This is a genomic window from Corallococcus sp. AB045, from assembly GCF_003668895.1.
Classification (GTDB): Bacteria; Myxococcota; Myxococcia; order Myxococcales; family Myxococcaceae; genus Corallococcus; species Corallococcus coralloides.
Window position 1 is genome coordinate 1 of sequence record NZ_RAWN01000044.1, and the last position, 56,558, is coordinate 56,558.

47 protein-coding genes are annotated in these 56,558 nt (G+C 70.4%); 22 read left to right on the forward strand and 25 right to left on the reverse strand.

The features are described from left to right. On the forward strand, positions 1-526 hold a 526-nt coding region (locus tag D7Y21_RS13160; RefSeq protein WP_147469266.1), incomplete at its 5' end, for a YqaA family protein. A 7-nt stretch (positions 527-533) separates the two neighbouring features. Here the strand turns inward: D7Y21_RS13160 and D7Y21_RS13165 are convergent. Continuing rightward, a complete protein-coding gene (locus D7Y21_RS13165) occupies positions 534-2,945 on the reverse strand; it encodes an ATP-binding protein (protein WP_370038541.1) in 2,412 nt (803 codons plus the stop codon). A 211-nt stretch (positions 2,946-3,156) separates the two neighbouring features. Between D7Y21_RS13165 and D7Y21_RS13170 the strand changes: the two genes are divergently transcribed. After that, entirely contained in the window at positions 3,157-3,378 is a 222-nt protein-coding gene (locus D7Y21_RS13170; RefSeq protein WP_120560975.1) for a hypothetical protein, read from the forward strand. 121 nt (positions 3,379-3,499) lie between these two features. On the opposite strand, the gene D7Y21_RS13175 is transcribed toward D7Y21_RS13170, so the two are convergent. Next, positions 3,500-3,691 (reverse strand): hypothetical protein, encoded by a 192-nt coding sequence (locus tag D7Y21_RS13175; RefSeq protein ID WP_120560974.1) that lies wholly within the window; start codon positions 3,689-3,691, stop codon positions 3,500-3,502. 92 nt (positions 3,692-3,783) lie between these two features. Then, complete coding sequence (locus tag D7Y21_RS13180; RefSeq protein WP_120547587.1) at positions 3,784-3,990, reverse strand: cold-shock protein; 207 nt, start codon at positions 3,988-3,990, stop codon at positions 3,784-3,786. 355 nt (positions 3,991-4,345) lie between these two features. On the opposite strand from D7Y21_RS13180, the gene D7Y21_RS13185 reads away from it, so the two are divergent. After that, positions 4,346-5,479 carry an acyl-CoA desaturase gene (locus D7Y21_RS13185; RefSeq protein ID WP_120560973.1) on the forward strand — a complete coding sequence of 378 codons (1,134 nt, stop codon included), beginning with the start codon at positions 4,346-4,348 and terminating at the stop codon, positions 5,477-5,479. Between the two features lie 76 nt (positions 5,480-5,555). Here D7Y21_RS13185 and D7Y21_RS13190 read toward each other — a convergent pair whose 3' ends face one another. The 4 genes from D7Y21_RS13190 to D7Y21_RS13205 all read right to left on the reverse strand — a co-directional run bounded on the left by D7Y21_RS13190 (position 5,556) and on the right by D7Y21_RS13205 (position 8,304). After that, entirely contained in the window at positions 5,556-6,215 is a 660-nt protein-coding gene (locus D7Y21_RS13190; protein ID WP_121713503.1) for an HAD family hydrolase, read from the reverse strand. Between the two features lie 108 nt (positions 6,216-6,323). Further along, positions 6,324-6,902, reverse strand: coding sequence for a biopolymer transporter ExbD (locus tag D7Y21_RS13195; protein ID WP_120560971.1), 579 nt, complete (start codon positions 6,900-6,902; stop codon positions 6,324-6,326). A gap of 18 nt (positions 6,903-6,920) precedes the next feature. Continuing rightward, positions 6,921-7,409, reverse strand: coding sequence for a biopolymer transporter ExbD (locus D7Y21_RS13200; protein WP_120560970.1), 489 nt, complete (start codon positions 7,407-7,409; stop codon positions 6,921-6,923). Positions 7,410-7,566: 157 nt separating this feature from the next. Continuing rightward, positions 7,567-8,304: a MotA/TolQ/ExbB proton channel family protein gene (locus tag D7Y21_RS13205; protein WP_120560969.1), complete on the reverse strand. Its 738-nt coding sequence runs from the start codon at positions 8,302-8,304 to the stop codon at positions 7,567-7,569. Between the two features lie 314 nt (positions 8,305-8,618). Between D7Y21_RS13205 and D7Y21_RS13210 the strand changes: the two genes are divergently transcribed. Then, positions 8,619-9,479, forward strand: a complete 861-nt coding sequence (locus D7Y21_RS13210) for a general secretion pathway protein GspE (RefSeq protein WP_121713505.1) — start codon at positions 8,619-8,621, stop codon at positions 9,477-9,479. A gap of 1 nt (position 9,480) precedes the next feature. Here D7Y21_RS13210 and D7Y21_RS13215 read toward each other — a convergent pair whose 3' ends face one another. From D7Y21_RS13215 to grxC, 4 genes are all read right to left on the reverse strand, one after another. After that, positions 9,481-11,403 carry a GAF domain-containing sensor histidine kinase gene (locus D7Y21_RS13215; protein WP_120560967.1) on the reverse strand — a complete coding sequence of 641 codons (1,923 nt, stop codon included), beginning with the start codon at positions 11,401-11,403 and terminating at the stop codon, positions 9,481-9,483. Continuing rightward, positions 11,393-13,297 carry a PAS domain S-box protein gene (locus D7Y21_RS13220; protein ID WP_120561691.1) on the reverse strand — a complete coding sequence of 635 codons (1,905 nt, stop codon included), beginning with the start codon at positions 13,295-13,297 and terminating at the stop codon, positions 11,393-11,395. Before D7Y21_RS13220 ends, D7Y21_RS13215 begins: the two co-directional genes overlap by 11 nt. A 106-nt stretch (positions 13,298-13,403) precedes the next feature. Then, positions 13,404-15,077 (reverse strand): nitrous oxide reductase family maturation protein NosD, encoded by a 1,674-nt coding sequence (locus tag D7Y21_RS13225; protein ID WP_121713507.1) that lies wholly within the window; start codon positions 15,075-15,077, stop codon positions 13,404-13,406. Between the two features lie 307 nt (positions 15,078-15,384). Beyond that, positions 15,385-15,663 (reverse strand): glutaredoxin 3, encoded by a 279-nt coding sequence (gene grxC / locus D7Y21_RS13230; RefSeq protein ID WP_120560965.1) that lies wholly within the window; start codon positions 15,661-15,663, stop codon positions 15,385-15,387. 208 nt (positions 15,664-15,871) lie between these two features. On the opposite strand from grxC, the gene D7Y21_RS13235 reads away from it, so the two are divergent. Beyond that, on the forward strand, positions 15,872-18,481 hold the full coding sequence (locus D7Y21_RS13235; protein WP_121713509.1) for a U32 family peptidase: 2,610 nt from the start codon (positions 15,872-15,874) through the stop codon (positions 18,479-18,481). A 49-nt stretch (positions 18,482-18,530) separates the two neighbouring features. Here the strand turns inward: D7Y21_RS13235 and D7Y21_RS42660 are convergent, their stop codons facing one another. The 11 genes from D7Y21_RS42660 to D7Y21_RS13295 all read right to left on the reverse strand — a co-directional run bounded on the left by D7Y21_RS42660 (position 18,531) and on the right by D7Y21_RS13295 (position 30,420). Further along, positions 18,531-20,357, reverse strand: coding sequence for a queuosine precursor transporter (locus D7Y21_RS42660; protein WP_233612082.1), 1,827 nt, complete (start codon positions 20,355-20,357; stop codon positions 18,531-18,533). Between the two features lie 52 nt (positions 20,358-20,409). Then, positions 20,410-20,943, reverse strand: coding sequence for a latent transforming growth factor beta-binding protein (locus tag D7Y21_RS13250; RefSeq protein WP_121713510.1), 534 nt, complete (start codon positions 20,941-20,943; stop codon positions 20,410-20,412). A 58-nt stretch (positions 20,944-21,001) separates the two neighbouring features. Next, positions 21,002-21,469: an SMI1/KNR4 family protein gene (locus D7Y21_RS13255; RefSeq protein ID WP_121713513.1), complete on the reverse strand. Its 468-nt coding sequence runs from the start codon at positions 21,467-21,469 to the stop codon at positions 21,002-21,004. A 10-nt stretch (positions 21,470-21,479) separates the two neighbouring features. Next, positions 21,480-21,992, reverse strand: coding sequence for a hypothetical protein (locus D7Y21_RS13260; protein ID WP_233612083.1), 513 nt, complete (start codon positions 21,990-21,992; stop codon positions 21,480-21,482). Between the two features lie 129 nt (positions 21,993-22,121). Continuing rightward, positions 22,122-23,846, reverse strand: a complete 1,725-nt coding sequence (locus D7Y21_RS13265; protein ID WP_121713515.1) for a sigma 54-interacting transcriptional regulator — start codon at positions 23,844-23,846, stop codon at positions 22,122-22,124. 11 nt (positions 23,847-23,857) lie between these two features. Continuing rightward, positions 23,858-25,279 carry a TolC family protein gene (locus tag D7Y21_RS13270; RefSeq protein ID WP_121713517.1) on the reverse strand — a complete coding sequence of 474 codons (1,422 nt, stop codon included), beginning with the start codon at positions 25,277-25,279 and terminating at the stop codon, positions 23,858-23,860. Further along, positions 25,276-26,184 (reverse strand): HlyD family secretion protein, encoded by a 909-nt coding sequence (locus D7Y21_RS13275; RefSeq protein ID WP_120562763.1) that lies wholly within the window; start codon positions 26,182-26,184, stop codon positions 25,276-25,278. Before D7Y21_RS13275 ends, D7Y21_RS13270 begins: the two co-directional genes overlap by 4 nt. 6 nt (positions 26,185-26,190) lie before the next feature. Continuing rightward, positions 26,191-26,397 carry a DUF1656 domain-containing protein gene (locus tag D7Y21_RS13280; protein ID WP_120562762.1) on the reverse strand — a complete coding sequence of 69 codons (207 nt, stop codon included), beginning with the start codon at positions 26,395-26,397 and terminating at the stop codon, positions 26,191-26,193. Beyond that, entirely contained in the window at positions 26,394-28,442 is a 2,049-nt protein-coding gene (locus tag D7Y21_RS13285; protein WP_120562761.1) for an FUSC family protein, read from the reverse strand. The genes D7Y21_RS13280 and D7Y21_RS13285 overlap by 4 nt, the downstream gene beginning before the upstream one ends. A gap of 50 nt (positions 28,443-28,492) precedes the next feature. Next, on the reverse strand, positions 28,493-29,191 hold the full coding sequence (locus D7Y21_RS13290; RefSeq protein ID WP_233591504.1) for a carbonic anhydrase: 699 nt from the start codon (positions 29,189-29,191) through the stop codon (positions 28,493-28,495). Then, entirely contained in the window at positions 29,188-30,420 is a 1,233-nt protein-coding gene (locus tag D7Y21_RS13295; protein ID WP_120562759.1) for an FAD/NAD(P)-binding oxidoreductase, read from the reverse strand. Before D7Y21_RS13295 ends, D7Y21_RS13290 begins: the two co-directional genes overlap by 4 nt. 192 nt (positions 30,421-30,612) lie before the next feature. Between D7Y21_RS13295 and D7Y21_RS13300 the strand changes: the two genes are divergently transcribed. Next, a complete protein-coding gene (locus D7Y21_RS13300; protein ID WP_120562758.1) occupies positions 30,613-31,314 on the forward strand; it encodes an MBL fold metallo-hydrolase in 702 nt (233 codons plus the stop codon). Positions 31,315-31,316: 2 nt separating this feature from the next. Here the strand turns inward: D7Y21_RS13300 and D7Y21_RS13305 are convergent, their stop codons facing one another. Continuing rightward, complete coding sequence (locus tag D7Y21_RS13305; RefSeq protein WP_120562757.1) at positions 31,317-31,868, reverse strand: glutathione peroxidase; 552 nt, start codon at positions 31,866-31,868, stop codon at positions 31,317-31,319. Between the two features lie 192 nt (positions 31,869-32,060). On the opposite strand from D7Y21_RS13305, the gene D7Y21_RS13310 reads away from it, so the two are divergent. The 6 genes from D7Y21_RS13310 (at position 32,061) to D7Y21_RS13335 (ending at position 38,903) form a co-directional block, all read left to right on the forward strand. After that, positions 32,061-34,178: an ATP-binding protein gene (locus tag D7Y21_RS13310; RefSeq protein WP_120562756.1), complete on the forward strand. Its 2,118-nt coding sequence runs from the start codon at positions 32,061-32,063 to the stop codon at positions 34,176-34,178. After that, positions 34,168-35,541, forward strand: coding sequence for a sigma-54 dependent transcriptional regulator (locus tag D7Y21_RS13315; protein ID WP_120562755.1), 1,374 nt, complete (start codon positions 34,168-34,170; stop codon positions 35,539-35,541). The genes D7Y21_RS13310 and D7Y21_RS13315 overlap by 11 nt, the downstream gene beginning before the upstream one ends. Before the next feature lie 89 nt (positions 35,542-35,630). Further along, positions 35,631-36,155 (forward strand): OmpA family protein, encoded by a 525-nt coding sequence (locus tag D7Y21_RS13320; RefSeq protein ID WP_120563262.1) that lies wholly within the window; start codon positions 35,631-35,633, stop codon positions 36,153-36,155. Positions 36,156-36,191: 36 nt separating this feature from the next. Next, a complete protein-coding gene (locus D7Y21_RS13325) occupies positions 36,192-36,989 on the forward strand; it encodes a DUF3014 domain-containing protein (RefSeq protein WP_120562754.1) in 798 nt (265 codons plus the stop codon). Positions 36,990-37,037: 48 nt separating this feature from the next. Next, positions 37,038-37,673 (forward strand): FMN-binding negative transcriptional regulator, encoded by a 636-nt coding sequence (locus D7Y21_RS13330; RefSeq protein ID WP_120562753.1) that lies wholly within the window; start codon positions 37,038-37,040, stop codon positions 37,671-37,673. Positions 37,674-37,760: 87 nt separating this feature from the next. Then, positions 37,761-38,903, forward strand: a complete 1,143-nt coding sequence (locus D7Y21_RS13335; RefSeq protein WP_120562752.1) for a hypothetical protein — start codon at positions 37,761-37,763, stop codon at positions 38,901-38,903. A gap of 5 nt (positions 38,904-38,908) precedes the next feature. Here D7Y21_RS13335 and D7Y21_RS13340 read toward each other — a convergent pair whose 3' ends face one another. Continuing rightward, on the reverse strand, positions 38,909-40,009 hold the full coding sequence (locus tag D7Y21_RS13340) for an erythromycin esterase family protein (protein WP_233612084.1): 1,101 nt from the start codon (positions 40,007-40,009) through the stop codon (positions 38,909-38,911). A 242-nt stretch (positions 40,010-40,251) separates the two neighbouring features. Here D7Y21_RS13340 and D7Y21_RS13345 point away from each other — a divergent pair, with 242 nt between their 5' ends. Genes D7Y21_RS13345 through D7Y21_RS13365 form a run of 5 tightly spaced genes read left to right on the forward strand, consistent with a single transcriptional unit; the run spans position 40,252 to position 48,148 of the window. Continuing rightward, the gene (locus tag D7Y21_RS13345) at positions 40,252-42,081 is read left to right on the forward strand and encodes a sigma 54-interacting transcriptional regulator (protein WP_121713521.1); all 1,830 of its coding nucleotides are present in this window, start codon (positions 40,252-40,254) and stop codon (positions 42,079-42,081) included. A gap of 43 nt (positions 42,082-42,124) precedes the next feature. Beyond that, a complete protein-coding gene (locus tag D7Y21_RS13350) occupies positions 42,125-45,580 on the forward strand; it encodes a serine/threonine-protein kinase PknK (protein WP_158627284.1) in 3,456 nt (1,151 codons plus the stop codon). A 32-nt stretch (positions 45,581-45,612) separates the two neighbouring features. After that, positions 45,613-46,158: a hypothetical protein gene (locus tag D7Y21_RS41415; RefSeq protein WP_147469267.1), complete on the forward strand. Its 546-nt coding sequence runs from the start codon at positions 45,613-45,615 to the stop codon at positions 46,156-46,158. Beyond that, entirely contained in the window at positions 46,155-47,384 is a 1,230-nt protein-coding gene (locus D7Y21_RS13360) for a YcaO-like family protein (RefSeq protein WP_233612085.1), read from the forward strand. Before D7Y21_RS41415 ends, D7Y21_RS13360 begins: the two co-directional genes overlap by 4 nt. Next, positions 47,381-48,148: a TfuA-like protein gene (locus D7Y21_RS13365; RefSeq protein ID WP_121713527.1), complete on the forward strand. Its 768-nt coding sequence runs from the start codon at positions 47,381-47,383 to the stop codon at positions 48,146-48,148. Before D7Y21_RS13360 ends, D7Y21_RS13365 begins: the two co-directional genes overlap by 4 nt. On the opposite strand, the gene D7Y21_RS41420 is transcribed toward D7Y21_RS13365, so the two are convergent. Next, positions 48,139-48,693, reverse strand: a complete 555-nt coding sequence (locus D7Y21_RS41420; RefSeq protein WP_147469268.1) for a hypothetical protein — start codon at positions 48,691-48,693, stop codon at positions 48,139-48,141. The genes D7Y21_RS13365 and D7Y21_RS41420 overlap by 10 nt on opposite strands. A gap of 533 nt (positions 48,694-49,226) precedes the next feature. Between D7Y21_RS41420 and D7Y21_RS13370 the strand changes: the two genes are divergently transcribed. The 5 genes from D7Y21_RS13370 to tssA form a co-directional block, all read left to right on the forward strand. Continuing rightward, positions 49,227-49,697: a hypothetical protein gene (locus D7Y21_RS13370; RefSeq protein ID WP_121713529.1), complete on the forward strand. Its 471-nt coding sequence runs from the start codon at positions 49,227-49,229 to the stop codon at positions 49,695-49,697. Next, a complete protein-coding gene (gene tssK, locus D7Y21_RS13375; protein WP_121713531.1) occupies positions 49,687-51,051 on the forward strand; it encodes a type VI secretion system baseplate subunit TssK in 1,365 nt (454 codons plus the stop codon). Before D7Y21_RS13370 ends, tssK begins: the two co-directional genes overlap by 11 nt. A gap of 6 nt (positions 51,052-51,057) precedes the next feature. Then, complete coding sequence (locus D7Y21_RS13380; protein WP_121713533.1) at positions 51,058-51,843, forward strand: DotU family type IV/VI secretion system protein; 786 nt, start codon at positions 51,058-51,060, stop codon at positions 51,841-51,843. Then, positions 51,840-55,763 carry a type VI secretion protein IcmF/TssM N-terminal domain-containing protein gene (locus D7Y21_RS13385; protein ID WP_121713535.1) on the forward strand — a complete coding sequence of 1,308 codons (3,924 nt, stop codon included), beginning with the start codon at positions 51,840-51,842 and terminating at the stop codon, positions 55,761-55,763. Before D7Y21_RS13380 ends, D7Y21_RS13385 begins: the two co-directional genes overlap by 4 nt. Beyond that, positions 55,760-56,558: type VI secretion system protein TssA (gene tssA / locus D7Y21_RS13390; protein WP_121713537.1), on the forward strand; the 799-nt coding region annotated here is incomplete at its 3' end. The genes D7Y21_RS13385 and tssA, both read left to right, overlap by 4 nt.

The window sequence follows — 56,558 nt, forward strand, 5'->3', positions numbered from 1 at the left end:
GTCCTGGTACCGCCGGATGTACCTGCGCGTGGAGGCCGCCGCGTCCACCCCGCACGCGCTCGCCACGATGATGGCGGTGTCGGTGGTGGATGGTTCCGTCTTCCCCATCCCGCCCTTCGCGGTGCTGGTCCCCATGGTGCTCGCCCAGCCGAAGAAGTGGGTGCGCTACTGCCTGCTGGGCACGCTGGCGAGCCTGGTGGGTGGCCTCATCGGCTACGGGCTGGGGGCGTTCGTGGGCGAGGGCATCACCCAGCTCCTGCACATCGACCTGGACGTGCGCGTGGACCGCTTCGGCGTGTCCGGCACGGTGGGCGAGCTGCTGGGGCGCAACTTCTGGGTGCTGGCGCTGCTGTGCTCCATCCTGCCCACGCCGTTCAAGATCGTCGCCATCGGCAGCGGCCTGGTGTCGGTGCCGCTGGAGCAGTTCCTGGTGGCGTCCGTCATCGGCCGCTCGGTGCGCTTCTTCCTGGTGGGCAGCGTGGTGCGCTTCTTCGGCCCCACCGCCCGCAAGTGGCTGCGCGTCTGACGCGCACCTAACCGCGGCGCGTGCCGCCCACCGCGCCGCGCGCCGCCACCTCCGGGGGGGCGCCCTCCAGCACCTCCTCCACCGTGGACATCAGCACGTCCGGGCGCACGGGCTTCTCCAGCACCCGGTGGGCCACCGTCTCCACGAACGCGCGAGCCTCCGGCGATGACGCTCCGCCGGAGATGAACACCATCCGCGACGCCAGCGCGGGCGCCTCCTGATGGAGCCGCCGGTACACCGCGATGCCGTCCATGCCCGGCATCTGAAGGTCGCACAGCACCACGTCGAAGGACTCGCCCGCGGCCACCCTCGCCAGCGCGTCCTCGCCGCGCGTGACGGTGACGACTTCGTGGGTGGGCTCCAGCAGCAGGCGCATGGACTGCGCCAGCCGGGGCTCGTCGTCCACGATGAGCACCCGCCCGCGCCGTCCGGAGGCCGCCGTCTCCGGCTCCTCCGCGACGTGCGCCACGGCGTGCAGCGGCACCGGGCTGCCCGCGCTCTGCACGGGCGCGGGCGGCAGGAGCAGCGTGAAGGTGGCGCCCTGGCCCGGCACGCTGTGCACGCGCAGGTCGCCCCCGTGCGCGCGGACAATCTGCTGACAGATGGCGAGCCCCAGGCCGGTGCCCTCGTCGCTGTTCTTGGTGGTGAAGAACGGGTCGAAGATGCGCGGCAGCACGTCCGGCGGGATGCCGCCGCCCGTGTCCTCCACCTCCACGCGCGCGTGGCCGGACGCGTCCGTGCCGGTGCGCACGCGCACCTCGTGGCGGCCGGGCTCCCCTTCCGGGATGGCCTGCAGGGCGTTCACCAGCAGGTTGAGCAGCACCTGCCCCAACCGCGCCTCGCTGCCCAGCACGCGCGGCACCGGCGCGAACTCCTCCACCAGCCGCGCGCGCGCGCGCAGGGCGTGCAGCACCACGCGCACCGCGGGCGGCACCAGCGCGTTCAGGTCCACCAGGGCGCGCTCCGGGGCGCCCTCGCGGCTGAACACCTGCAGGTCCCGGACGATGAGGCGGATGCGCTCCGCGCCCTCCTGGGCCCCGCGCACGCTGGAGAGCGCGTCGCGCACGCCTGACGGGGCCTGCGCCCCTTCCGCCGCGAGGCTCCTGCGCGCGGCCTCCAGGTTCAGCGCCAGGTAGGCCAGCGGGTTGTTGATTTCATGGCCCACGCCCGCGGCCAGCGTGCCCACGGCCGCCACGCGCTCGGCGGCCACCAGCCGTGCCTGCAGCTCCTTCGTCGCGGTGACGTCGCGGTGGGTCGCCACGAAGTGCGTCACGGCCTGGCCGTTGGCGCGCACCGGGGACAGCTGTATCTCGCTCCACACCCGCGTGCCGTCCGGCCGCGTCAGCGCCACCTCCGCGCGCAGCGAACGCTCCTCGCGCAGCGCCTCCAGCAGCCGCTGCCGGTCCCCACCGTCGGCGGACGCCAGCAGCTCCCCGGGCGCCGCGCCGACGAGCTCCTCGCGCCGCCGGCCCACCAGCGAGCACAGGGCCTCGTTGACGAAGACGGTGTGAAGGCCGCCCGACTCGCGCACCTCGCAGATGAGCACGCCTTCGTGCACCGCGCGCACGGTGGTGGCCAGGAGCTCCAGCAGCTCCACCGCCTGGCGGCGCTCCGCGCGCGCCGCCGCGAGCAAGAGGCCCGTCAGCGCGGTGATGCCGATGAAGAGCTGCAGCACCACCAGCCCCCGGTGCGGCAGGTCCACCGTGAAGAACGGGCCCAGCTCCCGCGCCGTGCCGGCGATGGCCGCCAGCGCGATGGAGAGCGAGGACAGCGCCGCCCCCCGCAGTCCGAAGCCCAGGGCCCCCCAGGCCATCAGCGGAAAGAGCAGGAACGTCATCGCGTGCGCCGCGGCGGAGCCCGGCCGCGGGAAGGCGAAGACGCCCACGCACACCCCCACCGTCAGCGCAGTGAGCAGCAGCGCCTCCCACGAGCGCGCCATGCGCCGAGGCCTGCGCAGGAGCAGCACCGGCGTCACCAGCAGCATGCCCAGCAGGTCCGCCATCCACCACAGCCAGCCGGCAGGGCCCCACTGCGCGGCGGGCACCACCCCGCCCAGCACGAGCCCCAGCGTGCCCAGCCACGCGACGTCGCGCACGCGGTGCAGCTCCCGCGCGCCCTCCATCCGCCGGAACAGCAGCGCCGGCAGCACCGCCTCCAGCGTGGAGCCCAGCACGACGGACAGCCCCACGCCCGGCGTGACGTCCATGGCGTACGCCACCGCGCCCGCGCCCAGCGCCACCGCGGGCCAGCGAGACACGCCCAGCAGCAGGAGCCCGCCCAGCGCGACGCCCGACGGCAGCCACACGGGACAGATGTGGCTCTTCTCCGCGGCCAGCGACAGCGCCACCCGCGCGGCCAGCAGGTACACCGCCGCCAACGCGAGGACCTCCACGAGGCCCCGGACCGGGAACGCCGCCACACGGGCCTGAGGACGACCTTGGATGATGACTCCCCCCGTCCCTTCCAGGCCGTGACACCAGGGCCGAAGGAACATGCGTCATGCTAGCGGGGACCGCAGTGCGTTGCACCCCATCCGCCAGCAGGCCCGCCCGGCAGGCAGGCGGTGTCCGGCAGGGGATGCAATGGACACACCTGGGGACCGTAGGAAGGGGCAAGGAGGAACGAAATCCATGTCGCGTCCCGGTCTTGCTGCGCTGCTGTCGTTCTTCATCCCCGGCGTGGGGCAGATCTACAACGGTGACATCCTGCGCGGGGTCTTCTGGCTCATCATCACCCCCGGCTTCTGGTTGGGCACGGGCGGCATCCTCGGCTGGGTGTGCCACGTCATCGCCGCGGCCACCGCCTACAACCGCGCCGAGGACAAGGAGCGGATGAGATACGGCATGGGCTAGTCACGCGATTCCGGAGCTCGGGAGCCCGAACGAGCGCGGACATGAAAAAGGGGCCCACCGGCCCCTTGCCCACCGCCGCCCCGGTGCCCTCATGGGCCGGGGCGGTGTCGTTGCATCAGCCTCAGGTGTTGAACGCGTCGGGCAACGGCTGCGGGCCCGGGATGATACCGGCGATGTCGGGATCTTCTTCGCCCGGCCCGCGAGTCGGACGCTGGTCCTTCTCGGTCTTGCGCCCGGCCTTCTTGGCGTCCTTCTCGCGCTGCTTCTGCGCGCGCGCCATCTCCTTCTGCCGCTTCGTGGACCTTCCCTGCATGGAACCTCCTGGAAAACATTGGCCGAAAAAGAGGCCCGGCCCCGTCAAGGCCGGACCTCGTGGATGCGTGAAGAGCAGCCGAGCCGGTAGGCTCAGCCGACCGGGCGGACGTTCTCCGCCTGGAGCCCCTTGGGGCCCTTCTTCACTTCGAACTCCACCTTCTGGCCCTCGGCCAGGGTGCGGAAGCCGTCCGACTGGATGGCCGTGTGGTGGCAGAACACGTCCGGACCACCGCTGTCCTGCGTGATGAAACCAAAGCCCTTCGCATCATTGAACCACTTCACCGTACCACTTGCCATGATCTGCTTCCTTGTCCCACTGGCAACCCTGCGAAATCGCCGGACTGCCCGCCCCCATATTTTGGGGCGAAGACCGCGCCTTAACCCTGAACAGGCATGAAGTCGAGCCGGGAACCACTCCCGGTCTCCCTCACGCCGACGAAGGTAACAACCTCGATCTCGGGGTGAAACGCCTTCTCGGGGCGGTACATTTCCCGCTGGCTGACGCTCCAGGCAACCAGGGGTAACAGGTTTCGGGCCCGGCGGTGTTTTGGAATAGTTTCTACCCCCGAACACTTCCGCCTGGACGTGTCCTATCGTGGAGCCCGCCGTACCGCTCCACCCTGCCGTCCCCTCCCGTGAGGCGTCCCTCCCAGTGACAAACCCGACCCGTGTGACCTTTGGCCAGCGCGATGCCTCCTTCGCGGAAGACCTGAAGCGGCGCGTCTCCGAGTACTTCGAGACCCGGAACCTCTCGCAGCGAGCCAACAAGGCCATGTACGTGAAGGCCCTGTCCATCATGGGCTTCACGGCGGGCGTCTACGGCCTGCTGCTCAGCGGCCACTTCAACGCCTGGGGCATGCTGGGGCTGGCGGTGCTGATGGGCGTGGCCATCGCGGGCATCGGCTTCTGCATCGGCCATGACGGCGTGCACGGCTCCTACAGCGACGACGCGCGGGCGAACACGGTGGTGGGCCTCGCGTTCGACCTGATTGGCGCGAACAGCTACATGTGGCGCATCACCCACAACGTCCTCCACCACACCTACACCAACATCCAGGGCATGGACGAGGACCTGACGGTGAGCCCGCAGCTGCGGCTGTCGCCGCACAGCGAGTGGAAGGCGTACCACCGCTTCCAGCACCTGTACGCGTTCGCGGCCTACTCGCTGACCACCGTCTTCTGGGTGTTCGCCAAGGACTACAAGTACTTCTTCCAGAAGGACCTGGGCCCCTACAAGGACAAGAAGCACGCGCCGGCCGAGTGGGCCCGCCTGCTGTCGATGAAGGCCGTGTACTACGGCTGGACGCTGGTGATTCCGTGGCTGGTGCTGGACGTGACCTGGTGGCAGTTCGTGGTGGGGCAGCTGGCCATGCACATGACGGCGGGCTTCATCCTGGGCATCGTCTTCCAGCTGGCCCACGTGGTGGAGGACGCGGAGTTCCCCGTGCCGGACACGGACGGCAAGGTGGAGGACGCGTGGATGGTGCACCAGCTGCGCACCACCGCGAACTTCGCCCGCAAGAACCGCCTGCTGAGCTGGTACGTGGGCGGCCTCAACTTCCAGGTGGAGCACCACCTGTTCCCCAAGGTGTGCAGCATCCACTACCCGGCCCTGAGCGAAATCGTGAAGGCCACCGCCGAGGAGCACGGCCTGCCCTACATCGAGGCGAAGACCTTCCGCAGCGCCGTGGCGTCGCACTACCGGATGCTCAAGCTGCTGAGCCGTCCGCCCGCGGTGGGCTCCGTCGAGGACGCGGCCAAGCCGAAGCTCGCCGTGGCCGCCTGAGCCACGAAGCCACCTTGCGGTAGCCCAGGGGCCGTTCTCCTTACGCTCACGCGAAGGAGGCGGCCCCTTCCGCTTTTCAGGGGGCCGCGGTCCGCAGCGCGGCCAGCAGCTCACCGGCCGAGGAGACCACCGCGCGAGCCCCGTGCGCGTGCAGCTCCTCCGCCGTGCGGAAGCCCCAGGTGACGCCCACGCCGTACATGCCCGCGGCCTTCGCCGTGTCCATGTCCACGGAGGTGTCCCCCACGAAGCCACACGCGTCCGGCGCCACGCCCAGCTCCACCGCCAGGGCCAGCGCCGCGGTGGGGTCCGGCTTGCGTGGGATGCCCGGCCGCTCGCCGTACACGGCCGTGAAGCGCACCGCCGGCAGGAGCCGCGCCGCCAGCCGCTTCACGAAGTCGTCGGACTTGTTGCTGAGCACGCCCAGCCGCACGCCGTCCGCCGCCAGCTCCGCGAGCGCGGCCTCCACGCCCGGGTACGCATACGTCCGGTCGAACAGGTGGGCGTCGTAGTAGGCGTGGTAGGTGGCCAGCACCTGCCCCTGGAGCGCGGCCGGCGCGCTGGCCGTGGCCCGCTCCGCGAGCTTCGCCACGCCCTCCCCCACGAAGCGCAGGTAGGCGGCCTCCGGGTGCGGCGGCAGGCCGTGCTGCCCGAGCGCGTGGTTCATCGCCGTGGCGATGTCCCCCAGCGAGTCCACCAGCGTCCCATCCAGGTCGAAGAGCACGGCGCGCAGGCGCATGACGGCAAAGAGCCTTTCTTTCAAAAACGCGAACGCCCCGACCCATGCAGGGTCAGGGCGTCTTTTGTAAAGCGCGGATCCCGGAACCGGCCGGGATCCGCCGCGAAGCTAGTGGGTGGCGGCGGCGGTCTTCTCACCGGCCGCGGCGCCACCGGCCTGGATGACGGCGAAGTTGATGTTGTTGTAGCCGGCCGTGGCGCAGCTGAACATCACCCGCTTGATGACCTTGAACTGGACGTCCTTGTTGGCCTGGATGTTCACGTCACCCTTGAAGGTTTCGCCACCGCCGGCCATGGAGTGCAGGTCCTCGAACTGCTTCTTCATGTCCCGCAGCTTCTCTTCCAGCGCGGGGATGTTGAGGTACTCGTCCTTGGTGAGGTCCTCCACCCGGCCCACGATGGTGCCCGACACGCTGACCTGGTCGTTGGACACCATCACCACCGGGTGCATCTCCACTTCCTTCACGTTGACCGCTTCGGGAAGGACGATGTCCTTGGTCATCATCAGCACCTCGCCCGTCGCGGAGAAGTTCGCGATGAGGAAGAGCACGATGATGACGAACATGTCGACGAGCGGGGTGATGAGCAGGTCCGCGTTGCCGTTCTTCTTGCCGTGACCGCCGTGGCCGAAGACCTTGGAGTGCTCCAGCCGCTTGCCGTACCGCTTACCGGGAATCTTGATGCCCATGGCGTTCGGTGACTCCTGTTAGCCCATCGCCGCGGAGACCGACACCTGGGGCAGCCCGGAGCCGATGCACTCGTCGATGATGCGGACCAGGTCTTCGTAGCGGACCATGTCCTCGGTCTGAAGGGTGATGGCGGACTGGTCCGGCAGCTGCGCCTTCAACTCCTTGAAGCGCGCAATCAGCTTGGTCAGGTCCGGCCGGCCCTTGTCATCCCGGGTGAGGGGAATGGGGTCGAAGGCGCTCTGGTCGGCGGTGAGGCGCATCTCCGTGGGCGACACCAGGAGGGTGAGCTGGACCGTCTTGGTCTTCTCCTCCTCCTGCTGCTCGTCCGTGGAGGCCCCGCCGGCCTGCGACACCTGGAGACGGCCAATCTGGGTCCAGACCGCCGTCATGATGAGGAAGCTGATGGTCACTGCCATCAGGTCGATGAAGGGCACCATGTTGATGGCGGTATCGAGCGGCTTCTTGCCACCCTTTCCACCGGTGCCCAGGTCCATTCCGCCGGCCATGGCGACTACCTCCCAACCCTACCGCGCTCTTCGCGCACGAACGACGTTTCAAGAAGACTGCGAAGGCTGGCGCGCCTCCCGGTGCTCTCCATGCCTCGGAGCATCCAGACAGCGCGCCAGTACCGCCGGTTCCACGACCACCGCGATTGGAGGAGGACTACTCCTCGGCGTGGGCGGAGGCCGGGATGTTCAGGTTCTTGAACTTGTCGCGGTTGGCCACGATGAGGTTCAGCACGGAGACGCTGGTCTCGTTGATGTCGTTGATGATGCCCTGGGTGCGGCCCATCAGCACGGAGAAGGCGACGAGCGCCGGGATGGCCGTGAGCAGACCGAAGCCCGTGCAGTTCATGGCTTCAGAGATGCCGTTCGCCAGAATGGTCGCCTTGTCGGCCGGGTTCACGTTCGCCACCGCCTCGAAGCAGGTGATGAGACCGTTCACCGTACCCAGGAGGCCCGCGAGCATCGCCGCGTTGCCGAGCATCGCCAGGTAGCCCGTGCGCGCCTCCAGCTTCGGCGTCTCACGCAGGCTGGCCTCGTCGAGCGCCGCCTGGACCTCTTCCTGGCCCTTCGGCACGTTCATCAGGCCGGCCTTGACGACGTTGGTCAGCGGCGTGTTCTTCTGGCCGGCCACGTAGTTGATGGCCTTGTCCAGGTCGCCCGCGTAGATGTGCTTCTTCAGCCCGCGCAGGAAGCCTTCCTTGTTGATGGAGGCCTTGCCGAACAGGACGATGCTGCGCTCGATGATGATGGAGAGCGCGATCACCAGACAGACCGCGATGGGGTACATGCCGGCCTGACCGGACTCCCAGCGGCGCCCCAGCTCCTGCAGGAAGGTCTCATTGCTTCCGCCGGCATTGGCGAGAACGGACAGATTGGCTACGAACCCCAGGTTCATCACGGAAAGCCTCCAGATGGACGGCGCGGCACGCGCTTGCGAACCACTCCGCACTGCTACCGGCCGGGTGGACATCCACCCAGGTCAGCGGCAGGAATTTTGGATCACGGTGGCGCCGAGTCTAGGAACCGCTCCCAGGCGTGTCAAGGCAGGCACCCTCAGCGTTAGTTACTGAAATCTCACAGGAATTTTGCGTTGGCGCGCGGCTTGCCAAGTCGCTCCACAGGGCACAAGACGGGCCCTTTTCCGTGGCTTGCGCAACAGGCGTGCCAGCGATTTGGGCACCTTCGGGTGACGTGTTAGGCGGGGAAACCATGGCCAGGAAGCGCATTGGTGAGCTGCTCGTGGAACGCGGCGCGATCACCCCCGAGCAGTTGGAGGCGGGGCTCGCGGCGCAGCGGCAGACGCGGCAGCGGTTGGGCGTGACGCTCATCGGGCAGGGCGCCATCACGGAGGCCACGCTGGCCCAGGCGCTCAGCGAGGCGCTGGGGATGCCGCAGGTGGACCTGGCGGCGATCACCCCGGACTGGGCGGCGGTGCACCTGCTGCGCGCACGTTTCTGCGAACAGCACGACCTGTTCCCGTACGCGTTGGAGAACGTGGGCGGCAAGCGCCAGCTGGTGGTGGCGATGGCTGATCCGCTGAACATCACCGCCATCGAGGAGATTGAGTTCACCAGCGGACTGAAGGTCAGCGGCCGGGTGACGGCGCTGTCCGCGGTGCGCGGCGCCATCCTGCGCTACTACCACAAGGTCCCCGTGGCCACGGGCCCCCGCCCCGCTCCGGCGCGTCCGCCTGCAAGGGCCGCTCCGGCGCCCTCGTGGCCGGCCGTGGTGGAGGACGACGAGGAGGTCATCGTCGGCGAGGAGCTGCCCGCGTCGGAGAAGACGCAGCGCACGTCGCTGGCGGACCTCATCCGCGAGCGCGAGGAGCAGGCGAAGCGCAAGCGCGGCGGCGCGGTGGACAAGGCCAAGGCCAAGGCGCCGTCGTCCAGCGGAGGCGGCGTGCTGGACGACCTGGACTACCTCTTCGGCCAGGCGGCGCGCGAGGAGCCGGACCGGCTGGAGGAGCTGGAGCGCCGCTTCTGGGCGCTGATGCGCATCATGGCGCGCAAGGGCCTGCTCACGAACGAGGAGTTCCGGCGCGAGCTGGACGACGAGGGCGGCGAGGGCTGACTCAGTCCACGGCCAGGGGCAGCCGCACCGTAAAGGTGGTGCCCTGCCCCAGCGTGCTCTCCACGGTGAGACGTCCGCCGTGGTTCTCGACGATGCCCTGGCAGATGGACAGGCCCAGGCCGGTGCCGCGCCCTTCCGGCTTGGTGGTGAAGAAGGGCTCGAAGATGCGCGACAGGTTGCGCGACTCGATGCCGGTGCCGGTGTCGCGCACGCGCACCACCGCCTCCGTGCCCTCCTGAAGCGTGGACAGGGACACCTGTCCACCGGGCGGCATGGCGTGGCAGGCGTTGGTGATGAGGTTGACGAACACCTGCACCAGGTTGGCGCGCACGGCGGCCAGGGGCGGCACGTCGCTCGCGTATTCGCGCTGCACGCTGACGCGGGCCTGGGACACGACGTGCTCGCAGAAGCCCACGGCCATGTCCACGACGGCGTTGAGCGACACGCGCTCCGGCCGGTCCTGCGCGGGCCGCGCGTAGCTCACCAGATCGCGGGTGAAGCGCAGGATGCGGTGGCTGCTCTCCAGAATCTTCTTCAGCTTCTCCTGGTCCGCGGGGTTCGCGCCCGGCGTCATCCGCGAGCGCTGCAGGAGCGCGTCCGCGTAGGTGGCCACCGCCGTCATCGGGTTGTTGATTTCATGCACCACGCTGGCCGCGAGCTGCCCGATGGAGGCCAGCTTCTCCGCGTGGATGATGCGCTTCTCCAGCTCCTTCACCACCGTGACGTCCTGGCCAATGGCGATGACGCCCTCGACCTCGCCCGGCTGGGTGAGCATGGAGGAGGTGGCGAAGGACACGCGCACCTCGCCGCCGTCGCGGGTGAGCAGGCGCGTCTCGAAGTTGTTCACGGACTCGCCGCGCATGGCCGCCGCCAGCACGGGCACCAGCCGCAGCTGTTCGCTGTCCGCCACCAGCGAGGACAAGTCCCGCCCCAGCACCTGCTCCTTGGTGAGGCCGGTGAGCGCGCTCAGCGCCTGGTTGAAGACCACCACCTGCTTGTCCCGGTTCACCACCAGGATGAGCGCGTTGGCCTTCTCCAGCAGCTCCTCCAGGTACTTGCGCACGAACGTCAGCTCGTCGATGAGCTTCGCGTTCTTCACCGCGACAGCGACCTGGCTGGCCAGTTGGAGCAGCACGCGCTCGTCGTGCGCGGGGTCCGCGTCCAGGCCCTCCGGGTACTCCATGTTGATGGCGCCGAAGAGCTGGCCGCTCGCGACCAGCGGGGCGCTCACCGCGCGGGTGCTGCCGTGGAAGAGCAGCGGCACCTCTTCGGAGATGGTCACCCGCCCCTGGGGCAGCGCGGTCTGCGTGAGGTTGGTCTTCTCCACCGAGCGCTGAAAGAGCACCAGCGGCTCATGCGCGCCTTCCTTGAGGCGACCTTCCGCGTAGAGCGACGTGAGGCCACCGGTGCGCGCATCCACGATGCGGATGCAGAAGGCGCGGCTGGGGAAGAGCTCCTTCACGCCGCGCGCCACCGCGGCCACCAGCTCCTCTTCGCCGCCGGCCTCCGCCACGCTGCGGCCCAGGTCCAGGAGCACGCCCTCCGTGCGCGCCTGCTCCAGGAGGGCCCGCTCCGCCACCACCAGCCGGCCGCTGATGACCTCCGTGTCCACGCGGGCGCGCACCGCCACGGTGTCCGAGCGGCGCGACAGGGTGAGCACCAGCGAGGTGCCACTCTGGAGCACGAGGTCGATTTCGTGGAACTGCCCGTCCTCCGGGGCCACGGCGTTCGCCAGGGCTTCGGCCACCATGTCCACGCTGATGTCGTGCGTGGCGCAGAAGCGGCGCATGGCCGGGTTCACGGCCGCGATGCGCAGGGACACGTCGCAGACGGCGGCGGGCTCGTCCAGCGCGTCGAAGAAGGCCTGGAAGGCGTCGGGGGCCAGATTTCCGGACGGGCGCACGGCGCGGACCTCACTCTTCATGGGAGCTGGCCTTGTCGAGGTCGAGGATCTGCTGCGCCCCTACGTACGACTTCGTCTCGAAGCGGGTGATCTTCCCGATCTTGCGGACGATCTCCGCCATGCGCTCCGCCTCGCGGTAGATGATGTCCACCGGCCTGTAGGCGAAGTCCTCCTCCTTGAGCTTGCGCTTGAGCAGCTCCGCGTAGCCCATCACGGAGGTGAGGGGCTGGTTGAGCTCGTGGGCCGCGGTGCCGGCGAGCGCGACGATGACGGCGTTCTTCTCGCTCTCCTCCAGCCGCGTCTCCACGTCGTACAGCTTGCGCTCCAGCTGCACCCGGTCGCGGAGGTCCGTGAAGATGCCCACGGAGAAGGACTCGCGGCCACCCTCGTAGACGATGGAGGCCGTCATGTTCACGGGCACGCGCTCCCCGGAGCGGTGCATCAGCTCCTGGCGCGTGAGCGACAGCCGGCCCTTGCCGCCCATGTCCGGGCCGCGCAGCTGGGCCATGATGCGCTGGGCGATGCCGGGCGGGTAGAGCTGGAGCGCGTTGAGCTTCTCCTGGGCCTCCTGCGCGGTGTAGCCGCACATGGCCTCCGCGCCCTTGTTGAAGAGGATGATGCGCCCCTTCAAGTCGGCCGCGATGATGGCGTCCACCGACGAGTCGATGAGCCGCTCCAGGAAGTCCTTCGTGTTGCGCAGCTCGTCCTCCAGCTTGCGCGCGTGCGTCACGTCGCGGAAGGACAGGATGGTGGCCGCGTCCTCGTCACGCAGCGGCGCCGCGGACATGGACAGCGTGAGGCAGCGGCCCGCGGGCGTGCGCACCACCACGTCCACGCCCATGCGCGCCTCGCCGCGCGACGCGGACGTCACCAGCTCCATCAGCACGCCGTCGTCCACCGGCTGGGTGATTTGATTCAGGTGCTTGCCCCGGGCCTCGCCGGCGGTGGTGTCCAGCATCTGCGCGCCCGCGGGGTTGAGCGACAGCACGGCGGCCTCGTCATCGAGGATGGCCACGCCCTCGCTCACGTGGGCGAAGAAGAGCTGGTAGGGCTTGAAGGACGCGGCCTTCTCCTCCGCCGCCAGCCGTGCCGTCTGCACGGACTGGAGCACCGACGCGCTCCGGAGCGCCACCGCCGTCGCGTGGGCCACCGTGGTGAGGAAGTCGATTTCGCGCGAGCTGAAGGCCCGCCTCCGCCCGGCCGCTCGCAACAGCAGCACGCCGCGCACCTGACCGCGGATGGGCAGGGGCAGCGCGGCGATGGCGTGGATGCCTCGCGCGGCCACGGCCCGGCGCTCCAGGTCGCCCAGCAGCGGGTGCGTGGCGGCCTCCTGCATCACGACGGGCTTGCCGGTGCGCACCACCTCGCGGATTTCCGGGTAGCGCGCCAGGTCGATGCGCAGGTCCTTCATGCCCGGGTCGTCGCTGGCGGCGACGATGACGCCCTCGTCCACGCCGCCGCCCACCATCACCAGCGTGGCGCGCGCGATGTCCAGCTGCTCCGCCAGACGCCGCGTCACGCCGTGCAGGAGCGCTTCCACGTCGGAGCTCTCCGCGTAGTCAGCGGTGAGCTCCAGGAGCAGCGCCAGGTCCGTCTGGCTGCGGGCCTGCTCTTCACGCTCGCGGTGGCGCTCCGCGGCGCGCTGCAGGCGCCAGGTGAGTTCGTGCGACAGCCCCTGGTGGGTGACGATGTCCGCGGGGCGCAGCGTGTCCACGGCGGCGAAGCCGCGCGAATCCGGGGACACCACCGCGAGCAGCGTGAGGTGCGGCCCGTTGAGGGACGTGAGCAGCTCCACCACCGCGGGGCCGCAGCCGGGGGCGGTGAGGTCCACCAGCGCCAGGGCCGCGTCGTCCGGGTCGTCCACCACGCGCAGGCCCGCGCGCTCGGCGGCGTCGTTCAGGGGTTCTCGAGCCACCGACCCTGGGGGGACCAGGACGATGCCGAAGGCGGGTTCCGACGGGGCCGACACGGGGCGCAGGACTCCGGAGCGAAGGGCCCCGGAGTCTACACAACCCCCGGGGTCAGGGGCAGCCTGACTCGAAGGCGCCCTGGTCCGGCGCCGCTCCGCAGTAGGGCAGCCCCAGGGACAGGCCCGCCTCGCGCGCGGGGGACTGTGCGGACAACTGGTAGTCGTCCGCGCCCGTGTCCACGAAGCCAGGCGCGCGCTCCTGGGAGCGCTTGTCCAGGCCAGCCTTCGTGCGCCAGTCCGCCAGGCCCATGGTGGCACCCTCCAGGTTGAATACCGCCGCGCCGCTACTCCGGTAGTACAGGTTGCCGTCCACCACCGCGCCGCTCCGGCCCGAGCCGCCGCGCGCGGCGATGCCACAGCCGGCGAAGAGGTTGTTGCGCACGTCCAGGCCCTGGCTCGCGCCGTTGGAGCCCGTGCCGAAGATGAGGCACGCGCCGCTCAGGTTCCACACGGTGTTGTGCTGCACCTTCACGTCCACGGACGCGTCCACGCGGATGCCGGTGCCCTCCTCGCCGTCCGCTTCACCCAGGCCGTCATGGATGAGGTTGCGGCGCAGGATGACGCGCGTGGGGGGCGCGCCCTCGCGGTTGCCGCCAATCTGGATGGCGCGCGCGTTGGCGTAGAAGACGTTGTCCTCCAGCGTGACGTCGGACGGAGACATGTGGACGATGACGCCCTCGCCCGCGGAGGAGGACACGGCGCGGTGGTTGTAGATGGTGTTGCCGCGCAGCGTGACGTGGGTGCACGTCTTGATGTCCGCGCCGTTCTCCCGGTTGTCATGGAGCCGGTTGTCCTCCACGAGCAGGTTGTCGAACGGCGTGCCCGGGTTGGTGGCGCCGCCCTCCGGCCCCAGGCACTGCACGCCGTCGCCGGAGTTGTGGTGGATGTCATTGCCGCGCACGGTGACGTTGCTGGCGGAGGTCTGCACCGCGACGCCGTGGCTGTCCACGTCGCCCTGGTCGAAGTGGGAGATGTCGTTGTCCTCGATGAGGACGTCGTGCGCCTTCTCCGTCACGTAGACGCCCGCGCCCTCCGTGCCGTTCTTCACGATGCTGTCGCGGAGCACGCCGTGGTGCGCGCCCGCGCCGCGCCACATCACCGCGAAGGTGGACTCGCCGCCCACGTCCACCGTGAGCCCCTGGATGTTCCAGTACGCGCCGCTCACGTCCACCAGCGACGTCTCGCCAATGGAGCCGCCCTTGAGGATGGCCGTGGCGCCCGGCGCGGCCCTCAGCGTCAGCGGCTTGTCCGCCGTGCCCTGCCGCTCCTTCAGCTCCACGTGCTCGCGCCACGTGCCGGATTTGAGGAACACCGCCTCACCGGGCTTCACCAGGGACAGGGCTCGCGCCACCGTGCGCAGGGGCAGTTCTTCCGTTCCGGACGCGGAGTCATTGCCGCTGGGGGACACCCAGAGCACGCGCGTGTACTGCGGCTCGGCGGGCGGCGGCGGTTCGGGCTCCTCCGTGGGCGGTGGATCCACCGGATCCGTGGGCGGATCCGTGGGCGTGGTGCCGCCGTCCGTGGCGACGCCTCCGTCCTCGTCAGGGGACGTGCCCGCGTCAGCCGGTGTCTGGGGCCGTCCTGGCGGAGTGACGATGGGTGGACCGGACGTGCCCGGAGGTGTGGCTGTCGCGGGCGCGGGCTCGACCTTGCCGGTACAGCCGACGGTGCCAGCGAGCATCCCGGTGGCGCAGACGATGGTCGTCAGGGTCTGGCGGAAGCGCATGTGGACTCCTCGTGAGGGTTCACGGCGCGGGATGCGCTCGCGGGGTCGGCGGGCAACGGGAACATGCGTGCCGCGCATTCCGCGTCAGCCGTGGACTTCGCCGCCGCCCGGTCGCAGGGCAGCCGGGCAGGAGTGTGAATCCGCGCGGTTGGGCCTGGCGACAGCGGCCCGCGGATGTGCCGGAGGGTGGGCGCCGCGCGCAGGACGGGCATCAAGGCTCCCACCGGGAGGCCCGTGCCCTGGAAACACGTGGGCCGTGTCCTCCCGGCAGGAGGCACACGGCCCGAACTCGACGGTGGATGCGGCTTCAGGGAGCGGTGGAGTCCTGGTCCTTCCGGCCGAGGAGCGCATCCAGTTCCCCGCGCGCCTCCAGGTCGTACAGGTCATCGCAGCCACCGACGTGACGGCCCGCGATGAAGATCTGCGGCACCGTCTGACGACCGCAGCGCCGCATCATCTCCTCGTGCCGCCGCTCATCCGCGGCGACATCCACCTTCTGGAACTCGCAGCCCTTCTCGATAAGCAGGTCCATGGCCTGCCGCGAATAGGGGCAGGTGCGCTTCATGTAGACGACGACCTCGAGCATCACGACCTCCTGCGTCGAAGGGTGGGGACGCATCCGGCGGCCCGCAACCCGGCGCGAGTGCGCTCGCTCCCCTGCCCGGCCCCCTTGAGCAACATCCCCGTGCCTCGCATGGGATGGCATCCCTTCCCTCAAACGGGTGCCCGTTCAGTGTGGAGGTGGACAGGTCGCAGGAAGGGAGCGGCGGGAACGGGCGTGCTAGGTAGGAGTCATGTCTCCCCGACGCCCCGAAATCCTCGCCCCCGCTGGTGACCTGGAGTCGTTGCGTGCCGCCCTCGCCAGTGGCGCGGACGCCGTGTACTTCGGGCTCGATGAAGGCTTCAACGCGCGAGCCCGCGCGGAGAACTTCTCGCTCGAGCGGCTGCCTGAGACGGTGGGGCTCATCCACAGGGCCGGTGCGCGCGCCTACGTGACGCTGAACACGCTGGTGTTCGAGCCGGAGCTGCCGGTGGTGGAGCACCTGCTGCGCGGCGTGGCGAAGGCAGGCGTGGACGCGCTCATCGTGCAGGACCCGGCGGTGGCGCTGCTCGCGCGAGCCATCTGTCCCCAGCTGGAGCTGCACGCGTCCACGCAGATGACGCTGTCCAGCGCGGAAGGGGCGCGGTTCGCCACGGGCCTGGGCTTCACGCGCATGGTGGTGCCGCGCGAGCTGTCGGTGGCGGAGATCCGCCGACTGGCGTCGCAGACGGACATCGAGCTGGAGGTCTTCATCCACGGCGCGCTCTGCATGTCGTGGAGCGGCCAGTGCCTCACGAGCGAAGCATGGGGCGGCCGGTCCGCGAACCGGGGCCAGTGCGCGCAGTCGTGCCGGCTGCCATACGACCTGGTGGTGGACGGCGAGACGCGCGACCTGGGCGAGGTGAAGTACCTGCTCAGCCCCAAGGACCTGGCGGGCGTGCGCGCGGTGCCGGAGCTGGCGGACATCGGCGTGCACAGCCTGAAGATTGAAGGCCGGCTCAAGGGGCCGGCATACGTCTCCAGCACGGTGCAGGGCTACCGCCGCTGGCTGGACGGCGTGCTGGCGGGCAAGCCCGACGGCGCGCGGCTGGCGAAGGACCTGGCGGAGATGTCGCTGTCGTACAGCCGGGGGTTCTCCCACGGGTTCCTGGCGGGCTCCGACCACCAGACGCTGGTGGAGGGGCGCTTCCCGAAGCACCGCGGGCTGTACCTGGGCCGGGTGCATGCGGTGTCCGGCAAGGACGTGCTCGTGGTGCCGGACGACCGGCCATGGACGGGCGCGCTGGGCCTGGGCGACGAGCGGCCCGAGGCCCCTGCGGGCTCGGTGTCCGCGCCGCTCACGGGCGAGCCCGACCCCGCGGATGTGGATCCGCGTCCGGGCATGGGCGTGGTGTTCGACGCGGGCGCGCCGGAGGACAAGCACGAGCCGGGCGGCCCCATCTTCCGCGTGGAGCGCGAGGGCGACGCGTGGGTGCTGGGCTTCGGCCATCCGGGCCCGGACCTGGGCCGCGTGGCGCCGGGGCAGCACGTGTGGCTGAACAGCGATCCGGCGCTCGCGCGGCGCACGGGAGACCTGCTCGCGGAGGGTGAGCCCGAGGGCCGCATCCCGCTGTCACTGGTGGTGTCCGGCGCGGAGGGCACGCCGCTGCGCGTGCGGATGAGCACCGCGCTGTTCACGCGCGAGGCGACGGGCACGACGGTGCTCGCGCCGTCGAGGGGCGCGGGCGTGGACGCGGCGCTGCTGAAGGACAAGCTGGCCGCGCTGGGCGGGACGTCGTTCCATCTGGCGGAGCTGGATGCGTCTGGCCTGGCGCCGGGGCTGCACCTGCCGGTGTCGGAGCTGAAGGCGCTGCGGCGGCAGTTGGTTTCGGAGCTGACGGCGGACGTGGAGCGCGGCCCCTCGCGGACGGTGAACACGGAGGCGGTGGAGGCCGGCGTGCGTCAGGCCTTGCTTGCGAAGGTGGCGTCGCGGCCGGCGGAAGAGGCGCCCCGGTTGCTGCCGCTGTGCCGGAACGACGCGCAGCTGGAGGCGGTCATCGCCGCGGGCCTGCGTGAGGTGGAGCTGGACTGGATGGAGATGGTGGGGCTCCAGAAGGCGGTGGAGCGGGCGCGCGCGGCGGGGCTGCGCGTCACCATCGCCACGGTGCGCGTGCAGAAGCCGGGCGAGGAGGGCTACGACACGCGCCTGGATCGGCTGCGGCCGGACGCGGTGCTGGTGCGCCACTGGGGCGCGATGATGCACTTCCTGGAGCAGCCGGCGGGGGCTTCGCGACCGGTGCTGCACGGGGACTTCTCGCTGAACGTCACGAACTCGCTGACGGCGGCGCACCTGCTGAGCCTGGGACTGGACACGCTGACGGTGTCGCACGACCTGGATTCGGAGCAGCTCTTCGCGCTGCTGGAGCAGGCGCCGGCGCACCGGTTCGCGGTGGCGCTGCACCACCACATCGCGACGTTCCACACGGAGCACTGCGTGTATTCACACACGCTGTCCAACGGGCGCGACTTCAAAGCCTGCGGGCGGCCGTGTGAGAAGCACGCCATCGCGCTGAAGGACCGGCTGGGATTGGAGCACCCGGTCATCGTGGACGTGGGGTGCCGCAACACGGTGTTCAACGCGCAGGCGCAGAGCGCGGCGTCGCTGGTGCCCCGGCTGCTGGAGCGCGGCGTGCGGCGCTTCCGCGTGGAGTTCGTGCGCGAGACTCGCGAGGAGGCCACGCGGGTGCTGGGCGCGTATCAGGAGCTGCTCGCGGGCCGGCTGTCGCCCGCGGAGGCGGTGAAGCGCGCGGCGGTGCACGAGCAGTTCGGCGTGACTCGCGGCACGATGCAGGTGCTCAAGCACCCGGCCGCGAACGCGCGCTGAGACACGGTGTGCGCAGGGCTCCTGCTTCGAGCCCTGCCCCTCTGTTCGTTCAGGCCGCGGCCGCGGACGGGGGATCGGCCTTGGGCGACACGAGGTTCACCGGCTCACCGTCCTCGCCCAGCACCACCGGAGCGATGCCCAGCTTGCGCTCCACCAGCGCGTGCCCCAGGTAGACGAGCGGCGTCAGGCCAATGGCCACCAGCAGCTTCACCGCGTACGAGGTGAAGATGATCCGGAAGATGACCTCCCGAGGCAGCACGCCTGTCCAGGCGACGAACTGCACCACCACCGTGTCGATGAGCTGAGACACCACCGTGGAGCCCGTGGCTCGTAGCCACAGCATCCGGTTGTTCGTCACCCGCTTGAGCAGGTTGAACACCGAGATGTCCAGGAACTGGGCCACCAGGTACGCCACCATCGACGCCGCCAGGATGCGCTGCGAGCCGCCGAAGACGTTGTTGAACGACGCCGCCACCGTCCCGCTGTAGTCCTTCGCCTCCGTCATCGGCGCCCACGGAATCAGGCCCGCCAGCGCGACAATCACGAACGTGAAGATGGCCATCACGAAGCCCACCCACGTCACGAACCGCGCGACCCTCTTGCCGTAGAACTCGTTGAGGATGTCCGTCAGCAGGAACGTCACCGGGAACGGCAACATCCCCACCGACATCACCGCCACCACCGGGCCCAGGTGCACCTCGAACAGCTTCACCCCGATGATGTCGCCCACCACCAGCGAGGTGATGAACAGCCCCGCGAGCACCACGCCCGTCAGGAACCCCCGCCTGTGTTCCGCCCACGAGCGCGGGAGCGCATCCCACGCTCGCCGGACGAAGCCCTTCTTCATGGGACACGAGCGAAGGAGCGCCAGCACCTCGGGGGCCCCGGGCCGGAGCGTCAACGCGGCGTTGAGACACCGTGCAGCCTGGGCGCCCTGCCCCGCGGCGAGCAGCGCACGTCCTTCGCCCAACAGCCGCTGGAACCGCTCCTCGCGCCAGCGGGCCACTGAGGACTCCGGTGCCTGGAAGAAGGCACGTGACGCTTCGGCGGGAGCCCCGACCCACGACCGCAGCACCGCCTCCAGCTCCTGCGCCAGCGCCCCACCCCCCACGGGCCTGTCACGCGCATCCCGGGCAAGACACCGCGCGACCAGCGCCGACAGGGGCGCGGGCGTGCCCGGCGCGGCCTCCACCAATGGCGGCGCATCGCGGGTCATCACCGAGACCGCCAGCCGGGCACTGCCCTCCCCTGCATGTGGCGTCGAACCGGTGCACAGCTCGAACAACACCACACCCACCGCGTAGACGTCCGACGCCGGGGACCACGCCCCGGTATCGATACGCTCCGGCGCCATGTACGCCAGCGAGCCGATGACGGCGCCAGTGCTCGTCAGCCGGGCCTGGTCCGCCAGCGCGGCGATGCCGAAATCCGCGAGCTTCAGCGGCCCCCCACGCGCCACGAGCACGTTCTCCGGCTTCACGTCCCGGTGCACCACACCGCGCGCATGCGCCGCGTCCAGCGCCCGGGCCAGCTCCCAGCCCAGCAGCGCGACGGCCTCCGGCGGCACGGGAGCCAGGCGCCGCGCCAGTTCGCGCAGGTTCTCACCTTGCACCCATTCACAGACGAGGAACGGGCCGCGCACGGCGTCCTCGCCAAAGTCATGCACCGCCAGGACATTGGGGTGCTGGAGCGAGGCCACCACCTCCGCCTCCTGGCGGAAGCGCTCGGTGAAGCGGGCGTCCAGGCCCGGGTGCAGCACCTTCACGGCCACGCGGCGGGACAGCCGGAGGTCGAGGGCGAGGAAGACCGTCGCCATCCCGCCCCGCCCCAACTCCTGCTCCAACTGGTAGCGGCCGGCCAGCAGTTCGCCCGTCATCGCGCGCGCAGTCTAGGAAGCGGGATCCGCGCGATCAAACCCCGGGGCGCCCTCACTGCTGGCACACGCGGAGGGTGGAGCCGGGGAGCTGCACGCACGTGCCTGCCTGTCCCCCGGGACACTCCGCATCCGACCGGCAGGGTTGGTGACAAGTCTTCCCACGTCCCAGGTCCGCGCAGAAGCCGCAGCGGGCGCAGTCCATGGAGCTCTCGCAGAAGTCGCCCAGGTGCTCGGGGGACAGGCCCTCGCAGGTCTCGACACACAGGGACTCCGGAGCCGGTGAGCATTGGTAGCCCGTGGGGCAGCCCGGGTCGCAATCGCGTGTACAGCGTCCCTTCACGCAGTACGCGAACGTCGAACAGGCCAGGGGCTCGGAGCAGGGCTCTGTGAGGCGGGGGCCCGCTTCGCATTCCCTGTGGACGTCGGAGCAGCGCTGGTCCTCGGGACACTCCCGGTCCGCGGCGCAGGAGCGCACGCAGACGTCTCCCAGACAGCCGGCGTCCAACTCCTCACGCACCTGGATGTCGAGCGGACACCCCGGGCCCACGAGCAGGACCAGCAGCAGGAACGAGAGCGGGAAGCGCATGGGCTCAGGACTACTTCAAGAGTGGGATGTACGCACGCGGTGGCGCTCGCCACGGCCGCTACTCCTCCTCCGTCTGAAGCCAGAACCATTCTTCATTGGAACGAAGCGCTCCGCCCAAGAACTCTGAAAAGGAGCCCGCGATCTGGCGGTTGTAGGCAGGGTCTGGAAACGCTTCGCGGTAGCCATCCCGGATGGAGTACCGGCCCTCCGCCTGCTGGCTCACGTCGACGAAGATGTAATTGGTGTCCCGCACCTCGCAGACCGCGTACCAGGACGCGGGACCCGCCCTGTCTGTGTCCTCCTTGAGGAGGACGACGCGAGCGCGGCGGATCTTCGCCAGCGGGTAGAAGAAGAACGCGGGGTCGGCTCGGTCGAACAATTTCGCGCCATCGCAATGCAGGTAGAAGGCACGAAGGTCCGGGTCCAGGCGCCACCCGACGCTCTGCTCGAAGGCCTCAATCTCCGACGGAGTCGCGGGTGGGTTCGGGAAGTGGAGCCGTGAAACCTCTTCCAGAAGCGCCGACATGGCTTCGGAGCTACTCGCCATAGGGGTGATCCACTCCTACACGCGTCCACGGAGGCTGGTTCGCGTAGCATTGGTTGTAGGGGCCCAGCAGATCCTCGTGAAGGTCCTGGGGAAACGGCAGCAGGTTGTCCCATTCGGTGGGGTTGCCGCCATGTTGAAGGTCGCGGATGTGATGGCCCTGGTAGGGCTTTCCGTCGGCTTCCGTCGGCCAGTTACCGAACCGCCGGGACCATTCCTCACGGAACCCCTTGCGTGCCTTGTTCCAGCGATTGCGAGCAGCTTCATTCTGGCGAGGCGTCAGTGCTCCGTAGTTGCAGCAACAATGCGCCATCCCAAACCGGCTGCCGGCCTGAATCAGCGTGCCCTGAAAATCCATCTTCACGTCCGCCAGCCACATGCATCCCTGGAGGACGTGGCCGCTTCCCGCGCATTTCTCCTGGCAATAGGTCATGAGCTGGGAGCTGCACTGCCATGGCCCATAGTAGATGACGGTGCGGAATTGCCCGCCTCCTGGCACGTTCATGAGCGGCCCACGCCACATCCGAACCGCACCAGCACTGGGTACCACCGGCGCTTCGGCACAACTCACGGCCACGACGACAAGAGATGCGAGCAATCGCCCAAATAGGTCACGCATACGCAAGTGGGCCTCTCACTCCTCTTCCCCCAGGTATCGGAACACGGAGCGCACGCCGATGCCCAGCGCCCGGGCCGCCTCCTTCTTGCTTCCCCCGCTGCGAGCAATGGCCTCGCGCACGTAGCGCAGCACGAACGCATCACGTGCCTCGTCCAGGGGCACCAGCGGCGCCGTGTCCGCGGCCAGGTCCAGGTCCTCGACGCCGATGAGCTCCCCAGACGCCAGGATGGCCGCGCGCCGCACGCGAGACACGAGCTCGCGGACGTTGCCGGGGAAGGGATGACCGCGCAGGGCCTCCGCCGCCTTCTGCGTGAGGCCCCGCGCACGCGCGCCCTGCTGCTTCAGGACATGGTGCGCGATGAGCAGCACGTCCTCGCCGCGCTCCCGCAGCGCGGGCACCTCCAGGCGCACCTCGTCCAGGCGGAAGAGGAGGTCCTCACGGAAGGCCCCTCGGGCGACGAGCGCCTTCAACGGCTGGTGCGTGGCGGCCACGACGCGCATGTCGACCTTGCGGGGACGGTGCTCGCCCAGCCGCGTCACCTCGTGTTCCTGGACGACACGCAGCAGGCGCGACTGGAGCGACAACGGCATGTCTCCAATCTCATCCAGGAACAGCGTGCCCCCATCCGCCGCCTCCACCAGCCCCGCGCGGTCGGAGGTCGCGCCGGAGAACGCCCCGCGAACGTGGCCGAACAACTCACGCTCGATGAGGGACTCCGGAAGCGCCGCGCAGTTGATGGCCACCAGCCGTCCGCGCCGGCCGCTCCGCCGGTGAAGCGCCCGGGCCACCTCCTCCTTCCCCGTGCCTGTCTCGCCCTGGATGAGCACGTGCAGGGACGTGGGCCCCAGGCGTTCCACCTGCCGGTAGAGGTTCCGCATGACCGGGGACTCACCGATGAGCCCTTCGAACGTGGCCGCGGCGATGCGCTGCGTGAGGCTGTCCACCTGGGCGCGCAGCTCCGTCAGCTCCCGCGACGTGGCCAGCAGCAGCGCCGCGAGCGACGACAACGCCATGGCCTCCTCCAGCTCGCGGGTCGAGAACGGAGGGCTGCCCAGGCGCCGTCCCAGGTACACCGCGCACAGGGGCGCGGAGCCCGCGCGAAGTGGCAGCACGAGGGCGGACGTCAACCGCAACGCCAGGACACTGGGAGCCCCCGCCAGCGCCGCCTCCGCCGCGACGTCCGGCACCAGCACCGGAGCCCCCGAGCCCACGACCTGATCCACGAGGCTGTCCACCACCGCCGAAGCCGGCACGGAGCCGGTGGCCGCCAGCACCTGCCGCCGGTCCCCCTCCACCGACACGAGGAACCCCACGTCCGCGGAGGTGACGTCCGAGATGCCCCGCAGCGCCGCCTCCAGCAGCTCCGACGAAGGGCGCTGCACGAGCAGCCGCGAAGCGAAGTCCGTCAGCACGCCCAGCAGGCGGGACGGCGGCGAGGAAGGCTCCACGCGAACCGGCGCCTCCGAAACCGTCAGCGTGAGCGAAGCCCTGCCCACGCTGAAGGACTCTCCCGGCTCCAGCGGCGCCAGCTCCACCCGCTTGCCACGAACCCGGACGTCACAGTCCGCGCTGGCGGCGGACACCGTCCACCCGCGCGCGTCACGGAACACCAGGGCGTGGCTGCCCTTCACTCCGGGCGCGGAGAGGACGACGTCGCACGCGGGCTCGGAGCCCACGGACACCACCGGCTTCTCCAGCGAGATGGAGCGGCCGTCCGGGAGGGTCAGGAAGAAGCGCATCCGCTCCCATCCTACTGTCCCCCCGCGGGCGGCGGCTCCTCCCATCCCCCACCCAGCGACAGGAACAGGGCGATCTGATCGGACACCAACTGGCTCTGCGCGGAGGCCAGCGAAGCCTCGGCGTTGGCCCGGGTGCGCTCCGCGTCGAGCACGCCCAGGAAGCTCTCCCTCCCTCCCCGGTAGAGCGCGTCGGCTTCGCGCGCGGCCTCGGCGCTGAAGTCCCGGGCGGCCGTGAGCGCGGCGACGCGCTCCAGCTCCTGCGTGTACTGCGTCAGGTTGCTCTCCGTCTCCAGCAGCGCGTTGAGCACCACCCCGTCGAACTGCGCGAGCGCCCCTTGCGCGGCCGCATCCGCCTGCGCGATGCGAGCCCTGGCGACGCGGGTGTTCGGAAACGTCCAGGACAGCAGCGGCCCCAGGCTCCAGCTCAGCGTGCTCTCCTGTCCGAAGGAACTCATCAGGCCTCCGGACCCCGCGGACAGCCCGAAGTTCACCGTGGGATAGAGGTCCGCCGTCTCCACGCCGATGCGCGCGGTCGCCGACGCCAGCGCCCGCTCCGCCTGCCGGACATCCGGACGCCTGCGCAGCAGCGCGGCGCCATCCCCCACCGGGATGGGTGAAGCCAGCCGTGGCGGCGTCTCACACGCCTCCACGTCCGGAGGAAACGCCGCGGGCGGCCTGCCGCTGAGCACCGCCAGCCGCAGCAGCGCGATGCGCCGCAGCACCACCAGCGGAGGGATGTTCGCGCGAAGCACCTCCACCTGCGCTCGCGCCCGGCTCAGGTCCAGCGCCGTCCCCCGCCCCGCCTCCACCAGCCGCCGCGTCCGCGAAAGGCTCTCCTCCTGCAAGGCCAACACATGACGCGCCACCAACACCTCGTTGCCCACCGAGCAGACGCTCGCGTACGCCCGGGTCGTCTCCGCGGCCACCGTGATGTGCGTCAGGTCCAGCGCGGCCTGGACCGCCTCCGTGTCCGCGCGCGCCGCCTCGATGCCCCGGCGGATCCGCCCGAACAGGTCCAACTGATACGACACGTTGAAGCCCAGGCCATAGGTCACTGACGGCCGGACCGGCGGCGTCCTGCCCACGCCCACCGACGCGTCCACTCCAAAGGTCGGCAGCAGCGCGCCCCCGACCTCCGCCAGCACCGCTTGCGACCGCGCGAGGTTCGCCTCCGCCACCCGCAGGTCCACGTTCGACTTCAGCGCCTGCTGCACCAACCCCTCCAGCACCGGATCCTCGTACAGCCGCCACCACTCGCCCGGGACGGGCTCCGCCGAGTAGTGCGGATCCTCCGCACCCAGGAAGGCCCCGGTGGCTTCGGGCGAATGGACGACCGCGGACGGCGGTGGCCCCCGGTAATCAGGCCCCACGGTCGTGCAGGCGGACACCAGCAGCGCCAGGCCCACCCACCCGCGCAGCCCCCGCGTGCTCATGGACGGACGTCCCCGGTGCGCGCGGCCGAAGCCCCGTCCCCCTCTTCGTGCACCGTCACCGTCGCGGTGCGTCCGGACACGAGCCGGACTCCCTCGGGCACCGCGTCCAGCGCGATGCGCACGGGCACCCGCTGGGCCAGGCGCACCCAGCTGAACGTGGGGTTCACGTTGGGCAGGAGGCTGGGGCCCGCCCCGCGCTCGCGGTCCTCGATGCCCGCGGCGATCCCCTCCACGTGTCCACGCAAGAGGGCCGGCTCGCCCATGAGCCGGATGGTGACTGGCGCGCCAACGCGGATGCGCGGCAGCTTCGTCTCCTCGAAGTAGCCCTCCACGCGGAAGGAGTCGCTGTCCACCAGCGCCACCATCTGCCGCCCGGCGGTGGCGTAGTCCCCCTCCTCCACCTCCAGGTTGGTGATGATGCCGTTCACCGGCGCGCGCACCGTGGAGCGGTCCAGGTTCAGCGCTGCGATGTCCCGGTTGGCCAGCGCCTGCTGGAGCGCCCCTTCCGCCTGCTCCGCGCGGGACAGCCCCTGCTCGCGGGCCTCCTCGGACACCAGGTTGCCCAGCCCCCGGTTGCGCTCGGACTCACGCTGCGCCTGCGCCCGCGCCGCCTGCCGGCTCGTCACCACCGCCTCCGCCTGCCTCAGCGCGAGCTCGAAGCGGGCGCGGTCGATGACAAAGAGCACCTGCCCCCGGGTCACCCGCTGGTTGTCCTGCACGTCCACCGACGTGACGACTCCCGACACGTCCGGCGCCAACTGCACCACGTCCGCCAGCACGCGGCCGTCGCGCGTCCACGGCTCGACCTCGTAGTGCCGCCACATCCACCAGCCCGCGAGCAGGGCCAGCGCGACGACGGCCACCGTCACGCCAATCCGGATGAGCTGCGGGCGCGTGGGTTTCATGGCGTCTCAGGGGACCCGCGAGGCGAGGAAGGTCACCGCGAACCAGAGGAGGACGAACAGCGCCAGGTCGAAGAGCGCCGGGTGCCACACCCACCGGTAGACATGGAGCGCGGCCAGTCCCCGCCGCAGGGGCACACCGAGCGCCACCGCGACCAGCGCCCAGACGAGGAGCGCGGGGACGAAGACCCCCTGGACGTCCAGCTCTCCCCTCATCGCGCCGCCTCCAGGGGCGCTGCCCGGTAGGGCGCCGCGTCCGGAAACAGCGCGCGCCGCAACCCCACGAGCGCGAGCACCCCGTCGCGCTTCTGCGCGGAAGGCGGCGCGTCCGCCACGCTGCCCAACGTCGCGTCCAGCGCCCCGAGCAGCTCCACCGGAGGCGCCGTCACCCGCCCCAGCGAGCGCGCCCGGAAGTGCCCGGAGATGCGCTGGAGCAGCAGCCCCGCGGACAGGCTCGCGGCAGTCCCCACGTGCGGACGGACCCGCTGAAGGTCCACGACGTTCAAGCCCAGCCGCAGGTCCGCCAGCGCGTCCGCGGCCTCCAGCGCCTCGTCGCGGGACGTGGCCAGCGCCAGCCTCGGGGTGAGCATGCCCAGCCGGTCCAGCATGCGGCTCGTCCAGCCCAGGCGGTCCGGCACGCCCTCGGCGGAGGCCAGGCCCGCCAGCTCCCGCCACCCGGTGCGCAAGAGCCGGTGCGCGCTCCAGTCCGTGCCCACGGAGCGCAGGAAGCGGGTGGACAGCGCGGCGGCGATGAAGCCCACGGCCTGCGCCAGCGAGCTGTTGATGAACTCCGCCAGGTCCGCGGTGTAGCGCTCCTGGAGCGACAGCGTCCCCAGGAGGCCCAGCACCGCGATGCTCGCGCGCCCCGCCCACCGCGGATCCGCCATCAACACCCCCACGCCCAGGAGCGTGGGGGCCAGCGCGGCGGCCAGCAGGGGAAAACCGTCGATGCCGGGCAGGATGCCGAACAGGTACACCCCGCCCACGACGAAGGACACCCCGGTGAAGGCCAGCGCGGACAGGATGGCCGGCACCGGATCATCCTGGGTCGCGAAGAGGCAGCTGTAGACGGCCGCCATCATCGCCGCCGCGCTGCCCTCCGGCCACGCGAGCGAAATCCACACGGCGCAGCAGAGCAGCACGGCCGCCGCCGCCGCGATGCCGGACATGAGCGCCAGGCCCCGGTCGCGGTGCAGCGGACGCTGGACACGCGCGAGCAGGAGCGGCGTCAGGCGCTCCGGCGCGGGCCCGGTGGGGTCGCGGATGAAGGCGCGCAGGTCGCGGCAGTCCTGGACGGTGTCCACCAGCTCGCCCAGGCGCACGGCAAGGCTGGTGGTGACGAGCGCCGTCCAGTCCGCCTTCGCGTCCAGCGGCGGCGCGAGCGCGGCGCAGGCCTCGGAGAGCCGCTGGCCTTCGGCGCGAGCGGCGTCGGGCCCCGCCTGGATCCACGCGCTCAGCGCTTGGAGGAGCGTGTCCCGCCTGGCGTCGGGCCCTTTGCCCGAGGTCTGGAGGACGGCGAGCCGGTCCTCGATGCTGGAGAGGATGGGCAGCAGCATGGACATGCGCTCGTGCAGCGCGCGCACGGCGCCGGCCCTGGGGCGCAGGCCGGCGGTGTCGAACGGCAGGTGCGTCGCCAGCAGGTGGAGCGCGGTGACGTCCTCCGCCAGCCGGTGCCACTCGCGGCGCGTGCGCGCGTCCCTGCGGCCCGCGAGCGCGTCCTGGGCCCACCGGCCCGCGTCCGCGAGGAAGCCGTCGATTCGGTCCAGCAGCACCGGCCCCACCGGGCGCGGAAAGAGAGCGGTGTGCACGACGGTGGCGCACACGATGCCCAGGCCAATCTCCTCCACCCGCACCAGCGCAATGTCGAAGAGGGCCCCCGGCGAGGAGACACCGGGAAAGCCGATGATGGCCGCGGTGTAGCCGCCCAGCATGAAGACGTAGCTGCGCGGCGTGCGGTCCAGGAGCGCCAGGTACAGGCAGCAGCCCACCCACAGCGCCATCGCGAGCGACAGCAGCTCCGGTGCGTTCACCAGGTGGGGGACGAGCACGCACGCCATCACCGCGCCCAGCACCGTGCCCAGCAGCCGGAAGACGGCCTTCGAGCGCAGCGCGCCGGACAGCGGCTGGCTGACGACGTAGACGGTGATCATCGCCCAGTACGGTCTGGGCAGGGAGAAGCGCAGGCCGAGGAACAGCGCGGCCATCGCGGCGGCGAAGGTGTTGAGTGAGAACACCCATGCCCTGAGCCGCGGAGTCATCATCTCCGCGGGTCTAGGCCGCGCTCCCCGGCGCTGTCGTCAGCCCCGGAGTCTCACTCCTTCGTGAGGTCGTAGACCTCCTGGATGCTGTGGAGCGTCTGCACGAAGTCCAGCTTCAGGTCCTGGATGAGGCCGTTGCGCAGGTCGAACACCCACGAGTGCACGATGGGGAAGCCCCGCGACAGGTAGGACTTCTGCACGGCGGCCGTCTTGATGATGTTGATGCTCTGCTCCAGGACGTTGAGCTCCACCAGCCGCTCATAGCGCTTCGTCTCGTCCGAGATGCCGTCCAGCTCCTGCTTGTGGAACCGGTACACGTCCCGGATGTTGCGCAGCCAGGGGTTGAGGATGCCCAGGTCCTTGGGCTGCATCGCCGCGCGCACGCCGCCGCAGCCGTAGTGGCCGCAGACGATGATGTGCTTCACGTCCAACTGCCGGACGGCGTAGTTGATGACCGACATCACGTTGAGGTCGACGTTGTTGACCAGGTTGGCGACGTTGCGGTGAACGAAGACGTCACCCGGCGCCAGACCCATGATCTGGTTCGCGGGCACGCGGCTGTCCGAACACCCGATGTAGAGGAAGTCCGGCTGCTGCGACACCGACAGCTTGGTGAAGTAGTCCGGATCCGAGCGGAGCTGCTCCTCCGCCCAGGCCTTGTTGCTCTCGAAGATCTTGTCGTAGGGCGTCACGGCCCGGAAGGTCGCACGGGCAAACCCCACCGTCGAGCGGTCACTTCCTCCAGTGTTCACGCGCGACCACGGAGCATCCAGTCCCAGTACAGGCGCGGCAGTCCGTACTTCTTGAGCAGCCACAGGTCGCGGCGCTCCACGAAGGTGTTGATGAACGGCAGGCTCGGGGCGGGCTGGCCGTCGTAGTCGAACTCGGCGAGCAGCATCCGCCCGTAGCCCGTCACCAGCGGGCAGGACGCATAACCGTCATACCGCGCCGTGGGCTCGCGCCCCTCCATCACGGCCACCAGGTTCTCCACGAGCACGGGAGCCTCCGCCCGGACGGCGGCGCCCGTGCGCGACGTGGGCAGGTCGCTCGCGTCTCCAATGGCGAAGACGTTCGGATGGTCGGGGTGCTGGAGCGTGTGCTTGTGCGCCTTGACCCAGCCCGCGTTCGGACCGTCCTGATGGGCCAGCGCGCTGCGCTTGATGAAGTCCGGCGCGCTCTGCGGCGGCGTGACGTGCAGGAGGTCATAACCCAGCGTCACCCACTCCCGGCGCCCGTCGCGCGTCACCGCGAAGAGCGCCTCGCGGGTGTGCGCGCGCACCTCCACCAGGTCGTGGCTGAAGTGCGTCTGGATGCCGTAGCGGTCCACGACGCCCTCCAGCACCCGCGTGTAGGGCTGCACCCCGAAGAGCGCCTTGGCCCCCGAGCCGAAGACGACGCGCGACTTCCCCGCGAGCCCGCTGCGGCGCAGGTGGTCCGCCACCAGGTACATGATCTTCTGCGGCGCCCCCGCGCACTTCACGGGCGTGGCCGGGTGCGTGAACAACGCCGTGCCGCCCTGGAACGCCCGCACCATCTCCCACGTCTTCGGCGCCAGCCGGAAGTCGTAGTTGCTGGACACGTACGGCGTCTCCAGCGCCTCACGCAGGCCGCGCACCCGGTCCCAGTCCAACTGGATGCCCGGAGCGACCACCAGGAAGTCATAGGTCAGCCGCGCGCCGCCCCGCGTGAGCACCTGCTGACGGACGGGGTCCACCTCCTCCGCCCGGTCCTGGATCCACCGCGTCCCCTTCGGGATGTAGTCCGCCTCCGGCCGCACGGTGCTCGCGATGTCCGCGGCGCCAGCGCCCACCAGCGTCCACAGCGGCTGGTAGAAGTGCTGCGCCGAGGGTTCGAGCACGGCGACGCCCCGCACGCCCTTGCGCCGCAGCCGCGCCGCGACCGTGAGGCCCGCGGTGCCGCCGCCGATGATCAGCACCCGGTGGTGCTCGGGCGAAGGCTTGAGGGATGGAGGAGCGTTCATGGGAGCAAGCCGCGAGCCTGCCCACGACAGCCCCACCGCGCCAGTTGCCCCGCGAGGCGAACGCACGTTGCCGGGTCCACATCAAATATCGGCAGACTTCCCTTTATCGGAGCTCGCGTTCCATCGGACAATTCGCGGAAGGCGCTGAAGCCTCTTCTCCGCCCGCGGCCCCCGTGCACCGGAGATTCCGACATGCTCTTCCGCCAGCTCTTCGACTCCGAGTCCTCGACCTACACGTATCTCATCGGTGATGAGGCCACGCGCCAGGCCGTGCTCATCGATCCGGTGCTGGAGCAGGTGGACCGCGACCTGCGGCTCGTGGGTGAGTTGGGGCTCGTCCTCTCCCACGTCTTCGACACCCACGTGCACGCGGACCACGTCACCGCGTCCGGCACGCTGCGGGAGCGCACGCGGTGCCAGGTGGTGGCTGGAACAGGCGGGGCCCGGTGCGCCGACCTGCGGGTGCGGCACGGCGACACGGTGCACGTCGGACAGTGCGCCTTCCAGGTGCTCGCCACGCCGGGCCACACGGACGACAGCGTGAGCTACCTGCTGGGCGACCGCGTCTTCACCGGGGATGCCCTGATGGTGCGGGGCAACGGCCGCACCGACTTCCAGAACGGGAGCGCGAGCCAGCTCTACGACTCCATCACCCGCGTCCTCTTCCAGCTCCCGGACGCGACGCTCGTCTACCCCGCGCACGACTACCACGGGAACACGGTGACGAGCATCGGCGAGGAGAAGCGCCACAACCCGCGGGTCGCGGGCAGGAGCCGCGAGGAGTTCATCGAGGTGATGAACAACCTCCACCTGCCCCGCCCCAAGAAGATCGACCTGGCCGTCCCGGCCAACCGCGCCTGCGGGATGACTCAAGCCCCCGCGCCGGAGGCCTGACCTCAGGCCGGCTTCGCCAGCTCCGCGTCAATGGCCTGGAGGAGGCGCGGATCCTCCGCCGTCACGTCCGGCGCGAAGCGGCCCACGACGCGGCCATCGCGGCCGACGAGGAACTTCTCGAAGTTCCACTGCACTTCCGGCCGCGGGTTGGCTTCGATGCCGTAGCCCTTGAGGTTCGCGCGCATGGGCCCCTCGCCCGTGGCGTCCGGGATGGCGCCCGTCAGCGCGTGGTAGAGCGGGTGCTTGTCCTGCCCCACCACGGAGATCTTCGAGTACAGCGGGAAGGTCACGTCGTACTTCAAGGTGCAGAACTGCTGGATCTCCGCCTCGCTGCCCGGCTCCTGGCCCATGAAGTTGTTCGCGGGGAAGCCCAGCACCTCCAGGCCCTGCCCCTGCCGGCTCGCGTAGAGCTTCTGCAGTCCTTCGTACTGGGGCGTCAGGCCGCACTTGGAGGCGACGTTCACCACCAGCAGGACCTTGCCCTGGTGCTGGCCGAGCGTCCGGGGAGCGCCGTCGATGCCGGTGAGGGGGATGTCGTAGAGGTTCTGGCTCATGTTCAGGCTCGGTCTCCGTCTGAGGGGGCGGCCACTCTAGCCCAGGCCCGCCAGGGGGCGGCCCCGAGCAGGTCCGGCAAAGTGCCAGCCCCGGTGTGGTGATTTGCGGCGGTCGCGGCGCGGCGCAAGGTGCCGGCCCCTGGAGGGAACGGCTGGCCCGGGCCTTGCGTTGTGTGGACTCCCTCGCACTCCATGCACCGTCTCCTCGCCCCCCTCGTCCTCCTGCTCGTTGCCCTGGCCAGCGTGGCGGGCGGAGCCGTGTGGTTCATCCAGCGCGACCGGCAGGCGCTCGTGGAACAGTTCGGGGGAGACCGGCAGGCCCAGCTGGAGGAGGCCGCCAGCGGCGTCGCCCGGTCGCTGGAGGACCTGGGGGACAACCTGCGCTTCGCGAGCGAGCTGCTCGCCCAGCCCGGCTCCGCGGGAGACCATCACAACGAGCTGCGCGCCCTGTTGGAGGCCGTGGGCCAGTACCGGGCCATCGCCGTGCTGGGCCCGGACGGCGAGGAGCGGCTCTTCCTGGTGGACTACAAGTCGCGCCACCTGCCGAGGGAGGCCGTCCATCCCCCGGCGCTCGCGGACACCGCGAGGCAGGCGCTCACGGCCCCGGTGGGGCACGTCATTCCGTCGCATCCCATCGAAGGCGCCGCGTCCTCCGGGTGGATGCGTGTCTTCGCCATCCGCATCGACTCCGACACGCCCGGGGGCGGAGGCGCCATCGCCATCCTCGTGGACACCGAACCGCTCTTCGCGCCGCTGCGCATGGTGACGGTGGAGGAGAACACGCGCCTGCTCCTCTTGGGCGCCCACGGCACGCCCGCGCCCATGAGCGACCCGGCGCTCGCGTCGTGGCACCGGCGGCTGGGTGAACCCGAGGGCAAGCTCGTGCCGGGCTTGCGCACCCTGGTGGCGAGGATGCGCGCGGGCGCGGCCGGGACGCTGCGGATCAACGAGGCGGAGGCCGCGCGCCTGGGCCTGGGGGCCGCGGACGCGGTGGCCACGTTCCGTCCCCTGCGCATGCGGGGCGAGGCCTCCTGGTCCGTGGCGACGCTCTCCTCCACGAGCGCCCTGCGCGCCCACGAGCGCACCCTGGTCCTGCGCCTGTCGCTGGCGGCGCTGCTCGTGGCGGTGTTCCTGGTGGCGTTCGGGACCTACGTGGTGCTCGCCAACCGCCGGGCGGTGGCGCTCCAGGAGAGCCTGCGCCACGCCGCGAGGTTCGCGCACCTGCATGAGAAGACGCAGAAGATCCTCGATCACATCCCCACGGGCATCCTGGCCCTCGACCGCGAAGGCCGCATCAGCGCCGTGAACCAGGCCTTGCGCGCGCGGCTGCCAACCACCGCCGTGGGCAGCACCCTCCCGGAGGCCTTCCCCACCGCGCCCACGGCCGCGGTGCAGCGGCTGACGGCGCTGGTGCTGGCCGCGCGGGACAAGGGCGCAGTGCGCAGCCTGCACGGCGAACCGCTCAGCCTCTTCAACGAGAAGGACCAGTTCAACGTCCATGCCGTCCCGCTGGAGCACGGCGACGGAGAGGCGAGCACGCTGCTGGTGCTGGAGGACCTGAGCAACGTGCGCATGCTGGAGGATCAGCTCCTGCGCGCGGAGAAGCTGGCCACGGTGGGCGTGCTCGCCGCGGGCGTGGCGCATGAAATCGGCACGCCGCTGGGCATCATCCGGGGCCACGCCGAGTACATGCTCCAGAAGGTGGGCGGCGTGGAGCACCCGCAGGGCCGGGGCCTCAACGCCATCGTCACGCAGATCGACCGCGTGAGCCGCATCATCCGCCAGCTGCTGGACCTCTCACGCCTCCAGCCCGCGCGCGCCGGCGTCGTCCCCCTGGCGCCTCTCGTGCGGGGCCTCCAGGAGCTGCTCGACGTGGAGGCCGAGCGACGGCACGTCCACTTGGAGCTGGACGTGCCCGAGCGGCTGCCCAGCCTCGCGGCGGACGCGGATCAGCTCCAGCAGGTGCTCCTCAACCTCGCCCTCAACGCCTGTGACGCGTGCAGCGCCGGAGGCCACGTGCGGCTGAGCGCCACGACGTGCATGGCGGGAGATGCCCAGGCGGTGGAGATCCGCGTCCAGGACGATGGCCGTGGCATCGCGCCGGAGCACCTGCACCAGGTCTTCGACCCCTTCTTCACCACCAAGAAGCGGGGCCAGGGCACGGGCCTGGGTTTGAGCGTGGTGGCGCAGATCGTCCGCAACCACGGTGGCCAGGTGGGGGTCGAAAGCGAGCCCGGCCGGGGCACCGTCTTCACGTTGCGGTGGCCGGTGGCCGCCGCTTCCGGCTGGGAGGAACGGCATGCCGTCTAGCGCGCGCATCCTCGTGGTGGATGACCACGAGGAGATGGGACAGATGTTGAAGGACCCCCTCACGGACGCGGGCTACCGCGTGGACCTGTCCACGGGCGGCGCGGACGCCATCGCGCAGCTGAGGGCCCGCGTCTACGACGTCGTCCTGTGCGACCTGCGCATGGAGGAGGTGGACGGGCTGGACGTGCTCGCGGCGGCGCGCCGTCACGACCCGGAGCTCCCGGTGCTCCTGATGACCGCCTTCGGCGCGGTGGAGAGCGCCGTGGAGGCGATGAAGCGCGGCGCCTACCACTACCTCACCAAGCCCTTCCGCCTGGACGAGGTGCTGCTCCACGTCGGGCGCGCGCTGGAGTCCCGGCGCCTGCGGACCGAACACCGCGACCTCAAGCGCCAGGTGGCCCAGCGCGGTGGCCTGGGCTCGCTCCTGGGCCACAGCGTGCCCATGCGGACGCTCTATGAGCTCATCGACCGCGTGGCGGCCTCGGAGGCGCCGGTGCTCATCCGGGGCGAGAGCGGCAGCGGCAAGGAGCTGGTCGCCAGGGCGCTCCACTCCGAAGGGCCCCGGAGCCAGGCGCCCTTCGTGGCGGTCAACTGCACCGCCCTGCCCCACGCCCTGCTGGAGAGCGAGCTGTTCGGCCACCTCAAGGGCGCCTTCAGCGGAGCCACGACCACGCGCCGGGGCCTCTTCGTGGAGGCGGACGGAGGCACGCTCTTCCTCGACGAAATCGGGGACATGCCCCCGGAGCTCCAGGCGAAGCTGCTGCGCGTGCTCCAGGACGGCGAGGTGCGGGCCGTGGGCGCGGATGGCTCGCGCCGCGTGGACGTGCGCATCCTGGCCGCCACGCATCAGGACCTGGACGCGCGGGTGAAGGAAGGCCGCTTCCGGGCGGACCTCTTCTACCGGCTCAACGTCGTCTCGCTCCGGGTGCCGCCGCTGCGCGAGCGCACGGAGGACATCCCGAAGCTCGCCGAGCACTTCGTGACACAGGCTCGCGCCCGCAATCCGCGCTCCGCCGTCACCACCCTGTCCCCGGAGGTCGTGGCCACGCTCACGCGCATGCCCTGGCCCGGCAACGTGCGCGAGCTGGAGAACCTGGTGGAGCGCTTGGTTGTCCTGGGAGCGCAGCCCACCGTGGACCTGGCCCAGCTGCGCCTGCACACCGCGGACGCCGCGCCAGAGGTCCACCCGCTGGCCGCGGCCCACGGACAGGTGGTGCCGCTGAGACAGCTGGAGGGTGAATACATCGCGTGGGTGGTCGCCCGCTGTGGAGGCAACAAGACACGCGCGGCGGAGCTGTTGGGGATTGATGTCTCCACCATCCACCGCAGGGAGAAGACCGACAGCGGCGTTTCGCAACGCTAGGACGACGCGCTTTGCGAGTCATCGCGCCCCCCCCGCGCGAGACTCCAGACGGAGGGACCGCGGCACAGCCCTTGCTCATGTATCAGGGCATGAACCGAACCCACCTGTTCCTCCTGATGTCAGTCATTGGCCTCTCTGGTTGCGCCAGGCGCGCGGCCAACACCAGCACCACCGACGCGGCGACCCACGCGCCGGCCCCCACCACCAGCGACCGTGGCAACGCGGCGCGGCCCGCGCCCGACGACACGGAGCAGGCGCTCGCGGCGCTCAACGCCGCGCCCATCTACTTCCCGCTCGACTCGTCCCTGCTCCCGTCCGAGGCCACCGACGAGCTGTCGCGCATCGCCCAGGCCCTGCGTCAGCGAAGCCTCGCGAAGGTGACGGTGGCGGGCCACACCTGCGAGCTGGGCACGACGGAATACAACATCGCGCTGGGCCAGCGCCGCGCCGCCAGCGTGCGCGCCTACCTGGTGAACCTGGGCGTCGAGCCCGGGCGCATCTCCGTCATCTCCTACGGCGAGGAGCGGCCCGCGGACACGAACGCCCCGGAGAAGAACCGCCGCGCGGAGTTCTCCTTCCGCCTGGCCGAACAGGCCCGCGCCGGCGAGCTGTAGACCCTTTCATCGACCTCCCACCGAGTCCCCATCCACATGAGCCCCAGCGAAAACGCCCCCCTTCCGCCGTCTCCCGTCCGTTACCTCCGCTGGCCCCTGGGCATCGCCGCCGTCGTGACGCTCCTGGGCGGTTCGAGCTACTTCCTCCTGCGCACGTCGGAGCCGCCTCCCGCCCCCACGCCGTCAATCGCCGAGCCCACGCCTCCGGCGCCGCCTCCGCCCCCGGCGGTGCAGCTCTCCGGCACTGATACTCATGTGAGGGAGCTGTTGAAGGGACTCTCCAGCGACGCGGACTTCGCGCGCTGGCTGTCCTCCGAGGACCTGGCCCGCCGCTTCGCCGCGTCCGTGAACCTGGTCGCGGAAGGCCAGAGCCCGCGCATGCCGCTGTCCTTCATGGCGCCCACCGGGACCTTCCGCGTGACAAAGCGTCACGGCCACACGGTGACGGCGCCGGAGAGCCATACCCGTTACGACGGAGTGGCCCGCGTCATCACCTCCCTGGACGCGAAGAAGGCGGGACAGGTGTATCAGGAGCTCAAGCCGCTGCTGGACGCCGCGCACGCGGAGCTGGCCCCGCCGGGCCGGAGCCTGGATGCGACCCTGTCGCAAGCCATCGGGCGGCTCACCCGCGTCTCCGTCCCCAAGACGCCTCCGGAGCTCATGACGAAGGGCGCGCTCTACGTCTACGCGGATCCGAACCTGGAAGCGCTGGGCGCGGCGGAGAAGCACCTGCTGCGCATGGGCCCTGCGAACATGCGCAAGGTGCAGGAGAAGCTCACCGAATTGGCGGCCGCCCTGGGGATGCCGTCGCAGGAGCAGGCCCGCGGACCGTAGCGCGCTGCTTCTCCCACCCACGGGGGCGTGCAAGGCTGTCCGGACCGCATGCTCTACACGCCCCGAAGCTTCCAGGAGTCGGACCTCTCCACGCTGCACGCGTTCATGAAGCAGCACGCCTTCAGCACGGTCATCTCGCACGGCTCGGGGATCAACGTCTCGCACCTGCCGCTCATGCTGGTGCCGGACCGGGGCGACAAGGGCACGCTGCTGGGGCACCTGGCGCGCGCCAACCCACACTGGAAGGACTTCGACGGCGAGCGGCCGGCCCTCTGCGTCTTCCATGGGCCCCACGCGTACATCTCACCCACCTGGTACAAGGTGCGGCCCTCCGCGCCGACGTGGAACTACGCGGTGGTGCACGCGCTCGGCCGTCCGCGAATCATCGACACGCAGGCGGAGCTGTCGAAGCTGATCGACGTGATGCTGGCGGAGTACGAGCCCGCGAGCGGAGCCCCCGGCCACGCGGCCCACCTGCCAGAGGAGGTCCGCGCGCAGCTGCTGGAGCACATCGTCGGCTTCGAGCTGCCCATCGAGGAATTGCAGGGCAAGTTCAAGCTGGGCCAGAACCGCTCCGCGGAAGACCAGGCGGGAATGATGGAAGGGCTCGCGGGTCAGGGCGGCGATGCGCTGGCCCTGCTCGAGCTGATGCGCAAGCGGTCCCGCACGCGCGGCCCCTCCTGAGAGAGGCGGCGGGCGACATGCCTTTCCCAGCCTGCCTGCTTCGCCGACTGGCAGGAGCCCCCCCCACGGCACAGCTTTGGGAGGACCATGGACGTCCCCGCCTCGCTGCTCGACTTCTCGCTGGTCCAGGGAACCTCACTCGACCGGCGGCACCGCTTCCCCCGTCTCGACCGGGTCTCGCTGCCCGTGCGCGTCGCCAGCCTGATGCTGGTGAGCTGGCTGCCGCTCCTCGTCCTGTCGCTCCTGGAGGGTGGGACGGCGGCACACGCCTTCCTGAGCAACGTGGCGACCCATGTCGAGTTCCTGGTGTCCCTACCGCTGCTCGTCGCGGCCGATGGATACATCGACATGCGCCTCGCGGCGGCCGTGCGCCATTTCGTCATCTCGGAGCTGATTGATGCGAAGAACCTGCCCCGCTACGAGTCCATTGCTCGCGACGCGATGCAGGGGCGGCGAAGCGGCGTCATCGAGGCCGGGTTGATGGTCCTCTCCTTCGCCGCGTCCTTCGTGCACGCACCCTACCTGCCGAACCGTCCGGCCTGGCTCCATGCGGAGCCCGGGGGCCCGCTCACCCTGGCCGGGTGGTGGTACCTCGCGGTGAGCATGCCGATCATCCGGTTCCTGCTCCTGCGCTGGCTGTGGCGGGCGATCCTGTGGGCGATGTTCCTGTTCAAGGCCTCCAGGCTGCCGCTCGCTTTCGTGCCCACCCATCCAGACTCGGCGGGCGGCCTGGGCTTCCTGGGCACAAGCCAGGCCAGCTTCTCGGTCATCGTCCTCGCGTTGTCCTCCACGCTCACCGCGCAGCGTCTGGCGCACGCCTCCAGCGCGAACGTCACCGGCTACGCCCTTCACCTGTTCGCCTTCGCGCTCATCTGCCTTGCCGTCGTCTTCTCGCCGATGGTGTTCTTCTTCCGTCAGCTCTTGATGGCGAAGCGAAGGGGGGACCATGCCTACTCGGGTGTGGCGTCCTGGCACTCGCGGCGTTTCGAGCGGCGGTGGTTCCACCACGAGATACCGAAGGGACTGGAGCCGCTGGGCGCGCCCGAGTTCTCCTCGCAAACGGACCTGAATACGTCCTTCAACGTCGCGCGCGGCATGCGCTGGTTCCCGGTGGACCTCCGCGCGGCGCTGGGCGTCGTCGCCGCGGCCATGGCGCCCATGGTGCCCCTGCTCCTCGCCGACCGGCGCTTCATCGAAGTGATGCTGGCGCTCGGCAAGAGCGTGCTCTGACCTCGCTATCGAGCTGTGCGCGATGATGGGCGCGAAGGCATTTCCTCCCGGATGATCAGCAGCCCATCCACGACCGTTGCCCAGGGGGCCTTCATCCACGAGGAATAGGTCAGGAGACGGGCCACCCTGGGCCCGAAATCACGAAGCTGGCGCCCATCCAGATACCGGGTGTCCGCGCTGTGGTTCGCGAACGCCTGGCCCTCCAGCGAATCAGGCGTCGCGGGTGCGAGGACAAACGTGTGGGCACTGGCGCCGATGGAATGGCTCCCGGAGCTCGCGGAGAACCCCAGCACGAAGGACTGGTCCCCGAACCGCTCACGGACATAGGAGCCGAGCGGAATCCTCTGCCGGTCGTCCGACTCCAGGCTCGACATGTCCTTCGCGGCATGAACGGTGGCAGTCCAGACAATGGCTTTCCGGGGCTGGGGGGACTGGGACAGGAGCCATTCCAGGTTCATGAACATGGAGCGATCTCGCGCGATGTCATGACCCCAGTCCCAGGGCCCATCAGGCTGAGCCTGCTTCCGGGCCCGCGCGGCGGCCTCACGGGTGAAGTTCCTCACCAGATTGCGGGCGATCTGCAACTGCGCGGGTGTCGCTGGCGCTTCGGGCCTGGAGAGCGCCGACTCCAGCTCCTTCGCGCAGCCCAGGAGGTCCTTCGCGGTCTCCGCCGTGTACGGGTGGGTTTCGTCATACCGCCAGGCCAGGTGCCGATCGAGCGCCGCTCCGCACTCCGCCTGCCGCGGGCCGGTGAACAAGGGGCTGAGCTCACGCGCCATCTCCTTCGTCGCCCAGGTGCCCCGGTTGATCTGATCATCAATCCCACCGACCGCGAGGGTTCCCGCCCGGAGCCGCTCGGCTAGAAAAGGAATCAGGGGCGCCATCTCCGGACTGGCCCACATCCCGCCAATGGCAGCCGCGAGCGTGTCATCGCTGACGGGCTGGCCCGCTTTCAGCAGCGTCTGGATGTGGAGGAAGTCATAGGTGCCGGTCTCGATGAAGAAGGCGTCGTACTGGCATTCCTCCACCAGCCGGCGGGTCAACTCCACCTTGAAGGCCACGGTCCTGGCGCTGCCGTGATGGGATTCCTCCCCCAGCAGCGCCATCTGTTTGCCGCAAAGCTCCCGGACGATCCGGTCGGCGTCTGAAACCCGAGGGGCTTCGCTTCGGGGTGACGAGGCACAGCTCGAAAGCAAGGGAATCAGGAGCAGCAGGTATCTCATTCGGGGTCTCCAGGAAGGAGCATGCTCCGAGGCGCTCTCCCAGTGAAACAGTGGGCAAGCCGCCAGCCTTGTGGGTCTACCCAGCCCCTGTCTGCCCGGCCGCCCATCTCCTCTATACTTTCGCCATGCACGCAGGGCAGCGACGTCAGGCGACAGGCGTCACCAAGACGGACCCCATCACGAACGGTGGAGGCGAGGAGCGGGTCGCGGGGTACGCGCAGCGGATCGCCGTGGTCGTCCACCACGAGCATGGCGCCGAGCTGGGGTTGCTGACGCCCGACGTTCCCTTGACCCTCGGCCGTGACGAGCCCTCCGGCCTGCGCATCCACGACCGGCGGCTCTCGCGCGTCCATGCGCGCCTGCTGCTCTCCGACCAGCGCATCACCGTGGAGGATCTCGACTCGACCAATGGCACCTGGGTCGCCGGCAGGCGCATCCAGACGGCCTCGCTCGAAGTCGGTGATGAGTTCCGGCTCGGCGGGCTGCCCGCGCGGATCCACGCGCTGGGCCGGTCGGGGCAGTCGCTCCGGCTGGAGGGAGATGCGCTCTTCCGGCAGGCCGTGGACGACGAGGCGGCACGGGCGCGGCAGTTCCACCGCCCCTTCGCCCTGCTCGTGGTGCGCGCCGCGCGGGCCCGGGGCCAGGGTGCGCCGCCTTCGATTGATGAGCACGTCCACCGTTGGTTGGAGCACGTGCACGGCCTGCTGCGCCCGGTGGACCGGATGGCGCCCTACGGCAGCGACGCCGTGCAGTTCCTGCTCCCGGAGACCGGCCCCGAGGACGCGACGCGCCTCGCGCACGCCATCGCCGCCCTTCCGCGCGACTCCAGCCCCCAGCTCGTGGTGGGCGTAGCGCTCTTCCCGGGAGCGGCCGGCACGGTGGAGGAGCTCATCGAGCTGGCGCGCGCGGCCGCCAACCGGGCCGGGCCTGAGAAGCCCGTGGAGCTGACCTCGACGGCGCCGTGGTTCGACAGCGGCACCGTGGCCCAGGGCGACCTCGTCGCGGGTGCTGCCATGCACGGGCTGCTGGAGACCGCGCGCCAGGTCTCGGCCTCTCGCGTCCCGGTCATCCTCCATGGGGAGACAGGCACGGGGAAGGAGGTGCTGGCGCGCTTGCTTCACGAGCAGGGCCCCCGGCGCTCCCAGCGGATGGTGCGCGTCAACTGCGGCGCCATTCCCAAGGAGCTCGTCGAAAGCACGCTCTTCGGCCATGAGCGCGGGGCCTTCACCGGCGCGGGCAATTCGAAACAAGGCGTCTTCGAGGAGGCCCATGGCGGCACGGTCTTCCTCGACGAGATTGGCGAGATGCCGCTCACGGCGCAGGTGGCGCTGCTGCGCGTGCTGGAGACCGGCGCCTTCTCACGCGTGGGGGCCAGCAAGGAGCTCACCGTCGACGTCCGCGTCGTCGCGGCGACGCACCGGGACCTCGAGAGCATGGTGGCTGCCGGGAGCTTCCGGGAGGACCTCTACTACCGGCTCAACGCCATCATCCTGGCCATTCCCCCGCTGCGAGAGCGGCAGGATGAAATCGAACCGCTCGTGCACCGCTTCCTGCGGCTCGCCAACGAGAGCAATGGCCGCGCGGTCCAGGGCTTCGAGCCCGCGACGCTGGAGCTGCTGCGGGCCTACGCCTGGCCTGGGAACGTGCGCGAGCTGAAGAACGCCATCGAACGCGCTGTCGTGGTCGCACGGGGGGCGCTGCTCACCCCCAGCGACCTGCCAGCGCGAGTGCAGGCAGCGGGCGCACCGCGGCCTCCCGCCGCGCCACCCGTGCCCGGGCCCGGGCAAGAAGCCCCGGACCCGGCTCGCGAGCGGGTGCGGGACTACGAGGCGCGGCTCGTCCAGGAGGCACTCATCGCGACGGGCTGGAACCGGACCGAGGCGGCGAAGCGTCTGGGCATCCCGGTGCGGACGCTGTCCTATCGGATGAAGGTCCTGGGTCTCAAGAAGCCGTAGCGCGCTCCCAATGACTCTCATCTCAAGGCCGGGTGAGCCGGTCATGCTCGGGGACTATCGCGTCACCCGCATCCTGGGCCAGGGCGGGATGGGGGTGGTGTACCGGGCCGAGCACCGCGAGCACGCGGTGCCGGTGGCCCTCAAGACGGTCCGCGCGTCCTCGGAAGCCTTGCTCGCGGGCATCCGCCGGGAGATCCACGCGCTCCGGCGTCTGGATCATCCGGGCATCGCGCGCATCCTCGACGAAGGTTTATCGGAGGGCCTGCCCTACTACGTGATGGAGCTCTTCGAGGGGGGAACCCTGCGAAGCCACCTCGGGTCCGCCGCTGGGCACATGTCCGGGGCGGGGCTGCCCACGTCCACCGAAACCGCCGTGACGGGCGAGCTGGCGGAAACCCTCCCCGCGCAAGCGACGCCCATCGAACGCGCCAGGGCCGACCTGCCCGCGCTCCGTGCGCGGCTGTCCGTGATTCGAAGGCTCTGCGCGCCGCTCGCGCACCTGCACGGTGAGGGCTTCGTCCACCGGGACCTCAAGCCGGAGAACATCTTCATCCGGGAGGACGGACGGCCCGTGCTCGTGGACCTGGGCATCGCCGCGTCGTTCAGCGGCGCCGCGAGCCGCGAGGAGCTGGCCGCCGAAGGGCGCGTCGTGGGCAGCGTGGCCTACATGGCGCCCGAGCAACTGCGGGGCGAGCTGGTGGATGCGCGCGCGGATCTCTACGCGCTGGGCTGCATCCTCTATGAGTCCATCGTGGGCCGCCCGCCGTTCACCGGCTCGTGGGCCGGCTCCATCGTGTTCCAGCACCTGAACGAGCCGCCCGCGCCCCCCTCGCGCTACGTCGAAGGCCTCCCGGAAGAGCTCGAATGGCTCGTGCTGCGGCTGCTCGAGAAGCGCCCGGAGGCCCGGCTCGGCTACGCCGAGGACGTGGCCCACGTGCTCGACACGTTGGGTGTCGAAGGCGACGAGCGCGAGGGCACGCCACGGCCCAGGAGCTATCTCTATCGCCCCGGGCTCGAAGGCCGCGAGGGCCCGCTGGCGGCCCTGGGAAGCGCGCTGGAGCAGCTGCGCCAGGAGCGGCGCGGACAGCTCATCCTCCTGGAGGGGGAGAGCGGCGTGGGGAAGACGCGGCTCGCCATGGAGGTGGCCCTGCTCGCCTCCCGGCGCCAGGTGAAGACGCTGACCGGGCAGTGCGCCCTGTTGGACATGTCCTCCCTGGAGCAGGGACGGATCGCCGTGGCGCTCCATCCCTTCCGCCCGCTCCTGCAATGGCTCGCGGACCGCTGCCGCGAACGGGGCGACGCGGAAGCAGAAAGGCTGTTGGGCACCGGCGCCAGGTGGCTCGCGCTCTACGAGCCCGCGCTGGTGGAGCTTCCCTGGGTGCGGGGGCTGCCGGAGCTCCCGGTGCTGCCGCCGGCCGTGGCCCAGCCACGAATCCTGGAAGCCTTGCGCAAGGCGTTCGCGGCGCTCACGGAGGAGCAGCCCGTCCTGCTCGTCCTCGACGACCTGCAATGGGCCGACGAGCTCTCCCTCGCGTTCTTGCAGTTGGTGGCGGCCCGGAGTGGTGAGCCCGGATTGCTCATCCTGGGCACCTGCCGCCTGGGCGAGACCGGCGCCGAGCTCACCGCGCTCCTGGGCTCGACGGGGATCCGGAGGATCGCGCTCGGCCGGCTCGACACGGCGAGCGTGGGGACTTTGGTGGCCGGGATGCTGGCCTTGCGCGAGTCACCGGCGGAGCTGGTGGACTTCCTGGCGGACAGCTCCTCAGGCAATCCCTTCTTCGTCGCGGAGTACCTGCGCGCGGCCATCGACGAGGGGCTGCTGGTGCGGGACAGGAACGGAGCCTGGAAGCTCCGCTGGCCTGGAGCCGAAACGGACAAGCGGGCGCGCCACCTGCTCCTGCCGCACACGCTGGCCGCGCTCATCGAACGCCGCCTGTCCGGAGTGGGTGGCGCCGGGAGGGCCCTGGTGGAGCACGCCTCGGTCCTGGGGCGCGAGTTCGACGGCGCGCTGCTGCCCACCCTGGCCGGGCTCGCGGAGGCGGAGGTGCTCGACGGGCTCGGGGAGCTGCGCAGGCGGCAGCTCATCGAGGAGACCGCCTCCGGACGGCTGCGCTTCGTCCACGACAGGTTCCGGGAGGTCGCCTACGGGCGCATGGCCCTGGAGCGGCGGCGAGAGCTCCATCTGGGCGCGGCCCACCTGCTGGAGTCGCGCTTCCGCGACGTCCCCGACCTCTTCCCGGAGCTCGGGCACCACTTCTCGCAGGCGGGCCTCCACGACAAGGCGATCCTCTATCTGGGCCACGCGGCGGAGCGGGCGCGGGCCACGTACGCCAACGGAGAGGCCATCCGCCTCTACCAGGCAGTGCTCCACGAGATGCAGCAGGCCGGAGAGCAACTCCGGGCCGTCCTGCTCCACGAGGCGCTCGGAGACGTGCTCTCCCTGGTGGGGCGACACGAGGAGGCCCGGTCTTCCTACGCCTTCGCCATGGAGGGCACCGCCGCCGGGAAGCGCCTGGACCTCGCGCGCCTGCATCGCAAGGCGGGCAAGGCCTGGGAGACGCAGCACGCGCATGAAGCCGCGCTCACGGCCTACCTCACCGCGGAGCGGGTCCTGGGTGAAACCCCTCCCGAAGCCGCGGAGGCGTGGTGGAACGAGTGGCTCCAGGCACGGCTGGATCAGCTCGCGGTGCACTACTGGACGGCGCGGCTGGACGTGATGGAGGAGCTGTCGCGGAGCCTCCAGCCCAACATCGAGCGGCACGGCACGCCCCTTCAGCGGGCCCGCTTCTTCCAGGTGCGCGTCCAGCGCAACCTGCGCGCGGAGCGCTACCTGGTCTCCGAGGAGACCGTGCGCTTCGCCCGGGACTACCTGCGGGCCAGCGAGGCTGCGGGCAGTCCAGCGGAGCGCGCCGAGGCGGAGTGCGTACTCGCATGCGTGCTGCTGTGGCACGGCGCGCTGGAGGAGGCCGCGGCCCGCATGACCCTGACGGTGGAGCAGGCCCGGCGCACAGGGGACGTGGCCATGGAAGCGTATGGGCTCGCCTACCTGCCGCAGATTCACCGGCGGCAGGGCGCCATCGAAGCGACGCGCGAAGCCGCGACACGAAGCCTGCGGGCCGCCGAAGCCGGCAATATGACGAGCTATGTCGGCGCGGCCCGGGCCAACCTCGGTTGGGTGGCCCTGCGCGAGGGCCGAACCGGTGAAGCGAGGACAGAGTGCGAGGCTGCACTCCAGTGCTGGGCCACGACTTCCCGCGTCTACCCTTTCGAGTGGCTGGCCTTATTGCCCCTCATGAAATTGGACATTCTAGAGGCGCGCCTGGAGGAGGCCTCGCTGCGGGTGGCACGTCTGGTGGAACCCACACAACAGCACCTGCCCGAACCGCTCACCGCCGCCATCCGCGAAGCCCGGAAGGCCTGGAGCAGCGGCCGCGAGGAGGTCTCACGGATGGGCCTTCAGTACATTCTCAAGGCAGCACAGCGCGCCGGATATCTGTAGACCCCCTCACAACCCCAGACACAAGGAAAGCCATGTCCCAGACAACACAAGACGAAAAACTGACCATCTCGTTCGAGGTGACCCGTTCGCCTGATCGCGAGCCGGAAGGCGCCACCCGGGACAGGACTCCTGGCGGCAGGCATCACCTGGAGGTTGGCGGCGCCGCGCGACTGACGGCAGTCAATGCCAAGGGGGACATCAAATGGACCTTCAAGCCGCCCGGGCTCGCGCCCCCCGTAAGCACACAGTCTAGTCCTCACAATGCCATCGACGTCGATGGCATGGCCTTCGGTCAGGTCGACGTCACGGCGCATGACCCGGTGACCAACCTGACCGAGCAGCTGACCTTCTTCTGTGGCTCAGTGGTCATCATCGGAGCAGATGACAAACAATGGCGCATCTATGCCGACGGCACCGGCCATAACTTGGACCACAACCCCACCCTCGACAAGCTCGTTGCTTGCAATGCAATCGTGGCCAACCTGACGGACCCGGACCTGCTAACGCACAAGCCTGAATCGGAGCCGTATGTCACGTGCTACGTGTTGAATCTCAAGAGCTTCAAGTTCAACCCTTGACGACAACGCCCAAGGGCTTCCACGCGGGCACGCACCGGCTCCACGCGCCCGAGGCAACAATCGAGCGCGTGCGGAGCCTGCTGCCCGTGATGGGCATCACCCGCGTCGCCAACGTCACGGGCCTGGACACCATCGGCATCCCGGTGGTGATGGTCATCCGGCCCAACGCGCGCTCGCTCTCCGTGTCCCAGGGCAAGGGCGCCACGCTCGCCGCGGCCCGGGCGTCCGGGCTGATGGAGGCCATCGAGCTGTATCACGCCGAGCACATCCCCCTGCCCCTCAAGCTCGCCACCTTCAACGAGCTGCGGTTCACCCACCGGATGGTGGACGTCCTGGGGCTGCCAGCGCTGTCCGTGAGCCGGTTCGACGGCCACTTCCGCACGCTCTGGACGGAGGGCCGGAACCTCTTCGACGGGGCCCCCACCTGGGTGCCCTACGAGATGGTCCACATGGACTTCACGCTCCCCCTGCCCTCGGGGAGCGGCTCGTTCCTGATGAGCTCCAGCGGCCTGGCCTCGGGCAACCACCCGCTCGAGGCGGTGAACCATGCGCTCTGCGAGCTCATCGAGCGGGACGCCGCCACCCTCTTCCGCTGCTCCAGCCAGCAGGCCCAGGACCGCCGCAGGGTGGACTTGAGCACCGTGGATGACCCGGGCTGCCAGGCCCTGCTCGGGCAATACGCGCGGGCCGGGGTGGAGGTCGGCGTCTGGGACATCACCTCCGACGTCGGCGTGGCGGCGTACTCCTGCACCATCGTGGATGGGGACCCCTCGCCCCAGCGGCCCATTGGTCCCATGGGGGGCATGGGCTGCCATCCCTGCCGGGGGGTGGCGCTCTCCCGCGCGCTCACCGAGGCGGCCCAGAGTCGGCTCACCCTCATCACGGGCTCGCGCGAGGACGTGCGCCACCTGACGCCCCACGGGCCGGAGGCGGAGTACGAGGCCGCCCTGCGGATGCGGGACCGGCTCCGCGCCGAACCACGGGTCCAGGGATTCCACTCCGCTCCCGACGTGCGGACCGACACGCTGGAGGAGGACCTGACCTTCCTGCTCGAACGCCTGCGGGCGGTGGGGCTCCGGGAGGCCATCGCGGTGGAACTGACGCGGCCTCCCTTCAGCATCCCGGTGGTGCGGGTCATCGTGCCGGGGCTCGAACCGCTCAATGACATCCCCGGCTACGTGCCGGGCGCCCGGGCCCGGCGCCGCCTTTCGGAGGACACGCCATGAACGTGGTCATCTTCGCGGGGCCCACGCTCTCCGCCAGTGAAGGCGCGCGCGTGCTCGATGCCACCTATCTCCCGCCAGCGGCGCAGGGGGACCTCTACCGGGCGGCGCTCGGCAAGCCCGTGGCCATCGGGCTCATCGACGGCTACTTCGAGCGGGTGCCCTCGGTGTCCCACAAGGAGATCCTCTGGGCCATGAAGCAGGGCGTGCACGTCTTCGGCGCCGCGAGCATAGGTGCGCTGCGCGCCGCGGAGCTGTCTGCCTTTGGCATGGAGGGCGTGGGGGAGATCTTCAAGTCCTTCGAGAGCGGTGCCCTGGAGGACGATGACGAGGTCGCGGTGGTGCACGCCGACGCAGAGGACGGCTACCGGCCGTTCTCCGAGGCGATGGTCAACCTCCGCGCGACGCTCCAGGCCGCACAGGCCACGGGAGTGCTGGGTGAAGACACGCGAAGCACCCTGGAGTTCTTCGCCAAGGGCCTCTTCCACGCGGACCGGACCTGGCCAGCGCTCTTCCAGCAGGCCCAGGAGACGGGGCTCGACGCGGCCGGGCTCGATGCCTTCCGCCGCTTCGTGACGGAGCATCGCGTCGACCAGAAGCGGCTCGACGCGTTCGAGCTGCTGCAAACCCTGCGCGCACGGCTGGAGGCGGGCCTTCCCCCGAAGGACACCCGCTTCGCCTTCTTCCATACCGACGCATGGGAGCACGTTCGCCAGAAAGCCGAGGCCACGCCCTCGCCCGACCCGGCCTCTTTCCGCTACTTGTAACCCTTTGCGACTTCGCTCAACGAACTCCGGTCGAAAAGCACAGGCGTGGATGTCCGCAGAGTGAACTCTCGCCCCAATTTAAACTCAGCCCACTCGTTCAGAATCGAGAGCGGCAGCACCTGAAGACAATTCCGCTGAGGGCCTGACCACAGGCTCGCTGCCAGCCCGTCACCGAGCGATAGGACGACATGGTCATGGCCGGTCTTACCGGCAAACCAGACAACTTGGCCTACTGCAATCCTGTCTGCAGGGGCAACGGGATCGGACAATTTGAAATAACCCAAACACTCAAGAACGAAAGTCTCACTGTCGCCGTATGCCCCCTTCAGGGTCTCTTCGATGATCTTGAGCGACGCAGCTTTATGCCGCAGCGCGAAGCAACAGATAACAAATACTGCCTGAAAGCAATTATACGACTGACCTGCATCGAACAGCTTCTTCCAGTCGCCTGTTTTAGCGGCAGCGATGTACGCATCGTAGGGCTCCGCAAACCACTTCCACCTGCCATTCAATGTCAACAAGGAGTGCCTGAGTATCTTCCCCACTTGGCTCGCCGCCTGTTGCTGACTTCCAAGGTGAGGGACATTGGAGGGACCGGATTGGGCGACCGGGGGGGACAAGACGGCTTTCCGAACGCGGCGCTGGAATTGCTCCCGGAGACTCCCTAGATCATCGGGAACTGGATGAGCGGGACGCGGAATCGCGTCGGGGACAACCCATCGCTTGCACGTCAGGCAGTATCGGAGGTCCATTCCCTGCTTGACGACCAAGCGATAATTACGGCAGTGCGGACACAGCACCTCATCCTCCTTGATTAACGTTGATTGTCGGCCGGCTTCGGCTCCAAGGCAGGATGAGCACAGGGCATGCCGGAACTGTCAGCGGCAGGGGCGAGAGATGAGCCGCAGGCCACGGCAACTTCTTGCCGACAGACCTTGCCGGGCAACCCATCCCCGGCAACTTCTTGCCGACGCGTGAGTGCCTCTCCCCTGCGGTGACGCTGGCCCGCGCCTTGCTCCTGCCAGGAAGTGTCCGGGACCGCACTCACCTCCCCGGCCCTTGAGAAAAGACAGACCTCATGAACCGCCGGCTCCAGCGCCGGCCGCTGGCCATCTGCGTCCTGGCCCTCTCCCTGACGAGCTGTGTCTCGTCTGGCACCGGGCTGAAGGTCCAGATCCGCCTGCGGCCGGACGCCAATGACAACAGCCCCGTCCCGCTCTCCCTGCTCCTCGTCTACGACCAGACCGTGCTGGAGCAGCTGCTCGCCGTCGGCGCGTCGCAGTGGTTCGTCGGGCGCGAGCAGTTCCTGCGCGACCACGCCGCGGACGTCCACGAGGAGTTCTACGAGCTGGTTCCCGACCAGTCGCTCCCGGAGTTCCGGCGCTACGTCCCCGCCCATACCGCTGGCGGCCTCGTCTTCGTCGGCTACAGCGCGGAGGGCGAGCACCGCTACCGGTTCGATCCCAAGCGGGCGCTCCAGTTGGAGGTCCGCGCGAACCACCTCTGCCTGACCCAGCCCGAACTCCAGGGGGACTGCCATGAGCCGTGACGACACGATTCCGCCCCCCATCCACTGGTCCGACGGAATGCTGCTCATGCCGCAGCACTTCCAGCGGCAGGCGCACCACCACGAGGAATCCCTCCGCTACCACCTGCGCCTGCTCAATCCCTTCCACTGGGGCGTGCGGCGGCTGTCCTTCGATGCGCAGGCCCTCGCGGAGGGCTTCTTCCGCGTCCAGGAACTGGAGGCTGTCTTCGAGGACGGCCTCACCGTGCGCTACCCGCCGCCCGAGACGGACGCCGGGAGGAAGCCGCAGGGCCTGGCGCTGGATCTCGGCTCGCTCCGGGAGCGCGCCAGCCAGCAGCCGGTAACCGTCTTCCTGGCGGTCAGCGACGACAAGTTCTCGGGGACGAGCAGCGACCACTCCCGCTTCCAGGCCCAGTCCACCGGCAAGGTGCGCGATGAGCACACGGACGACGGGGATGCCCGCCTCACCGTGCTCCTTCCCCGCATCAAGCTCCAGGCCGACGAGGCCACCCCGGGCTACAGCCTGCTGCCGCTGGTCGCCATCGAGTGCGTCCAGGCCAAGTTCCGCGTGGTGGACGGCGACGTGGCCCCTCGCATCGCCACAGACGCGAACAGCCCGCTCTGGATGCGGTGCGCCTGGCTGGCGAAGGACCTCCGCGCCCGCGCGGCCAGCCTGGACGACAGCATCCGCGCCGCCAGCGCCGACACCGAGCGCGCCCTCGTCCACGAGCGCGAGCGCCTGCTCCATCACCTGGTCGCGGGCCTCCCCGCCTTCGAGGCGCTGCTCGCCACCGAGCCCCACCCCTTCACGCTCTACCTCGGGCTCTGCTCGCTCGCCGGACAACTGGCCGCCATCGGCCACAGCCGGATTCCGCCTCCCTTCGCGCGGTACGAGCACGCGTCACCCGGGGCCGCCTTCAACTCGGTCATCGACTTCATCCGCGTGAGCCTCGACCAGGGCGTCTCCGACCTCTTCACGGCCATCCCGTTGCGGCAGCTGCAGGACCGCTTCTCCACACAGGTGGAGGCGGACTGGCTGGACCGCGAGTGGGTGATTGGCATCCAGGGCACGCCAGGGACGACCGAGCGGCAGCTGCTGGACTGGATGCGCGGCGCGCGCATCGGCGCTGAAACCCAGCTCAAGGGCCTGCGTGAGAAGCGCAGCGTGGGCGTGCCCCGCGTGCAGGTGAACCAGTGCCGGGGACTGCTCGCACCGCGCGGCACGCTCCTGTTCTCGCTCACCCCCGAGCCCGGCCTGCTCGAGGCCCGGCAGCCGCTGGCCGTGGAGAACCCACGCGACCCCGAGCACCCGCGAGCGCTCGCGCCTCCCGCCCAGCTGACCCTGTTCGTCGGTCCCCGCACCCGGTCCTCCTGACGCCACATGTCCTCCTCCCTTCCCACCGAGTACCAGCCGCACCGTGCGCCCCTGCTCGAACAGGCCCGCGAGTTCCTCAGCGAGCTGCTGCGGCTCAAGCAGACGCTCGTCGAGGCTCCGGTGGCCGACCCCGACAGCGACGATCCGGCCCCCGAGGACGACACGTTCGCGAGGCTTCGCACGACGCTGGTGGAGAAGCTGGAGCGCCTGGGTTCCCACCGCGTCCGTGGGAAGGAGGACGCGCAGGAGATCCGTCCGGAGGAGGTCCGCTACGTCCTGGCCGCCTTCACCGACGAGGTGCTGATCCAACACGCCTGGCCGGGACGGGACGCGTGGAGCAGCGCCCTGCTGGAGGAGGAGCTGTTCGGCACCCACGTCGCCGGGGATCAGCTCTTCACCGACATCGAAGCCCTGCTGCGGGACTCGGACGCGGCCCGGGTGGAGATGGCCGCGGTGTACCTGCTGGTGTTGTCGCTCGGCTTCCAGGGACGCTTCCGGGACAGGGACGCGGGCACCCAGCTGCGCAAGCTGCGGCGTCGGCTCTTCGCGTTCGTCTTCCGGCGGGAGCCGGGCTCGCGCGAACCCGCCCACCGGCTGCTGCCCCAGGCCTACGCGCACACGTTGGACGGCAAGCACGAGCGGCGCCTTGCGTCCCTGCGGCCCTGGGCGTTCGCGCTGGCCGCGGTCGTGGGGCTCGGCGTCGTGGCCGGGAACGTCATCGTGCGGCGCGAGACGCAAGGGCTGCGGGCCTCGCTGGACCGCATCCTCGCGCACGGCGAGGTGCCGCGATGAGCGCGCTCGAATCCTTCCTCACGGGCTGCGTCCCGGTGGTGCTCGCCGCGCTCGGTCAGGGCGTGCGGCTCTGGATGAAGAGCCGGGCGGAGCAGGCGGCGACGCGGCTCGTGACGGCCGCCATCGAACCTCAGACGCCCGCGCCGGAAGTCCCCATGCCCGCCGAGAAGCCGGCACCGGGACTGCTGAAGCGGTGGTCACGGCTCCTCACGCCCAAGAAGGGCGGCGCCACTTACGCGGTGCCCCACTGCGTGCTGGTGGGCACGCCCGACGCGGACAGCGCCACGCTCCTCAAGAGCGTCGAGCTCCCCCTGCCCTTCGGCAAGCCCGAGCGTCCCCAGGACCCCACCCGCGCCACCGCGTGGATCTTCAACGAGGGCCAGGTCATCGACCTGCCGGGGCTGACGAAGTCCGCCGAGCCGTCCTTCCGCTCCGCGCTGAAGTCGCTTCGCGGCGCCCGGCCCCTGCGTCCCATCGACGCGGCGGTGCTCGCCCTCCCGGCCGCGTTGCTGCTGGGGACGGACCGCGCGTCCCGCGAGAAGGCCCGCGCGCAGGCGGACGCGGTGGCGAAGGGCCTGCGCACGCTCCAGGACGAGCTGGGCGTCTGCTTCCCCATCTACGTGCTGTTCACGCAGGCGGAGGTCCTCCCCGGGTTCGCCAGCTTCTGCCGCGCGCTGCCCTCGGACATGTGGAACGAGATGTTCGGCTGGTCCAACCCGCATCCGTTCGAAGCGGCGTGGCGCGCCGAGTGGATCCCCGAGGCCTTCGAGCGCCTCCACGGGACGCTCACCCGCGTCCAGCTCGAGCTGCTCGCCAGCGAGGAAGGACAGAACGCGCAGGAGCGCGACGCCGCCTTCACCTTCCCCTCCGCGCTGCGGGGGCTGACCGAGCCGGCGCGCGTCCTGCTGGATCCCATCTTCCGGGCCAGCGTCCACCACGAGGCCCTGCCGTTGCGCGGCGTGTACTTCAACGGGGACCTCAGCGCGAGCGAGCGGCTCACGGAGCGAACCCTCGGAGCGCCCGCGCCCGGGCCGCACCCCATCTTCCTCACGCATCTGCTCGACCAGAAGGTCTTCCCTGAAAGCAGCCTGGCCCGTCCGTCCGCTTCGGAAAAGCGCCGCAACCAGCGGGCGCTGATGGCGCTGCGGTGGTCGCTGGCCGTGAGCGTGGTGCTCCTGCCCGTGGGCCTGTGGACGCTCGAACAGCGCCTGCGCGGTGACACGCGGCCCGTGGCCGAGGGCATGGCGGGGCTTGCCCGCCTGAGCACGGAGCGCGCCCGGGGAGAGCCGGACGCGGAGGCTGAACGCCGCCGCGCGGCGACGGTCCTCCAGGAGCTGGCGAAGCTGCCCGGCACGCCCGCGCCGGCCCTGGCCGGAAAGCTCCAGGACGCGCTCCGCGTCAGCTTCGAGGACCTGGTGCTGCCCACCCTCCACCGGGAGCTCGGAACCAGGCTCCAGCAGATCCTCGACGGCGAGGTCCAGCAGCCCGCGTCCTCCGACGCGCTGCTCGCGCCCGAGGAGACCCCCGAGTTCCAGGCGCTGCGCTCGCTGGATCAGGAGCTGGCCACCTTCACCGCCCAGGTGGACGCGTTCAATGCCTTGCAGGGCCAGTCCGGAAGCAAGCGGCTGCAGACGGTGGACGGGCTCGCGCGCTACCTGCTGCACGCCGACCCCGGCACCGGGTTCCTCCAGAACGGCGCGCGCTACGAAGAAGCGCTCGCGCAGGCCTCCGCGCCCCGCTTCGAGGCGTCGTTGCAAGAGGCGGCGCCCCGCCGGGCCACCGCGCTCGCCGCGAAGCTCTCGCGCCGCCTGTTCGTGGAGAACCCGCTGGAGGCGCGGCTGGCGGCGTGCGTCGCCCTGGCCACCCGGCTGGAGGGACGTGGCGGGGAAGGCACGTCCGTGGCCCGGACTGCCCGTGAGCTCGCGCAGGCACTGGAGCGTCTGCGGACGGAGCTGGCCCGGCCCGGGGCTGTCTGGCTGGGCCCGCCTGGCCTGGGGAAGTCCCTCACCGGGCTGCTGGACTCCGTGCGCAAGTCGCGCGCGCTGGGTGATCCGGCGGCGGCGGACATGGAGCGCCAGTGGACGGGAGAGCTGGACGCGCTGAAGGAGCGGCTGTGCGCGCTCTCCACGCGGGCCACGGGGCCCCTGCTGGCGCGCGACGACCCGGGCTGCAAGCTGGAGCTGTCCCCGGGCGCGCTCGCCCTGGAGAAGGCGCTGAAGGAGCTGCTCGCCCAGGGCTTCATGGCCGAACCCGACGCGCCCCCGCCCGCTTCATCCAAGGGGCCTGTCCGCGTCTTCTGGTCCGAGCCCGCGCTGGACGAAGCCCTCCGCCTCACGAAGCTCTACGAAGGCTTCCTCACCGAGGGGCTGACGGTGTTCCCCGGCGAGCTGCACGAGGTGGTGGCGGAGGTGGCCCGCCAGCAGCTGGAGCGTCGGCTGAGCGTCCAGCTGCTCCGCGCCCGGAAGCTGGAGCCGATGCCCGCTGGCGAAGCCGCGACGCACTCCCCCCAGGCCGAGTCCCAGGTCGCCGCCGAGCTGGCCAACCTCAAGCAGGTGGACGGCAAGCTGCGGCAGCTGCGCGACCTGGGAGACCAGCTACTGCTCATCAGCACCCGTCAGGAGCTGGGAGACCTGCTGGCGGCCCAGGCAGGAAGCCTGCTGGAGCGCGTGGACGCCCTCTTCGAGCGGGACACGCTCTACGCGCCGGATCCGCGCTTCTCGCGGTGGCAGGGGAAGTCCCCGGCGGCACTGGAGGCCTTCGGAGTGTCGGACGCCGTGGCCCTGGGGCAGTACCTCAAGACGCAGCGCTCGCGCGCCGCCACGCTGGCCCGGGACTACGCCACCCTGCCCGTGTCGCTCCTGTGGGAGGTGTCCGCCACCAGCGAGCGTCCTCCGCTGCTCCTCAAGTGGCGCCGCATCGGAGATGAGCTGCGCGATTGGGAACAGCAGGTGCCCGGCAACTCCGTCCAGGCGCTGGAGTCCTTCGTCCAGCAGGGCCTGATGAACATCACCCGCGAGCACTGCCTCCAGGGCCTCCCGCCCGCGGGAGACGCGGGCAGGGACTTCTTCCTCGCCCGCCGCGCCAGCCTGCAAGGCCTGGTGGCCCGCCGCTGCGAGCAGCTCGTCAGTGATCAACTGGGCGAGGCCTACGCCCGGCTCGCGCGCCGCTTCAACACCACCCTGGCCGGCCGCTTCCCGTTCACCACCGATGCGGTGGAGGCCCCTGACGCGGCCCTTCCGGAGGTCCGCGCCTTCTTCCTCGCGCTGGACGAGGTGCTGCCCTTGGTGGATGCCCCGGAGCGCCGGTCGCTGTCGGCCGAGGCGCTGGCATTTCTTGAGCAGGCCCGCGCCACCCGCGCCTTCCTCGCGCCGTTGCTCCTCGACGAAGAGGAAGGACTGGCCGGCTACGGCCTCAAGCTGGAGCCACGCGTCAACGTGGGCGAGGAGCGGCTCGCCAATCAGATCATCACCTGGAGCCTGGTGACGGGCGGACGGAGGCTGGCGGCGGGCAAGCCGGGCGCGTGGCACCCGGGCGAACCCCTCCAGGTGGCGCTGCGCTGGGCGAAGGACGCCCCTTCCGCGCCCCTCGCTCGCGGAGAGGCGTGCGGCGGACCTCGAGCCCCGGACGCGACCGCGCGCTTCGAGTTCGGCGGCACCTGGGCCCTGCTGCGGCTCCTGCGCGCCCAGCAGGGCCGGCCCACGGACTTCGGCGGCGGCGCGGATCCCCGGCCGCACACCCTGCGCTTCGCCATCCGTGTCGAGGAGAAGCGGAGCCGCCTCTGCGAGCAGGCGGTGGCCTTCCTCCGCGTCCCCCTCACCGGCCTGGAGGGAAAGACGCGCTTCACCGCGCCGCGCCTCTGGCCCACACGCGCGCCGTCGGGTGCACCCACCGCCTCACTGACCCGGAGCTCCACGCCATGAGCGCCTCCCTGCTCGACTTCGAGAAGCTGCTCGCGCCCGTCTCCGAAGACGCTCCGGCGGGCCCCTCCCTGCGTCACAATCAGACGTACGACGACATCCGAGAGGCCCGGCGCGAAGACGACCCCGCGCTGCTGAAGGACATCGGACGGGACCAGTTCAAGCACGCCCACTGGCGGCAGGTGAGCCAGCTCTGTCAGGAGGCGCTGCCGCGCTCCAAGGACCTGCAGCTCGCGGCCTGGCTCACCGAAGCGCTGCTCGAACAGCATGGCCTCCCGGGACTCGCGGAGGGCCTGCGCCTGCTGGCCGCGCTGGCTGACAGGTATTGGGACACCGCCTGGCCCGCGCTGGATGACGGCAATGCCAGCCATCGCATCTCGGTGCTCGATTGGCTCGACCGGAACGCGACCCCGAGGCTCAAGCGCATCCCGCTCTCCCAGCCCACGGGAGGCAGCGGCACGGCCTGCTGCTACGCGGACTTTGAGCGCATCCTCCACCGCGAGAAGCATGAAGCGCGGTCGCGCGACGACGAGCCGGCGCGGGACGGCTCCCAGCCCCTGGACGCCCAGGGCTTCCTGAGCGCCCTGCGGTCCACGCCCGCGGCCTTCTACCCTCCCCTGGGCCAGGCCCTGCGCGAAGTGAACGACGCGGCGCTGGAGGTGGAGAGCGTCTTCGCACCACGAATGGACGAGGAGCGTCCCCTGCTCGGCCAGCTCCGGCGCGCGCTGGAGGACCTGCGGACGGTGCTGGCGCCGGTCAGTGACCTGATGGAGCCCCCGGCCCCGAGCGCCCCTGCGT

Coding starts and splice junctions, on each gene's coding strand:
- D7Y21_RS13170 (WP_120560975.1), top strand. CDS start 3,157: ATGTCGCGTCCCGGTCTTGCTGCGCTGCTGTCGTTCTTCATCCCCGGC.
- D7Y21_RS13175 (WP_120560974.1), bottom strand. CDS start 3,691: ATGCAGGGAAGGTCCACGAAGCGGCAGAAGGAGATGGCGCGCGCGCAG.
- D7Y21_RS13180 (WP_120547587.1), bottom strand. CDS start 3,990: ATGGCAAGTGGTACGGTGAAGTGGTTCAATGATGCGAAGGGCTTTGGT.
- D7Y21_RS13190 (WP_121713503.1), bottom strand. CDS start 6,215: ATGCGCCTGCGCGCCGTGCTCTTCGACCTGGATGGGACGCTGGTGGAC.
- D7Y21_RS13195 (WP_120560971.1), bottom strand. CDS start 6,902: ATGGGCATCAAGATTCCCGGTAAGCGGTACGGCAAGCGGCTGGAGCAC.
- D7Y21_RS13200 (WP_120560970.1), bottom strand. CDS start 7,409: ATGGCCGGCGGAATGGACCTGGGCACCGGTGGAAAGGGTGGCAAGAAG.
- D7Y21_RS13205 (WP_120560969.1), bottom strand. CDS start 8,304: ATGAACCTGGGGTTCGTAGCCAATCTGTCCGTTCTCGCCAATGCCGGC.
- D7Y21_RS13210 (WP_121713505.1), top strand. CDS start 8,619: ATGGCCAGGAAGCGCATTGGTGAGCTGCTCGTGGAACGCGGCGCGATC.
- D7Y21_RS13215 (WP_120560967.1), bottom strand. CDS start 11,403: ATGAAGAGTGAGGTCCGCGCCGTGCGCCCGTCCGGAAATCTGGCCCCC.
- D7Y21_RS13225 (WP_121713507.1), bottom strand. CDS start 15,077: ATGCGCTTCCGCCAGACCCTGACGACCATCGTCTGCGCCACCGGGATG.
- grxC (WP_120560965.1), bottom strand. CDS start 15,663: ATGCTCGAGGTCGTCGTCTACATGAAGCGCACCTGCCCCTATTCGCGG.
- D7Y21_RS13235 (WP_121713509.1), top strand. CDS start 15,872: ATGTCTCCCCGACGCCCCGAAATCCTCGCCCCCGCTGGTGACCTGGAG.
- D7Y21_RS42660 (WP_233612082.1), bottom strand. CDS start 20,357: ATGACGGGCGAACTGCTGGCCGGCCGCTACCAGTTGGAGCAGGAGTTG.
- D7Y21_RS13250 (WP_121713510.1), bottom strand. CDS start 20,943: ATGCGCTTCCCGCTCTCGTTCCTGCTGCTGGTCCTGCTCGTGGGCCCG.
- D7Y21_RS13255 (WP_121713513.1), bottom strand. CDS start 21,469: ATGTCGGCGCTTCTGGAAGAGGTTTCACGGCTCCACTTCCCGAACCCA.
- D7Y21_RS13260 (WP_233612083.1), bottom strand. CDS start 21,992: ATGAACGTGCCAGGAGGCGGGCAATTCCGCACCGTCATCTACTATGGG.
- D7Y21_RS13265 (WP_121713515.1), bottom strand. CDS start 23,846: ATGCGCTTCTTCCTGACCCTCCCGGACGGCCGCTCCATCTCGCTGGAG.
- D7Y21_RS13270 (WP_121713517.1), bottom strand. CDS start 25,279: ATGAGCACGCGGGGGCTGCGCGGGTGGGTGGGCCTGGCGCTGCTGGTG.
- D7Y21_RS13275 (WP_120562763.1), bottom strand. CDS start 26,184: ATGAAACCCACGCGCCCGCAGCTCATCCGGATTGGCGTGACGGTGGCC.
- D7Y21_RS13280 (WP_120562762.1), bottom strand. CDS start 26,397: ATGAGGGGAGAGCTGGACGTCCAGGGGGTCTTCGTCCCCGCGCTCCTC.
- D7Y21_RS13285 (WP_120562761.1), bottom strand. CDS start 28,442: ATGATGACTCCGCGGCTCAGGGCATGGGTGTTCTCACTCAACACCTTC.
- D7Y21_RS13295 (WP_120562759.1), bottom strand. CDS start 30,420: ATGAACGCTCCTCCATCCCTCAAGCCTTCGCCCGAGCACCACCGGGTG.
- D7Y21_RS13300 (WP_120562758.1), top strand. CDS start 30,613: ATGCTCTTCCGCCAGCTCTTCGACTCCGAGTCCTCGACCTACACGTAT.
- D7Y21_RS13305 (WP_120562757.1), bottom strand. CDS start 31,868: ATGAGCCAGAACCTCTACGACATCCCCCTCACCGGCATCGACGGCGCT.
- D7Y21_RS13310 (WP_120562756.1), top strand. CDS start 32,061: ATGCACCGTCTCCTCGCCCCCCTCGTCCTCCTGCTCGTTGCCCTGGCC.
- D7Y21_RS13315 (WP_120562755.1), top strand. CDS start 34,168: ATGCCGTCTAGCGCGCGCATCCTCGTGGTGGATGACCACGAGGAGATG.
- D7Y21_RS13320 (WP_120563262.1), top strand. CDS start 35,631: ATGAACCGAACCCACCTGTTCCTCCTGATGTCAGTCATTGGCCTCTCT.
- D7Y21_RS13325 (WP_120562754.1), top strand. CDS start 36,192: ATGAGCCCCAGCGAAAACGCCCCCCTTCCGCCGTCTCCCGTCCGTTAC.
- D7Y21_RS13330 (WP_120562753.1), top strand. CDS start 37,038: ATGCTCTACACGCCCCGAAGCTTCCAGGAGTCGGACCTCTCCACGCTG.
- D7Y21_RS13335 (WP_120562752.1), top strand. CDS start 37,761: ATGGACGTCCCCGCCTCGCTGCTCGACTTCTCGCTGGTCCAGGGAACC.
- D7Y21_RS13340 (WP_233612084.1), bottom strand. CDS start 40,009: ATGGCGCTGCTGGGGGAGGAATCCCATCACGGCAGCGCCAGGACCGTG.
- D7Y21_RS13345 (WP_121713521.1), top strand. CDS start 40,252: ATGCACGCAGGGCAGCGACGTCAGGCGACAGGCGTCACCAAGACGGAC.
- D7Y21_RS13350 (WP_158627284.1), top strand. CDS start 42,125: ATGCTCGGGGACTATCGCGTCACCCGCATCCTGGGCCAGGGCGGGATG.
- D7Y21_RS41415 (WP_147469267.1), top strand. CDS start 45,613: ATGTCCCAGACAACACAAGACGAAAAACTGACCATCTCGTTCGAGGTG.
- D7Y21_RS13365 (WP_121713527.1), top strand. CDS start 47,381: ATGAACGTGGTCATCTTCGCGGGGCCCACGCTCTCCGCCAGTGAAGGC.
- D7Y21_RS13370 (WP_121713529.1), top strand. CDS start 49,227: ATGAACCGCCGGCTCCAGCGCCGGCCGCTGGCCATCTGCGTCCTGGCC.
- tssK (WP_121713531.1), top strand. CDS start 49,687: ATGAGCCGTGACGACACGATTCCGCCCCCCATCCACTGGTCCGACGGA.
- D7Y21_RS13380 (WP_121713533.1), top strand. CDS start 51,058: ATGTCCTCCTCCCTTCCCACCGAGTACCAGCCGCACCGTGCGCCCCTG.
- D7Y21_RS13385 (WP_121713535.1), top strand. CDS start 51,840: ATGAGCGCGCTCGAATCCTTCCTCACGGGCTGCGTCCCGGTGGTGCTC.